Origin of the sequence: Mesorhizobium sp. L2C066B000 (assembly GCF_000502335.1) — a bacterium.
In the GTDB taxonomy this organism is placed as follows: Bacteria; Pseudomonadota; Alphaproteobacteria; order Rhizobiales; family Rhizobiaceae; genus Mesorhizobium.
Map to the genome: position 1 here is coordinate 285216 of NZ_AYWZ01000004.1, position 57671 is coordinate 342886.

Consider the following 57671-nt stretch of genomic DNA (forward strand, 5'->3'; position numbering starts at 1 on the left):
CATCGTGCGGCAGAGCCGCCAGTTCGTGCAGCAGCAGCCACGCCTTCGCTATGCGCAGCCGGCGCGACCCGATCGGGTGCGCACTGCTTCCGTGCAGGCGCCGGCCAAGCGCGTGGTGATGCGGCCGCAGATCAATCCGCTCTACCTGCCGCAGGAAGTCGCCTATGACGGCCCGCAGAAGCCGGGCACGATCGTCATCGATACGACGCAGAACTTCCTGTTCCTGGTCGAGAAGAACGGCAAGGCGCGGCGCTATGGCGTCGGCACCGGCAAGCCTGGCTTCGAATGGTCTGGCACGCACAAGATCACCAACAAGCGCGTCTGGCCGGACTGGCGCCCGCCAGCGGAGATGATCAAGCGAGAGGCCGCCAAGGGCCGCTACCTCCCGACCTATCTGGCCGGCGGCGAGGAAAACCCGCTTGGCGCCCGCGCGCTCTATCTCGGCACGACGGAATACCGCATCCACGGCACCAACCAGCCATGGACCATCGGCGGCTCGGTGTCTTCCGGCTGTATCCGCATGCGCAACGAGGACGTGGTTGACCTTTACGAGAGGGTCAATGTTGGAACGACCGTGGTCGTGATATAGTCGGCTACCGAATCATCTGGTTCAGAAGGCTAGACCTTCAGGGATCGGGAAGAGTTTACGGGGGACGGGCCGTGTGGGGATGCGGCCAGTCAGAAAAGGGCAGCCTGGGAAACCGCGCTGCCCTTTCTCTTTGCGGCGGTAGCTGAGCCAGGCTGCGCCAGAACGTCGCGCCAGGGGGATGACGGTTCGCTTTCACGCTGCCTTGCCGCATTTCCCCTGCTATAGGGACGGCCAAACTCCCCTGCGCCAAACTCGCTGCAAAGGTTCAGCCATGTCTCCGCCAGACGATAGCCGCTATCTCCGGGGCGGTCCGGTCGCCCAGCGCATCATGGCATCCGTACGCGAGGATGCCGCCATCGCCACCGCCGAAGGTTTTCCGCCCAAGCTGGTGTCGATCACCGTCGGCGATACCGCTGCCGTCGATGTCTATGTGCGCAACCAGCGCGCCAAGGCCGCCCTTGCCGGGATCGGTTTCGAGGAGCGGCGGTTCCCCGCCGACATCAGCGCCGGCGAACTCGAGGCGGCGATCCATGGCCTGAACGCCGACCCGCGCGTCACCGGCATCATCATCCAGCGGCCGGTGCCGGCCCACATCCCGATCAAGACGCTGCAGGCTGCGGTGCATCCGCTGAAGGACGTCGAGGGCATGCATCCCGCCTCGATCGGCAACATCGTCTACAACCAGCTCGATCTCGCGCCCTGCACGGCGGCGGCCTCGGTCGAGCTGTTGAAGGAAACCGGCCTCGACCTCAAGGGGCTCGAAGTCGTCGTCGTCGGCCATTCCGAGATCGTCGGCAAGCCGATTGCCTTCCTGCTGATGAGCGAAGGCGCAACGGTGACGGTGTGCCATCACATGACGCGCTCGGTGGCCGCCCATGCGCGCCGCGCCGACGCACTGTTCGTCGCCGTCGGCAAGCCCAGGCTGATCAAGGCCGACATGGTGAAGCCCGGTGCGGCCGTCATCGACATCGGCATCAATTCCGAGATCGGCCCGGACGGCACGAGCCGCATCGTCGGCGACGTCGACACCGAGAGCGTGAAGGAAGTCGCGTCCTGGATCACGCCGGTGCCCGGCGGCGTCGGTCCGATCACCGTGGCGATCCTGCTGCGCAACACAATGGTAGCGCTCAGCCGCCAGCGCGCGCGCTACCAGGCGACGTATGGCGTGGTGGACCGGCTGGCAGCGGAATAGCTGCTTACTCGGCGGCGACCAGGTTTCCTTCGGAGACGCCCTCCGGCTTCGGACCACCATAGGCCCAGTCGAGCAGCTTGATCGTGTGCACCACCGGCAGCTTCGCGGCGGAAGCGATCTGGGTGATGCAGCCGATGTTGCCGGTGGCGACGATTTCGGCGTCGGTCGCCTCGATGTTCTTCACCTTGCGGTCACGCAACCTTGCGGAAATCTCCGGCTGCAGGATGTTGTAGGTGCCGGCGGAGCCGCAGCACAGATGCCCCTCGCGCGGTTCGCGCACGACGAAGCCTGCCTTGGACAGCAATTCCTTCGGCTGGCGGATGATCTTCTGACCGTGCTGCATCGAGCAGGCGGAGTGATAGGCGACGACGGTGCCGGGTTTGCGCACCGGCTCGGGCAGGTCGAGGCTTGCGAGATATTCGGTAATGTCCCTGGCCAGCGCCGAGACCCGCGCGGCCTTGTCGGCATAGGCCGGATCGAGGCGCAGCATGAAGCCGTAGTCCTTGATCGTTGTGCCGCAGCCGGACGCGGTGATGACGATGGCATCGAGCCCGCCCTGGTCGATGGCACGCGTCCACGCATCGACATTCTGCCGGGCCGAGGCAAGGGCTGCTGCCTCGCGGCCCATATGATGGACCAGCGCGCCACAGCAGGCTTCGCCCTGCGGCACCACGACCTCGACGCCAAGCCTGGTCAGCAATGCAATCGTCGTCTCATTGATGGCGGGGTCGAGCACCGATTGGGCGCAGCCGGTGAGGATGGCGACGCGACCTTTCTTCGTCCCCTTGCCAGCATGGACGCCGGGAGAGGCCATTGGCGAGACCGTCGGGATCGAGGCCGGTGCCAGCTTCAGCATCGCGCTGAGCGGCTTCAGGGCCGGCACCTTTTCGAACAGACCAATGAACGGCTTGCCCAGTCTCGCCAGTTTCAGCGCGGCACGAAAGCCCCCGGGATAGGGCAACACGAAGGCCAGCATGGCGCGGGTGAGCCGGTCGAGCAGCGGCCGCTTGTAAGTTTCCTCGATATGGGCGCGGGCATGGTCGACCAAGTGCATGTAATTGACGCCCGACGGGCAGGTCGTCATGCAGGCGAGGCAGGACAGGCAGCGGTCGATATGGGTGACGATCTCCTTGTCGGCCGGGCGGCCATTCTCCAGCATGTCCTTGATGAGATAGATGCGGCCGCGCGGCGAATCCAGTTCGTTGCCAAGCGTCACATAGGTCGGGCAGGTGGCGGTGCAGAAGCCGCAATGCACGCATTTGCGCAGGATCTTCTCCGATTCCGCGACATGCGGATCAGCAAGCTGGGCAAGGGAGAAGTTAGTTTGCATTATCTTAGCCTTGGGCCATGCGGCCGGGATTGAGGATGGACTTGGGATCGAACTCGGCCTTGAGCCGTGCCGACAGTGCGGCCATATGCGGTGCCTGCGGCTCGAACACCGGAACGGCGGCGCGATGCGAAGGGGTGGCGCGCACCAGCGTGGCGTGGCCGCCGCCAAGCTTTCTGATCAGCCCGCGCAGCAGGGCGGCCTCGGGATCGCCCTCCTCCATGCGCAGCCAGACCAGCCCGCCCTGCCAGTCGTAGAAGGCGCTGACACCGATCTGCATGCGCAGCGTCAGCACCATCTGATGGGCCTGAGACGGCGCCATGGAGACGCGCCAGACCGGCTTTTCGCTACGGTCGGCGAATGGCGTGCAGTCCCTTATGTCACGCCAGAGGGAATGCGAGGCCTCGCCTGCAATCTCCTGCAGCGGGCCCGCATTTTTGAGCAGGGTTTTCAGTGCCTCGATGCGGTAGGCGACCGAAGGGCCGAAGCCTTCGACGCGCAGCAGCGTTGCGGCGTCGGCCCCGAGACTGCCGCCGGCAACGCGCGCGGCGGTGCGCTCGGGCAGATGGGCGGCGCTCGACACTTCGGCGCTGGAGCCTAGCGCCAGCGCCATGGCGGCAGCCGCCGCATCGTCGAGCAAGCCGCGCACGGCAAGCGTCACCTCGATCTCGGCCGCCGGCAGCACCTTGAAGGTGACATCGGTGAACACGGCCAGCGTGCCCCAGCTGTTGGCCATCAGCTTCGACAGATCGTAGCCGGTGACATTCTTGACGACGCGGCCGCCGGACTTGAAAGCCTCGCCGCGTCCGGCAACCGCATTGATGCCCAGAATATGGTCGCGCGCGGCGCCCGCCTTCAGCCGGCGCGGGCCGGACAGGTTCGCGGCAAGCACACCGCCGATCGTGCCTCTTCCCTTGATGCCGCCGAACAATGGGCCGTAGTCCATCGGCTCGAAAGCAAGTTGCTGGCCGTTTTCGGCGAGCAGGCTTTCTATATCGGAAAGCGGTGTGCCGGCCTTCGCCGACAGCACCAGTTCGGCCGGCTCGTAGAGCGTGACGCCGGTGAGTTTTGAGAGATCGAGCGTGTGCTCGGTTTGCGATGGCCGACCGATGCCGCGCTTGGAGCCGTGGCCGATGGTCTCCAGCGGCGATTCCTCCGCAGCCGCCCATTGGACGGTGGAGAGGACTTCGGTGGACGAGGTGGGAGTGAAGGTGGTCATGGCGACGCGCCGATTGCGAGTGCAGAGACGTCGAGTTCCTTCGTGCCCCCCTCTGTCCTGCCGGACATCTCCCCCACTTGGGGGGAGATTAGCAGCTTTGGCGACCGCGCCTCTCTAGCAACGTCGAAGATTGGCGAAGGCAGAGATGACTGGTGATCTCCCCCCTTGTGGGGGAGATGTCCGGCAGGACAGAGGGGGGCGCGAAGGATCGCCGACGTGAGACATTCCGCCCCCATCAAAACCTCGGAATATCCGGAAACGCGACCTGCCCGCGATGCACATGCATGCGTCCAAGCTCCGCGCAGCGGCGCAGTTGCGGGAACACTTTTCCCGGGTTGAGCAGATGATTGGGGTCGAAGGCGCATTTGACGCGCATTTGCTGATCGAGGTCGATCTGGTTGAACATTTCAGGCATCAAGTCGCGCTTCTCGACGCCGACGCCGTGCTCGCCGGTCAAGACGCCGCCGACCTTGACGCAGAGCCGCAAGATGTCGGCGCCAAAACTTTCCGCCTTGTCGAGTTCGCCCGGCACGTTGGCGTCGTAGAGGATCAGCGGATGCAGATTGCCGTCGCCGGCGTGGAAGACATTGGCGACGCCAAGGCCGTATTTCTCCGACAGTTCGCGCATGCCGGCGAGCACACGCGGCAATTCCTTGCGCGGGATGGTGCCATCCATGCAGTAATAGTCGGGTGAGATGCGGCCGACCGCCGGGAAGGCCGCCTTGCGGCCGGCCCAGAAACTCAGCCGCTCCTGTTCGGATTGCGAGATGCGGCAGGTGGTGGAGCCGTTCCTGTAGGCGATCGCTTCGACGAGACCGATCAGGTGATCGACCTCGACGCCCGGCCCGTCGAGTTCGACGATCAGCAGCGCCTCGACATCAAGGGGATAGCCGGCGTGGACGAAATCTTCCGCGGCATGGATCGCCGGCCGGTCCATCATCTCCATGCCGCCAGGGATAATGCCGGCGCCGATGATGTCGGCGACGCATTGGCCGCCCTGCTCGCTGGTCGGAAAGCCGATCAGCAGAGCGCGCGCCGTCTCCGGCTTCTTCAGGATGCGTACCGTGACCTCGGTGACGACGCCGAGCAGGCCTTCGGACCCCGTCATGACGCCGAGGAGATCATAGCCTTCCGAGTCCAGATGATTGCCGCCAAGCCGCACCACCTCGCCGTTCATCAGCACCATCNAGCACATTGTTGGCGGTCAGGCCGTATTTCAGGCAGTGCACGCCGCCGGAATTTTCCGCGACATTGCCGCCGATCGAGCACGCGATCTGGGAGGATGGGTCAGGGGCGTAGTAAAAGCCCTCCTGCTCGACGGCAATGGTGATGCCAAGATTGGTAACGCCTGGCTGAGCGACGACGATGCGGTCGGGATAGTCGATGGCCAGAATGCGGTTGAAGCGGCTCATGACCAGCAGCACGGCATCCTCGAGCGGCAGCGCGCCGCCCGACAACGAGGTTCCGGAGCCGCGCGGCACGACACGGATGTTGCGGTCGTTGCAGTATTTCAAGATGCGCGACACCTGCGCCACCGTTTCCGGCAGCACCACGACCAGCGGCAATTGCCGGTAGGCGGTGAGGCCGTCGCTTTCGAAGGCGCGCATCTCATTGGTGGCGTCGACGACGCCCTCGCCCGGCACGATGATGCGCATGTCCGCGACGATCTCCGCCCGCCTTCGCATAGTGGCGTCGTCTGGCTTGGGCATGACAAGGCCGGACATCGGCGGCGTTCTCCGCTTGGCTGGTAAAAATCTTTTACCAGTTACATCTGGATGTTGCAAACACCGCGTCGGGCAAAGAGCGTACTGCCAGCCTTCCGCAGCGGCAATCTGCCGCTATTCACCCTCCCCCTTGTGGGGAGGGTCGCGAACGCAGTGAGCGGGGTGGGGGTCCGCGCGACGAAGCTCTTTACGAGCACCCTCACCCCGATCCGCTATGCGGATCGACCCTCCCCACAAGGGGGAGGGTAAAGTGCGCTCCTACTCCCCCGGATGTTTCGCCGGCTCGGAGTGCATCCGCCTGACTCGCCGCACGCCCCACCAGACCAGCAGGATGGCGACCGGCACCGCGACGGCCGTGACGACTTCCGGTGCAAAGGCATGGCCGAAGATCGAGGCGCCCTTGGCGAGATAGGAGATCAGGCCGACGACATAGTAGGACACTGCCGCCACCGACAGGCCTTCCACCGTCTGCTGCAGCCGCAGTTGCAGCCGGGCGCGGTTGTTCATCGACGCCAGCAGATCGCGGTTCTGCTTCTCGACCTCGACATCGACCCAGGTGCGCAGCAGCGTGGTGGCGCGGGTTAGTTTGCGCGACAGGTTGGCCTGGCGCTCCTCGACCGACCGGCATGTGCGCATGGCGGGTGCAACCCGGCGCTGGAGGAAGCCACGCCAGGTGTCGTAGCCGGGCACCGCCTCTTCCTCCAGCGCCTCCAGCCGCTCGAGGACGATGCCGTCATAGGCGCGGCTGGCACCGAAGCGATAGAGGCTGGAGGCGGCATCGGCTTCCAGCTCGGCGGCAAGCTCGGTCAGGTCGGCGAGCAGCGTCTGGCTGTCGCGGGTTTCAGTGACCTTCATTTCCAGCGTGGTCTGCGCCAGCCGGTCTTCGATGCGGCGGGCGCGGCTCGACAGGGTCAGCGCCAGCGGCAGGCCGAGCATGGCAAGCGTGCGGTAGGTCTCGACGTCGATCAGCCGCTGCGACAGCGCGCCGGTCCGCGCCGGCGTCAGGCCGCGATCAAGCACCAGGATGCGGGTCAGGCCGTCGCCGTCCTGGCGGAAATCGGTGACGATGGCCGCATTGCCGCGCTCGACCAGCGAATAGCAGAGGCTCGTCGGGTCGAAGGCCGCAATCAGCTTCTCGCTTGCCGGCGTCCATTTGCGGATCTCCAGCCTTATGCCTGAGATCACCGTTCCCGGCGGCGAGAACCCGTTGCCGAAAGGAGAATCCTCCTGCGCCCTGCCGCTTTCGGCAAGCGGCCCTTCCCAAAGATAGGTCGAGAATTCCGTATGCCGCTCCCAGCGCAGCGTACCCTTGCCCCACTTCATGGCGTGGTGGCGGGCATGACGGTCGGGCGCCGCGATGCCGAGGCGCCGCGACAGTTCGGAGAGCACGGCCATGTCGACGCCGGAGCCGCCCTCGGTCATGAAGGCGAGTTGCACAAGCACGCGCGGCTTCTCGATCAGCGGATGCGGCCGGGCATGGACCTCGCCGATCGCGCCGGGCCGTCCCTCATGCGCGGGAAAGCCCATCACGCTGCCCTGGGCGCGCGGCTGGAATTCGAGGTTGGACGTCTCGTCCGACACGGTGGTCCCCCTGTTCTCGACCCTTCGTGTGATGGCGTCCTCTAAAGGCAATCCATGAGGCGCGTAAACACCAAAGTCTAGCATCGTAGGTCCTGCCGGCGCGACGCGCAGACCGACCCGATTGGGCGAATTGGATAAATAATTTGACCAGTTGGCGAGGCTGGCTTTATCTTGCGCGACACCGGTTCAATTTCCCAGGCCCCCGTTGAGCGATATTTTCTCCAGGATCGAGCATTCGCGCACCGCCGACGAGGTGGTGCAGCTGATCGAAAGCCTGATCCTTGAAGGCGTGCTGCGCACCGGCGACCGGCTGCCGGGCGAGCGCGAGCTGGCGCGCCAGTTCGACGTGTCGCGGCCGATCCTGCGCGATGCGCTGAAGGCGCTGGAAGGGCGCGGGCTGCTGATCACCAAGGCCGGCGGCGGCACCCATGTCGCCGACGTCATCGGCCAGTTGTTCACCAAGCCGGTGACCGACCTCATCTCGATGCACCGCAAGGCGGTGACCGACTATCTGGAATACCGCCGCGAGATCGAAGGTGTTGCGGCCGAATATGCGGCGCGGCGCGCGACAGCGGACGACATTGCGCTGCTCGACCGCATCGTGGCGCGCATGGACGAGGCGCACCGCACCGGCGATTTCGACGACGAGGCGGAAATCGACGTCGAGTTCCACCATGCTGTGTGCGAATGCGCGCACAACATCATCCTCTTGCACACGCTGCGCTCCTGCTACCGGCTGCTGTCTGAAGGCGTGTTCCAGAACCGGCTTCTGGTGTTCAGCGTGCCCGGAGCGCGCGAGGCGCTGCTGGCCCAGCACGGCGCGATCTACAAAGCCGTGAAGGCCGGCGATCCCTCAGCAGCCCGCCAGGCGGCGATGGACCATATCTCCTATGTCGAGCGCTCGATGCTCGAGGCCGAACGCAGCGGCGACTGGCAGCGCGTGTCGCGGCTCAGGCTCAAGCAGCGCTCCGACGCCGGCGACGGCTTCAAGACGACTGGCTAACGAGGAACCACCATGAGCGACATCCTCACCATTGCCGATCTCAAGGACCTGGCGCGCCGGCGGGTGCCGAAGATGTTCTTCGACTATGCCGATTCCGGCGCCTGGACCGAAAGCACCTACCGCGCCAACGAGGAGGACTTCCAGAAGATAAAATTCCGTCAGCGCGTGCTGGTCGACATGAGCAACCGCTCGCTGGAATCGACCATGATCGGCGAGAAAGTGGCGATGCCGGTGGCGCTTGCCCCAACTGGAATGACCGGCATGCAGCATGCCGATGGCGAGATGCTGGCCGCGCAGGCGGCAGAGGAATTCGGCGTGCCGTTCACGCTGTCGACGATGAGCATCTGCTCGATCGAGGATGTCGCGTCGGTGACCAAGAAGCCGTTCTGGTTCCAGCTCTACGTGCTTCGCGACAAGGATTTCGTGCTCGACCTGATCGACAGGGCGAAGGCTGCAAAATGCTCGGCGCTGGTGTTGACGCTCGACCTGCAGATCCTGGGGCAGCGCCACAAGGATGTCCGCAACGGGCTGTCGGCGCCGCCCAAGATGACGCTGGCCAACATTGCCAACATCGCCATGCGGCCACGCTGGCTGATGGGCATTGCCGGCACCAAGCGCCGCACCTTCCGAAACATTGTCGGCCATGCCAAGGGCGTCGGCGACGTCGCTTCGCTGGCATCGTGGACTACGGAGCAGTTCGACCCGCACCTGTCGTGGAAGGACGTCGCCTGGATCAAGGAGCGCTGGGGCGGCAAGCTGATCCTGAAAGGTATTCTCGACAAAGAGGACGCGCTGATGGCGGTCGAGACCGGCGCCGACGCCATCATCGTTTCCAACCATGGCGGGCGCCAGCTCGACGGCGCATCGTCGTCAATCATGGCGCTGGAGGAGATCGCCGATGCCGTCGGCGACAGGATCGAGGTGCATATGGACGGCGGCATCCGCTCGGGCCAGGACGTGCTGAAGGCGCTTTGCCTCGGCGCCAAGGGCACCTATATCGGCCGCCCGTTCCTGTACGGGTTGGGCGCCATGGGCAAGCAAGGCGTGACCCTGGCGCTGGACATCATCCGCAAGGAGATGGACATCACGCTGGCACTGTGCGGCAAACGGCTGGTGACCGAGATGGGCAAGGACCAGTTGCGGCGATAGGGTCTTGTTCACCGATTAGACCCTAGCCTCGCTGGATCACGGAGACGAAGCCGCCTTGATCGAGACCGGCATCCACTACCTCGACGCGCGCGCGCCCGATGGCATGCGCCTCTATGCGATCGGCGACGTGCATGGCCGGCTCGATCTGCTCGCCGCCATGCATCGCCGCATCGAGAGCGAACTCGAATACAAGCCGACCAGCGATTGGCGCGTCATCCACCTCGGCGACTATGTCGACCGCGGACCAGAGTCCAAGGGCGTCATAGACTTCCTGATCGAGGCACAGAAACGCGATCCACGGCATCTGATGCTCGCCGGCAACCACGATATCGGCTTCGTCGATTTTCTCGACGAGCCTGACCCGGAAGGGCTGTTCATCCGCTATGGCGGCGTGCAGACGGCACAATCCTATGGCGTCGACCTAGCGGGACACGCAAGCTGGTTCGGCAAGGCCGAGGCGTTACGGCGGGGACACCAGGCACTGGTCAATGCTGTACCGCAAGCCCATGTCGACTTCCTGCGGTCGCTGCAATTGTCACTGATATCAGGTGATTTCTTCTTCTGCCATGCTGGCGTCAGGCCTGACGTGCCGCTGGAGAGCCAGAGCCCGCAGGATCTGGTCTGGATCCGCGACGTCTTCCACAACCATCCAGGGCTTTACCCGAAGGTGATCGTGCACGGCCACACACCGGTGCCGGAGGCGGAGGTGATGCCGAACCGCGTCAATGTCGACACGCTCGCCTGGCAGTCAGGCATGCTCAGCGCGCTCGCCGTGGACGGCGCGGACAAGCGTATCCTGACTGTGCAGGGAAAAGCGTTTTAGCGAAGCGCGGCGGTGACGCCGTAGCCGTCGACGGCCTGATGGTTGTTGGCCGCATCGGCGGAATAAATGCCGAGACCGCACAAAACGATGGCAGACAGCATGACAAAGGACAGAAGCGCTGCTTTCACGGACGTCATCTCTAGTTGAGCTTCCTGCATCTGGGCACGAGGCGGTTACCAATGGGTTGAAACCGAGAATTCGTCTCAAAGTTTCGACGATTTCGCGCTTGTAGGTCGATTCTGTATCGGCGGTGTGTCGCGCGGATCACACAGAAGGTTCATCGCGGTTGCATTGCCGATGCATAGCGCGCGCCTTGTAGGATAGCGTTCGGCCACAAACCAAGGACGAAAGAAGTTGTCCCCGGCAGATTCCCCGCCGCGTGCCAATTATGCAACGGCCGCGCGTTGGCTGGGTTCAGATCGTCGCCACCCAGGCGCGGGCAATGGCCAAGCCCGCGGCATCAGCCTCGGGGCCGTTGAGAGCCATTTCGCTGTCGAGGCGATCGTGCCAGTCGGGATGGCGATCGGCAATCAGCGGCGCGAAGGACGTGCTCCAGTCCCTCACCATCGGCCGGTCGGCCTCGAAATGGAACTGGAAGCCGTAGACGGCGCGGCCGATACGGAACGCCTGGTTCTCAGCAATTTCGCTGCCGGCAAGCCGCACCGCATTTGACGGCAGCGCGAAAGTGTCGTCGTGCCATTCGAAGATGGGGAAATCCTGGGGAAGTGCGCCAAGCACCGGATCGGTTCTGGCGTCCGGCGTCAGCGATACCTTGTGCCAGCCGAATTCCGAGGCGGCGCCGATCTGGTTCTCACCGCCGAAAGTGCGGGCAACCAACTGGCTGCCCAGGCAGATACCGAGAACCGAGCGATCCTTGGCGGCGAAATCGCGGGTCAGTTCGAGCAGCGCCGGGAAATACGGGTAGTCATCGTCGGCCAGCGCATTCTGACCGCCGCCAAGCATCACCATGGCATCGTGTCCGGTCGCGTCGTCCGGCAGCGCATCGCCCTTGTAGGGCCGGCGCAGGTCGAGATCGGCGCCGGCTTCGGCGAGCGCGGCACCAACCTGGCCAAGGCCGGTGTTGTCGTAGTTCTGGACCACCAGCACCCGCATCGCAAAACCCTGCTGACATGAAATGACGCGACGAGCGATATCATGTCGCCGTATTGCAGCCAAGATGCGTATTCGGGAGAGAGCTATGCCACTGCAGAACCGGGTCGATCCGTTCGGCGCCATCCATGCCATATCCGAGCGCGGCCTGTTCACCGGCAATCGCGGCATCATCCACGATCCTGAGACCAAGACGCTGCTGAAAAAGCGTTGGGCCTTGCCGGCCTGGATCATCTGCGTCTGCCAATTCCGCAATGCGCGGCGCGAGCCGATGGGCAGGAATCGGCCGGGCGGCAGGGCCGGCTGGACCGAGTTGTTCTTCCTCGACGAGGTGACGGCGCTGGCCGCCGGGCACCGTCCCTGTTTCTATTGCCGGCGTGAGCGAGCCACGGATTTTGTCGGGCGTTTCGGCAAAGTCTTCGGTGTAAACGAACCGCGCGCGCCAATGGTGGACAAGCGGCTGCACAAGGAGCGGCTGGCTTCGGGCGGCAAGCCACCTGATGTCACCATGGGAGAGCTTGCCGAATTGCCGGACGGAGCGATGATCGCGGATGGCGGCTCGGCCTATGCGCTGCGCGGCGGCAACGCGCTGCCCTGGTCGTTCGCAGGCTATGGCGATGCGGCGGCCTTCGACAGCCTTGCCGGCCGGTCGCTGCGCCTGCTCACACCGGCCACGACCGTTTCGGTGCTGCGGCACGGTTTTGAACCGGTGTGGCATCGTTCCGCCGAGACTTGACGCCAGGCACCGCCTCGCCCATTCCTCGGCGATGCGCGCCAATTACAAGATGCAGCGGCTGTTCGTGCCGGACGACCTCGCGGCAGGCATCGAATTCGATGCCGGCCAGCAGCAGAGCCATTATCTCACGCATGTGCTGCGGCTCGGCGAAGGCGCCGAGATCCTGGTCTTCAACGGCCGCGACGGCGAGTGGTCGGCGGCGATTGCCACCAGGTCGAAAAGGGCGGTGCGGCTGAAGGTGCTGGCCTCGCAGCGGCCGCAACCGCCGCTGCCCGATCTCGTCTATTGTTTCGCGCCGCTGAAACAGGGCCGGCTCGACTATCTCGTGCAGAAGGCGGTGGAGATGGGCGCCGGCATCCTGCAGCCGGTGATCACCCAGCACACGCAAGTGGCAAAACCCTCCATCGACCGGCTGCGCGCGAATGTCGTCGAGGCGGCCGAGCAATGCGGCATACTGGCGGTGCCGGAAGTGCGCGAGGCCGAGAAATTCGAGCGCCTGCTCTCCGGCTGGGACAAGGAACGCCGGCTTATCTTCTGCGACGAGGATGCCTCGACCAACAACCCGCTGCCGGCATTGCAGGCGGTGCCGGAGAGGAAGCTGGCGCTGCTGGTCGGGCCGGAAGGCGGCTTTTCCGATGACGAACGCAAGATGCTGCGGGCGCTCCCCTTCGTCACTGCCATCCCGCTCGGACCGCGCATCCTGCGCGCTGACACAGCAGCTGTAGCGGCGCTTGCGGTGATGCAGGCGACGGTCGGAGACTGGTAAGAGGCGTAAAGATCAATTCCTGTTGACCTGTGGCTCAGGATTTTTCGCTTGATCGGCTGCTGACATTTCGTCCATTTAGCGCCGGCGGGCTCCGAGAGCCGCAGAGGGGGCCCCATGGCGCGCGACACAACCGATTTCCGGCCAATCGAAGACATCGACGAACTGGTCGAGCATCTGGCCGAAGGCAACAAGCCGCGCGACAAGTGGCGCATCGGGACCGAGCACGAGAAGTTCCCCTTCTATGTCGACGGGAACGCGCCGGTGCCCTATGGCGGCGAGCGCGGCATCCGCGCCATCCTCGAAGGCATGCAGCAAAAGCTCGGCTGGGACCCGATCATCGATGACGGCCGCATCATCGGCCTGGTCGAGCCGACCGGACAGGGCGCGATCTCGCTGGAGCCGGGCGGCCAGTTCGAGCTGTCGGGCGCGCCGCTGGAAACGATCCACCAGACCTGCCGCGAGGGCAATGCGCATCTGGCGCAGGTACGCGAGATCGCCGAGCCGATGGGCATCCGCTTTCTCGGCCTCGGCGGCAGTCCGAAATGGTCGCTCGCCGAGACGCCGAAAATGCCGAAATCGCGCTACGAAATCATGACCCGCTACATGCCGAAGGTCGGCACCAAGGGTCTCGACATGATGTATCGCACCTGCACCATCCAGGTGAACCTCGACTTCGAAAGCGAAGCCGACATGCGCCGCAAGATGCAGGTGTCGCTGAAGCTGCAGCCACTGTCGACGGCGCTGTTTGCCAACTCGCCCTTCACCGACAGCCGGCCGAACGGGCTGCAGAGCTGGCGCGGCGACATCTGGCGCGACACCGACAACCAACGCTCGGGCCTGCTCGAATTCTGCTTCTCGCCCGAGTTCGGCTTTGCCGACTATGTCGAATGGGCGCTCGACGTGCCGATGTATTTCGTCATCCGCGACGGCCACTATCACGACATGACGCACATCACCTTCCGCCAGTTCATGGCCGGCGTTGCCCGCAATGAAGTACCGGACGGACTGCCGACCATGGGCGACTGGGCGAACCATCTGTCAACGCTGTTCCCTGACGTCAGGCTGAAGCGCTTCCTCGAAATGCGCGGCGCCGATGGCGGGCCGTGGCGCCGCATCTGCGCGCTGCCGGCCTTCTGGGTCGGGCTGCTCTATGACGAGGCCGCGCTCGACGCCGCCGAGGCGCTGACTTCGAGCTGGACGTATGAAGAAACGCTGGCGATGCGCAATGCGGTGCCGGAACAAGGCATTTCCGCGCCGTTCCGCAACACGACGCTGCGTGAGATCGGCCGCGATGTAATGACCATTTCGCGCCTTGGGCTGAAAAATCGCGGCAGGAAGAACCGCGACGGCTATGACGAGACCTCGTTCCTCAACACGCTGGACGAAGTCGTGGCGCGCGGTACCACCAGTGCCGAGGAAATGCTGTCGGCCTACCACACGCGCTGGGGCGGCTCGATCGAGCCGGTGTTTATGGAATATGCGTATTAGCGTCGCGCCTTGAGCAGCGGCAAAAGCCGCTTCAATCGAACATCGAAACGAACTAGGTTCTCCCTGGAGGATTTCCGGGAGGAGAAACCGATGCCTACCTTGTTCGACATATTGGCGCAGGCGCAGAACGGCAACGGCATGCAGGCGCTTGCCCAGCAGTACGGGCTTTCCATGCAGCAGACGCAGGCGGCTGTCGCCGCTCTGCTGCCGGCCTTCTCGCAAGGGTTGCAACGCAACACCGCCGATCCCTATGGGCTAGGCGCCTTCATGACGGCGATGGCGAGCGGCCAGCACGCGAAATATTTCGAGGACGCGACCAGGGCTTTCTCACCGCAAGGCGTCAATGAGGGCAATGGCATTCTGGGTCATCTGTTCGGCTCGAAGGAGCTGTCGCGCGCGGTGGCCAGCCAGGCCGCGCAGGCGACCGGCGTCAGCCAGCAGATCCTGCAGCAGATGCTGCCGGCCATCGCTTCGATGGTGATGGGCGGATTGTTCAAGCAGACGACAAACCAGTTGACCGGGGGTCAGATGCAGGCCGCCGGTGGCTTCGGCGGCGGCAGCAATCCGCTCGGCGAGATCATCGAACAGATGATGCGGCAGGCGGGCGGCGGGGCACAGCCTGCGCCGCAGCCAGCACCCAATCCTTACGGTGAGAACCCGCTGGGCAAAGTGCTGCAGGACATGTTCGGCGGCGGCGCCCAACAGCCGCAAAGCCAGCCGCAACAGGCGCCCAACCCCTATGGCGACAATCCGCTCGGCAAAGTGCTGCAGGACATGTTCGGCGGTGGCGCGGCACAGCAACCGCCGGGCCGGCCGCAGCAACCAACACAGCCGCAACAGACGCAGAGCCCTTACGGCGACAACCCGCTGGGCAAGATTTTTGAAGAGATGATGCGGCAAGGCGGTGGTGGCGGCTTCGGCCTGCCCGGTGGGCAGCCGGCGCCGCAGCAGCCGCAAGCACCCCAGCCGCGACAGGCACCGCAGGAGCGCCAGGCGCCGCAACCGCAGGCCAATCCGAGCGGCAGGCCACGCAATCCGTTCGACGATATTTTCGGCAAGATGTTCGAGACCGGCGCCCAGCAGCGCGACGACTATCAGAAGGGCGTGGAAACGATCTTCGACCAGTTCAAGCGGGACATGGACCGGCGGTAGTTGGCGGTAGTTGGGCGCTGACCTTCGCGGCTTCGGAGCAAGGAACGAAGCGACGCGGCGCAGACCGCACGATGACGACGGAGCTTTAAAAGAAAAAGCCCGGTCCTGGAGGAGGACCGGGCCAGTGTGCAGGCTGGCCGGCGGGGAACCGGCAGGGAGTGGGGAGCCTGCTATACTCGTTGGTCGCGGCGAGCCTGAGAAAGGTTCACGGCAACCGAAACAATGCGCCCGATATCACGCTATCTGGCGGGCGAGATCTTCGATCGTATCGGCACGATCGCTCGCAATCGCACGCAGCTTCACGGTCGGATCGGCGCCGAACGGCACATCGATGGCGACATGGAGGTCCGCGCGCGTCAGGCCGATATCGGCGAGTTCGGCGTCCGACATCTCGCCGAGGCGATAGAAGGCCCGGCGATTTTTCCAGGCCTGGTAGGCATTGAGAAGGGTGTTGGCCACGCGCGTCGCAACGGCCGGACGCGAGGTGATGCGCGAGGTCTCGGTGGCGAAATCAAACGTGGTCATGTCGGTCTCCTTCAGACTCGAACTGGACAAGACCAGGCGATCGGCGCTGGGGACAGCGGCCGTTCCGGTCTCGATTCACATGCTTTCATGTGGACAATGTGAATTTGCCACGCACCGATTGATTAATCCAACGAATGTTTCTAATCTTTAGCATCAACGCTAGTGATGGATTGGACCGATGAAAGCGCCACTCGATCTCGACCAGTTGCAGACCTTCATCTCGATTGCCGATACCGGCAGCTTTACCCGCGCGGCCGAGGAAGTGCTGCGCACGCAATCGGCGGTGTCGATGCAGATGCGCCGGCTGGAAGAGCGGATCGGCAAGCCGCTGTTCGAAAAGGACGGCCGCACCAACAGGCTGACCGAGGAAGGCGACAAGCTGCTCTCCTACGCGCGCCGCCTGCTCTATCTCAACCGCGAAACGCTGGCCGCCTTCGATGACCAGCGGCTCGAAGGCACCATCCGCATCGGCACCCCCGACGACTATGCCGACCGGTTCCTGCCCGAAATCATGGCACGCTTCACGCGCTCCAACCCACGCGTCGAGCTGACCGTCATCTGCGAGCCGACACCAGGCTTGGTCGAGCATATCAAGCGCGGCAATCTCGATCTTGCGCTGGTGACGCACAACGACACGCGCGGCCAGTCGGAAGTGGTGCGGCGCGAGCCGCTGCTATGGGTGACCTCGGCCAACCATGCCACGCACGAACAGGAAGTGCTGCCGATGGCCTTCGGCCGGCCGAACTGCATCTGGCGGCGCGCCGCCGTCGATGTGCTCGACCGGCAAAGCCGCGACTATCGAATCCTGTTCACCAGCTTCTCGGCCACCGTCATCACCGCCGCGGTGCTGTCGGGGCTGGCGATCTCGGTGCTACCGGAATGCGCGCTGCGGCCCGGCATGCGGGTGCTGGGCGAAGCCGACGGTTTTGGCGCCCTGCCCGACTGCCGCATCGGCATCATGCGCGGCCAGACCTCGCGGCCCGAAATCGTCGACGCGCTGGCCCGGCACATCTCGGAAAGCCTCGACAATATTTCCGTGCCGCTCGGCGAAGAAACGGGAAGCTTCGATTTTGCCTCGCTCGCCTTCGCCAAGATGAAGCGGAGCAAGCCGAACCAGATCCTGCCTGGCTGGTAGGAACGATCAGGCCGACGCTGCCGCCTCCGTCGTTGCGTTGGCCGACGACAGGCCGGGCAGCGCCACCAATTGCGCCGGCTCCAGCGGCGGCGACAAGAGGTAGCCCTGCAGCTGCTGGCAGCCCATGGCGACCAGCAGCGCCTTTTGCACCTCGGTCTCTACGCCCTCGGCGGTGACCTCGACCTTGAGCGCGCCGGCGAGATCGATCAGCGCCTTGACGATGGCGCCCGAATTGCCGTCGCCGTCGAGAAGCCGCACGAAGGAGCGGTCGATCTTGAGCTTGTCGATGGCATGGCGGCGCAGATAGCTCAGCGACGAATAGCCGGTGCCGAAATCGTCGAGCACAATGCCGACGCCCGACTGGCGCAAGGCTGCCAGAGCCGCTCTGGTGGTGTCGTTGTTTTCCAGGAGAACGTTTTCGGTGATCTCGAGCTGCAGGCGCTTCGGCGCCAGTCCCGTTTCGGCGAGGATCGAGGCAACCTCTTCGGCAAAGCCGGCGTCGCGCAATTGCAGCGGCGAGACATTGACGGCGAGCCACGGCAGTTTGGTCTTCACGGCGAAGCGGCAGGCTTCCAGCAGGGCCCATGCGCCGAGCTGCCCGATCATGCCGCGTTCCTCGGCGATGGCGATGAACTGCGCTGCCGGCAATGCGCCATGGACCTCATGCGCCCAGCGGATCAGCGCCTCGGCGCCGACAATGGTCTTGCCGTCGCTGGCAAAGACCGGCTGGTAGGCGAGCTTGATACCGGTGCCGCCGTTCAGCGCGCTGCGCAGCTCGCTCTCGACCTTGCGCTTGCGCAGCAAAAGGTCGTCCATGTCGCCGGCGAAGACCTGGTAGCGGCCACGGCCGTTCTTCTTGGCTTCGTAGAGCGCGATGTCGGCCTTGCGCAGCAGATCGTCTGCATCGGCATCAGAGCCTGTCGACAAGGCTATGCCGATGCTGGCGCTGATAAAGACCTGATCGTCCATCAGCTTGAACGGCTCCTGCAGTTTCTGCAGCACCCTCTCCGAAATATCCTCTGCGTTCCTGACGTCGCGGACATCGATCAGAATCACCGCGAATTCGTCGCCACCCAGCCTTGCCACCGTGTCCACGTCGCGAACCGTATGCTGAAGCCTGGCCGCCGTCTGGCGCACGAGTTCGTCGCCTGCCGGGTGACCAAGCGTGTCGTTGACATGCTTGAAGCGATCGAGATCGAGATAAAGCAGCGCCACCTTGCTTTCATTGCCGGAGGTAAGCAAGGCACGCCGCAGCCTGTCCTCGAACAGTGCCCGGTTGGGCAGGCCGGTGAGCGTGTCGTGAAAGGCGAGATATTGCGCCTGGGCCTGGCTGGTCTGCAGCGCCGATGATGCTCGGCGCAGACGCCGGAGCAGAAAGGCCAGCACGCTCGCCGCGAGCAGCGTGGCCAGAGCCAGGGCCGGGCTGGCCTTGCCCACCAGCGTCAGGCCGGGCCGTTCCTGGTCCCAGGCAATATAGCCGAGGATGACACCCTGTTTGTCGATAAGCGGAATGGCAGCCGAGCCAAGCTGCTGAGCCATCGGCAGGAGATGCGCCCCCGCCAGGAGATATTTCTGCGCGATCTTGCCGATCACCGCGTCGTTGATGAACTCTATGGAGACATGCAGATATTCGCTGCCGGATGCTTGGGTGACGCGATCCGAACTCGGCACCAGAGGCATGACGCTGAGTATGGCAGGCTGACCGCCAAGCGAGACCAGATCGTCGGCAACGAGTTTTGCGCCAGCTTGGCTGGCGTCCTTGCTCACCATCTGGCGCAACCTGGCGATTGTCGGCCGCAAAGCGGGTTCGTCCTCGCCAAAGACGGCAGGCGACACGACCTTCCCTTCGCGCATGGCGTGGACCGGCCGGTTGGCGTCGTCCAGCACATAGACCCGGTTGTGGCCGTAATACGAGTACATCCAGACGCTGAGATTCTCTGCCATCCAGGTCTGGTTGCCGGCCTTGGCGTTGATAACGGAATCATCCCAGACGGCGACGCTTTCCTGCTCGCGCTTTACCGCGGCGATCTGATCCTGCAGGCCGTTGGCCAGGAAAACCTTCTGCCGCTCGAGCGAGACCCGGTCGGCCTGCATGGTGGCGTAAAGGCCGAAGCCGACAACGATGGCCAGTGCAAAAACGGCAAGCGTCAGCACCGTCAGGGTGACCTGGAACGTCAACGGGCTGCGTTGTCTGCGGGCGCTCATGCGTCCTCCTTGGCCCAGAGTCAATCAGGACAGGCTTAAGATCAAGTTATGGAATCTTGACGCGGAGCGACAACAGCCGCTCAATCGGCCGATGAGCGACGCAGAATCCGAATCACGAACCAATGCCACCGAATACACGGTGAGCGAGATTTCCGGCGCCCTGAAGCGTACGGTCGAGGATGTCTTCGGCCATGTGCGGGTGCGCGGCGAAATTTCCGGCTATCGCGGGCCCCACTCTTCCGGCCATGCCTATTTCACGCTGAAGGACGACCGCGCGCGGCTTGACGCGGTGGTCTGGAAAGGCACGATGGGCCGGCTGAAATTCCGCCCCGAAGAGGGGATGGAGGTGATCGCCACCGGCAAACTCACCACCTATCCCGGCAAATCCAACTACCAGATCGTCATCGACAATCTCGAGCCGGCGGGCGCCGGGGCGCTGATGGCGCTTTTGGAAGAGCGCAAGCGGCGACTGCAGGCCGAAGGGCTGTTCGACGCCGGCCGCAAGCGGCGGCTGCCGTTCATGCCGCGCACCATCGGCGTCGTCACCTCGCCGACCGGATCGGTGATCCGTGACATTATTCACCGCATCAAGGACCGCTTTCCGCTGCATGTGCTGGTCTGGCCGGTAAGAGTCCAGGGCGAGACGGCGGGGGCGGAAGTGACGGCCGCCGTCAACGGCTTCAACGCGCTGGCCTGGGATGGCGCGATTGCCCAGCCCGACCTTCTGATCGTGGCGCGCGGCGGCGGCAGCCTTGAGGACCTCTGGGGGTTCAACGATGAAGGGCTGGCGCGCGCCGTCGCCGCCTCGCGCATCCCGGTGATTTCGGCCGTCGGCCACGAGACCGACTGGACCTTGATCGATCTCGTCGCCGACATGCGGGCACCCACGCCGACAGGTGCGGCGGAGATCGCGGTGCCGGTGAAAGCGGACCTCGAAGCGACACTAGCCAGTCTTGGCGCACGTCTCAAAGCAGCCACCTTGCGCAATTTCGAACGCAAGCGGCAGGCCTCGCGTGCGGCGGCCCGGGCACTGCCCTCGCCCGACCAGTTGCTGGCGCTGCCGCGACGGCGGCTGGACGAGGCGGCCAGCCGGCTTAGCCGGGGGCTGATGGTCTCCACCGAAAGAAAGAAAGCTCGGTTCTTCGCCGTGAAGCTCACTCCGGCAACGCTGTCGCGGCGGATTGCCGAGGCGCGACGCACCAACGACCGCAACCTTTTGCGCGCCCAAGGGGCGCTGCGCGCATTGGCGAGAGCCCGGCGCGCGGAGTTGAATCGTGCGGCGGATCAGTTGCCAAAATGTGCGAAAGCATCCCTGCAACGGCACAGGCAGCAACTGGCTTTGCTGCAAGGCCGCATTACGATCGAGCCAACGGCACGGCGGCAAACCGTGCAGAGGGATCTTCTGACAGCTTTGACGAGACGCGGCACGCAAGCGGTACTGCTCAGGCTGGAGCGACTGCGCGGCCGCATCGTCCAATCCGAGAGGCTGATGGCAACGCTGTCGCACAAGGCTGTGCTGGCCCGCGGCTTCGCGCTGGTCAAGGATGCCGACGGCGCGGTGATCAAACTGGCAGTTGATGTGGCGCCGGGCGCTGGCCTGCAGCTGGAGTTCGCCGACGGCATCGTAAATGCAGTCGCGACCGGCGACGCCGAGCGGGTGCAGGCCGTTGCCAAACCAGCGGCCACGCCGCCCGCCAGCAAACCCGCCGCAAAGCCGACGGCCAGCAAACCGAAAGAACCGGGCAATCAGGGCTCGCTTTTTTAGAGGACCGCATGACCGGACATGACCCGCATCTTCAAACGCCGGCGGGCAAGCCGCGCGCCCGTGCTTTCGGCATTGCCTTCGAGGGCACGCCGGGCGGCTTCAACACCATCACCGATGTGCCCGGCGTATCGGTCGGCTATGCGACGCTGATTTCCGGCGAGGGTCTGCTCGAAGTTGGCACGGGGCCGGTGCGCACCGGCGTCACCGCCATCCTGCCGCGGCCGTTGGCTGAGCTCGCCACGCCGGTGTTTGCCGGTGTCTTCAGCCAGAACGGCAATGGCGAGTTGACGGGGTCGCACATTATCGAGGAAGTCGGCGCCTTCAACCTGCCCGTCACGATCACCAACACGCATTCCTGTGGCGTCACCCGCGACGGCACGCTGCGTTGGATGCAACGCGTGCTGCCGGCGGCGCTCGACAGCGGCTGGGGCCTGCCGGTTGCGGCCGAGACCTATGATGGTTTCCTCAACGACATCAACGGTCATCACGTCGGCTTCGAACATGTCGAAGCCGCGCTCGACGGTGCCGCCGGTGGAGCGATCGAGGAAGGCAGTGTCGGCGGTGGCGCCGGCATGATTGCCTTTGGCTTCAAGGCCGGCTCGGGCACGGCATCCCGCATCATCGAGTGGCAGGGTATCAGGCATACGGTCGGCGTATTCGTGCAGGCGAATTTCGGCAAGCGGCGCAATTTCACACTGCGCGGCGCCCGCGTCGGGCCCGATCTGGTAGAGCCGGCGATGCGCGAAGGCACGCCGCGTGCCGAAAAGGGCTCGATCATCGCCATCGTCGCCACCGATGCGCCATTTCTGCCGCACCAGATGAAGCGGCTGGCAAAGCGCGTGCCGCTCGGCATCGCCATGACAGGCGGCTTCGGCTACCACAGTTCGGGCGACATTTTTCTGGCCTTCACCACCGCCAATCCGCAAGCAGCACTTGCACCGTCGGGACGAACCGCAAACGCCGCTTACATCCCGGACGTCGATATCGATCCGTTCTTCGATGCGGTGGCGCAAGGCGTAGAGGAGGCGATCCTCAATGCAATGGTCGCCAATGAGGATATGAGCGGACGCGACGGCAATTTCGTGCCGGCGCTGCCGAAGGCCTGGCTGAAAGATCGATTTGGATAGAGGACAAGGCCTGGCGGCGCCAGGCCTGTTGCGTCACGGCTTGGCCGCGTTGCTCTGGTCGGCCTCGGCCGCCTCTTCGAGCCGCGATGCGATCAGTTCCTGGATGTCGCCGACTTCTTCCTGGATATCTTCCAGCGGAATGCCGACCTCAGCGGCCTTGGCCGCGCACTCCTTGGCGAGGGTCTCGGCCTGCTTCTCGATCTTTACCGGCGAGTGCTGGCAGTGGACCTTTTCACCGATCCATCCGCGCAAGAACTCGATCGCATGTTCACTCATACTGCTTTTCCCTGGCGGCTATGCCGGTTGGTAACCGTAAACGTCCGCACCCGGTAAAGGATGCATGCTGCCATTCGAACCGAGTCGGCTTCGCCCGGCAAGTTGATCTTGTCGGAGGTCCGAAGAGCCGAATGAAGGGAAGGGTTCAATGAGCACGTTCTGATTGTTTGATAGAGTGGTACGTTGGCCGGGATCGGCTTCGGCTCTATGCTATTGTTCTTACGATCTTTTCCTGCTGTCGACGGCCGATTTGTATCACAATAGGGATCACAACGCGTAACACATTTTCTGCTGCTTCGTGGTACACCGCCACAGCTACGCGGTCGAAGCCGCCGCTATATAGTGACATCATCATGCGATGTCGACTCTATCAGCTATCCTGCTTCTTTCCGCCGCGCTGTGTCAAACGTCATCCCCGTCCAGTATGGAGATTGGATGGCCCCGGAGGGCGTATGAAAATGTTGATGTTATTGCGTTTCGTGGCCAAAATCAGAAACCTCTCGTCAGCGTCACCCCGCTCGACTGCCTCCGCCACACTCAGCGCCTCCGACGTCGATTCCTTGCACGTAAGGCGCGGGCCGGATGAACGACAACATTGGCGCTTTGGCAGTGCGCTCCTGCTAAGGACGATGTCTCGATGCGACAAGCTCTGCCTTGCGCTGCGCCGTCTCCAACCCGATTGCGATGAAGGCGCGCGCATGCCGGGCCAGTTCCATATTGTCGGCCCACAGATTGCGCCAGATCGCGGTCTTCCGTGACAGGTTCTCGTCGACGATCTTCGACGAGAAGGATTCAAAGCTGAGGTCGTCCCTATAGCCGATTGCGGTTAGCGCATCGAAGATGGCGGCAAAGTCGATATTGCCGGTGCCGAGGAAACCGCGATGGCTCTCGCCGATATGGACATAACCGATCTTGTCAGCGGCATGGCGGATAGCCAGTCCGACATCGGCCTCCTCGATGTTCATGTGGAAGGTATCGAGATGCAGGAAGATGTTGTCGGAGTCGGTGTCCGCGATGAAGGCCAGGCCTTGTGAAGCGGTGTTGAGCAGATTGCTTTCGAAGCGATTGACGATCTCCAGATTGAGCGTGACACCGGCGGACTTGGCCGTCTCCGCAACCTTCGCAAGTGTCCCCGCGCTGCGGTTCCACTGATCGCGCGTCGGCGCCTGCGTCTGCAAGCCGTGGCTGGTACTGAGGATGCCGCCAATCTTCTGGCCGCCGAGATCGCGGGTGAGCGCGATCGTCTCGTTGAGGATCTTGACGCCGCGCGCGGCAACCGCCTTGTCGGCACTCGAAATGTCGCCGTCGGCCGGCAGGCCGATGCTGATCGCGACGCCAAGCTTGAGGTCGGCGATGCGCCTGGCCAGCCCGCCAACGTCGACATTGGCCGGGTCAAGATAGGAGAACTCGATCAGGTCGAAGCCGGCCTCTCTGGTGTTGGCCAGCGTGCGTTCGAGGTCGCCTTGCGCCGAACTCGCCGACCAGACGAAGGAATGAATCCCGATGCGCGACATGATCGTCTCCCGTTTCTGGAATTGAGATGCGGCCGGGTTGCCCCGGCCGCATCGGCCTTGGGAGGCTTAGCGGGCTGCGGTCCAGCCCTTGTAGTCTTTCAGGTTCTCGGCCGTGATCAGCTTCGGGTCGAGCAGCACGGTCGGCTCCGCCGGCTTCTTGCCGGCAAGCAGCTCAGCCGCCATCGTCAGCGACTGGCCAGCCATCACGTAGGGATCCTGCGAAGCCGAGGCCTTGATCAACGAGGTGCCGGAAGCGAGTTCCTTCTCGATATCGGGAGCGCCATCCACTGCGGTGAAGATGAACTCCGAGCGATTGAGCTGCTTGGCCGCAAGCTGGGCGCCGATCGCCGTCGGATCGTTGATGGCAAACACCGCATCGATCTTGTCGAAGCGGGTGAGCAGCGACTGGAAGACCTTCAGGCCGCCGTCGCGCGAGCCTTCGGCATTCTGGTCGTCGGAGAGGATCTTGATGTCGGGGTGTTTTGCAAGGACGTCCTTGCAGCCCTTCACCCGCTCCAGGATCGACGACGACGCCGGGCCGTTGAGGATAACGTAGTCGCCCTTGCCGCCGGTGTGGTCGACCAGATACTGGCAGGCCTCTTCGCCGGCCTTGACGTTGTTGGTCATGACGGTGACGTCGGCGCCTGGCGCCGAAACGTCGAAGGCGGCAACGACGATGCCCGCTGCTTGCGCCTTCTTCACCGCCGGGCCGATCGCCTTGGCATCGACCGCATTGAGCATGATGACGTCGACGCCGGCGGCGATGAAGGAATCGACCTGAGAGACCTGCTTGTTGAGGTCGTAGTCGGCCGACACTGACGTCACCTCGACCTTCGGGTTGATCTTCTTGGCCGCGTCCTCGATGCCCTTGATGGTGGCGACGAAGAAGGGGTTGCCGAGCAGGCCGACCGAGATGCCGACCTTGTTGAGGTCCTTGGCCGATGCGGGCGCGATGGCGGCAGCCGCGAGTGCGACGCCGCAGAGCAGTTTAGCGATGGTCTTCATTGCTTTCCTCCAATTGCCCCGCGCCTCTCACGGTGCGTTACACAAACCGGTCGTTTACGCCGGCGACCAAGGTCAATCACGTTCTCGCTCCTGCCTGGAGCCTGTAGCGGTCGAGGGCGACTGCCACGATGATGACCAATCCCTTGATGATGTACTGCCAGATGTCCGAGACACCGGCCAAGATAAGCCCATTGGAGAGCACCGCTATGATCAGGCCGCCGATCAGCGTGCCCCAGATCGAGCCGACGCCGCCGACGAAGCTGGTGCCGCCGAGAATGACCGCGGCGATGGCATCCAACTCGTAGGACTGGCCGAGTTGCAGCCCGTTGGCCGCATAAAGCCGGGCCGCTGACATGGCGCCGCCAAGGCCGGCCAGCAGGCCGGAAACGCCATAGACAAAGAGCAGCACCAGCGGCACCTTGATGCCGGTCAGCCGCGCCGCTTCGGCATTGCCGCCGACGGCATAGATCCAGGTGCCGAGCACGGTGCGCTTGAGCACCAGCCAGGACAGCACCACGACCGACAAGGCGATGATGACCAGCCAGGGAACGCCGAACAGCGTACCGTTGCCGATGAAGTCGAACGGCAGGTCCGAGTTGAACACCGTGGTGTCCTGGCCGAGCAGGCGGGCGACGCCGCGCACAGCGGTCAGCGACCCCAGCGTGACGATGAAGGGCGGCAGTCTGATATAGGCGATCAGCAGCCCGTTGATGACGCCGAAGCCGAGGCCGACGAGAATGGCCGCCGGCACGCCCAGCAGTCCCCAATCAGGCACCAGCGACACCATCACCGCCACCATCGCCGAGGCGGCAAGTATCGAGCCAACGGACAGGTCGATCCCGCCGGTCAGGATGACGAAGGTCATGCCCGCTGCCAGCACGATGTTGATCGACGATTGCTGCATGACGATCAGCAAATTGGTCTGGGTGAAGAAGCGCGCGTTCATCAACTGAAAGCCGACCGCCAGCAGGATCAGGATCGGCAGCATACCAAGGGCGGCGAAGGCGGTGCGCAACCGCCGGCTCCTGCCGACAACCTGGCCACTGATCTCGGTCGCCTTGTTGGTCATCCCTTGGCCGCTCCCGTTGCAAGTTCCATGATTGCTTCCTGGCGCAGCGGCTGGTCTTTGGACGCCGTAACCTCGCCGGCAATCGTGCCGTCGCGCATTACCAGCACGCGGTCGGCAACGCCGATCACCTCCGGCAGTTCGCTGGAGATCATCAGGATGGCGATGCCCTTTTTGGCGAGATTGTCGATCAGCCGGTAGATTTCCGACTTCGCTCCGACATCGACGCCGCGCGTCGGTTCATCCAGGATGACCACTTGCGGCTCGGTCTCGAGCAGGCGGGCAAGCAACACTTTCTGCTGGTTGCCGCCCGACAGCGAACCGGCATTGGCCTGTACCGACCTGGTGCGGATGGAGAGATCCGAAACGGCAGTGGCAGCACGTCTCTCGGCGGCTTTGAAATCGCGCAAGCCGCCGGGCCGCGCATCCCTGGCCAGCACGCCCATGCTGATGTTGTCGGAGATCGACATGTCGAGAAAGAGGCCGAGCTCCTTGCGGTCTTCGGTGAGATAGGCGATGCCGGCATTCAGTGCCTCGCTTGGCGAGCCGATGGTTACGGGCTTGCCGTCGAGTTCCAGCGTGCCGGCGATGCGTCTGTCGGCACCGAAGATCAGTCGCGCGAGTTCGGTGCGGCCCGAGCCGACAAGGCCAGCCAGAGCCAGCACCTCGCCCTTGTACAGTTCGAAGGAGCAGTTCTTCAGGAGATTGCCGTCCGCCATGCCGCGCACCGACAAGGCGACCGCGCGCTTGTTGTCCGGCGGGCGATGATCCTTCCTGTAAAAAGCGGACAGGTCGCGGCCAACCATCATCGAGACGAGGCGCGAGGCGTTCAGCTCGGCACGCTCGAGTGTGCCGACATAGCCGCTGTCGCGCAGCACGCTGACACGGTCGGCCAACTGGTAGACCTCTTCCATGCGGTGGCTGATGTAGATGATGGCGATGCCTTGCGACTTCAGCGTCGCGATGACCTCGAAGAGACGGTCGGTCTCGCGCGAGGTCAGCGAGGTGGTTGGCTCGTCCATGACGATGATGCGCGCGCTGGTCGAAAGCGCGCGGGCGATTTCGACCAGCTGACGCTCGCCGAGCGACAGGCTGGAAACCTGAGCCCGTGCGGAGAAGGACACGCCGAGACGCTTGATGATCTCATTGCTGCGCCGGTAGCATTGGTCGCGGTCGACGATGCCGAAACGCCTCGGCTCATTGCCGAGGAAGATGTTCTGCGCGACCGTCAGGTTGGGCGCCAGCGACAGTTCCTGATAGATAACCGCAATGCCGTGAGCCCGCGCCTTGATCGGGTCGCCGGTGGCGACCGGCACGCCGTCGATCAGTATCTCGCCGCCGGCATCAGGCCGATAGGCGCCGGACAGCACCTTCATCAAAGTCGACTTGCCAGCACCGTTTTCACCCATCAGCGCATGGACTTCGCCGGCATGGACGGTCAGCGACACGTCCTGCAAGGCGCGGACTGGCCCGAACGTCTTCGAGATGTGCCGCATTTCCAGCACTGGCTGGCGCGTGACTTCGGCCTGAGCAGCGACAATCACCGTGCGCCTCCCGCTGCCGCGCGGGGGATGCCCTGCTCGCCGATGAGGCCACGCCATGTGTCGCGATATCGGGCAAGTCCGGTGAAGCTTGCGGCACGCACGGGCTCCGGCACTTCCGCGGCAAATTCGCGGCCGACGGTCTCGAAGGCCAGCGCCGCCGCCCCGGTGGCGCTGCCCTCCAGTGTGGCCCCTTGCAGGAAGGCCTGGCTGGGACGCAGTTGCGCCACTAGCCCGGCGAGCAGGCCGCCAGCGTTCAGTCCGCCATCGACGATCACGGTGTTGTCCGAATGGATCTGGTCGAGGCAGAGGTCGACCATCAGCGCGACGTAGAGCAGCGCCACGGCTGCGCGTTCCTCGGCGCTTGGCATGCGGCCGACCAATTTGCCGGCGCGGCCGGGCATTGGTCCGCCCGGCGCGAAGCTCGGCAGCGCCATGCTGCCGGCGTTGATCACCCGCTGCACTGCCGCCGGCGCGATCGCGCCTTGCCAGCCGTCGCTGATCGTGGCGAATTCGCGCCCGCCCATGAAGCGGATGGTCGGCACAGGGCCGCCGTCGATATCGACATTGACCAGCATGTCGCGCTGGCCATCGAGCGCGTCGAGCAGGCAATCCGGATTAAGCACGACGACCCAGGTGCCGGTCGAGACGACGGTGACCGGGCCAAGCTCCTGCCGGCGATAGGCATGGAGCGCGGCATTGCTGTCATGGACACCATTGTGGATGGCGATCCGCCGCTTCGTGTCGCCGAGGCGTTGCTCGCCGACAACCGAGCCCGCCCGCTCGAAAGCGGGCATCCGGTCGCGCCAGCCCTCAATATCGACCAGCGAACTGAAGTCGCGCTTGCGCGGCGCCCATAAATGCGAGTGGCAGCCGAGATAGGACACTTCCGAGACCGCCCGGCCGCCAAACCGCCAGCTCCAGTATTGTGGATAGCCGAGGATCGATTTCGCGGCCGTGAATGCACCGGGTTGCACCGCCTGTAGCCACAGCATGTGGCGACCGTAGTTGAAGCCGAGCGGCAATCGCGGCGAGAAGGTCTCGGTGAAATCCGGAACGAGGCGATCAATTTGCGCGGCAATATCAGCCGGCGGCTCTTGCTCATAATCGAGTATCGGATGCGTCAGCGCCGCCTCGTCGACCAGGGCAAAGGTGCAGCCATGGCCCGACACCATCACGCCCTGTACGCCATGGACGTCGGAGGCCTCGCTTACGGCGCGAACCGCCCAACTGTGAAGTGCTGCCTCATCAAGCACGCTGAAGCCATCTTTGCGCATCCAGTTCGGCCGGGTCCGGCGCTCGTCGACGATGCGCCCGTCCTGAGCGAAGACGAACAGCTTCGAATTGGTCTTGCCGAAATCGAGGACGGCCATCTTCACTGGATGGCTCCCGAAGCCGAAGCGATGCGCACCATGACGCCCGCGTCTTCCAGCATGCGCGCGTCGACGTCGGACAGGCCGTCATCGGTCACCAGCGTGCCGATGCGCGACAAGGGCAGCGCGATGTTACGGGCGTGGATCGACAGTTTGCGGCTGTCGGCCAGCACCACGATCTGGTCGGCACACAGGCTGAGATCGGCGATGGAGCGGACCAGCAGCGGGTGCGATTCCAGCACGCCCTCCTGGCCAAGGCCTTGCGCGCCGAGAAAGAACTTCGATGCGTAGAACGGCTCCGCCTGGGTCGGTGAATGGATGATGCCCGGCTCACGATGCAGATCGCCGCCGGCAACGGTCAGGCTGCAATGGCCGTGGTCGCTCAGATAGGCCGCGAGCGGCATCGAATTGGTATAGAGACGGATGCTGCGCTCAGCCAGCTTGACCCCAAGGTGGAAGCAGGTCGAACCGCCATGCACGATGACCGCATCGCCGTCGCGCACCATCGTGGCCGCGAGAGCGGCGATCTGCCGCTTGGCCTCGACCGCGAGGTCGCGGTTCTCGTCATAGGGCCTGGCATAGGCAACACCCGCCTGTGAAGCGCCGTCGAGCGCCGAGATGCCACCATAGACCTTCCGTGCTTCACCGGCCTCGTCGATCTTGTCGATGTCGCGCCGCACCGTCGCCGCCGACACGCCGAGCTGCTCCTGCAGTTCGCGCACCGACGCGAAGGGGCGATCCCGCAGCAACTCGACGATCTGACGCTGGCGGCCGGAGTCGCTCAATCGTTTTTCCTCCCAGGAGCCGTTTTTGCCACGGCATTTGACGTAACTTACTCAACATCTTTCCGATTGCAAGAACCTTTGATGACATTAGATCACTATTGACGTAAGTCGCTCGCATCTGCGATACACATCAACATCCCACGACGGGTATCCGAAGCTGCGAGGCTGACGGAGCTGATAGAGGAAATGCGCCATGGCGAGCTATGCGGATGCGCAGGAAATGGCTGCTTTGCGGGCGCTTTCGGCCAGCATCGGGCGCAATCCAAATCTGACCCAGGCCGCCGGCGGCAACACCTCGCTGAAAGCCGGCGACACGCTGTGGATCAAGGCTTCCGGCACATGGCTGAAGGATGCGCTCTCCGAAGACATCATGGTCCCGGTGGCGATGGCGCCGCTGCTCAGGGCTGTCGAACAGCGCGACAGCGCCGCCGACCAGCCGCAGATCTTCGCCATCGAGACGCTCAACGCCCGGCGCCTGCGCCCTTCGATTGAAACCACCGTTCACGCGCTGATGCCGCAGCGCGTCGTCCTGCATGTCCATTGCGTCGAAACCATTTCGCTGGCGGTACAGGCCAATTGCGAGGTGGAAGCCGCCAGACGCCTTGATGGTCTCAAATGGGCGTATGTTCCTTATTTCCGGCCAGGCCTGCCGCTTGCCCAGGGTATTGCCGAGCGGCTTCAGGCTGGGGTCGACGTGCTAATCCTTGCCAATCACGGGCTGGTCGTCGCGGCCGATACCGTCGCCAAGGCCGAAGTGCTGCTGCGCCGCGTCACGCTGCTTCTGGCGCGGCCGGCGCGCCAAGTGGCGGAACCGGATGTTGCGGGATTGGCGGCGCTGGCCGGGAAAACCGGTTACAGGCTGCCGGCGGAAATCGAGGCGCACGCGGTCGCCATCGATCCCGAAAGCCGCCGCATGGCGTCCGGGGGCAGCCTCTACCCCGATCACGTCATCTTTCTGGGTCGGGGGTCGGTGGTGGCAAAGCCCGGTGAGGATGTGCCGCGCGTCATCGAGCGGTGCGGTACAAACCCCGTGGCGATCCTGTTTCCCGGGCTGGGCGTGCTGATGCGCGGCGATGCCAGTGCGGGCGCCGACGCCATGCAACGCTGCCTTGCCGACGTGACGGCACGCATCGACATTGCAGCGCGGCTGAACTACCTCACCGCCGCCGAGAACGATGAACTGGTCAACTGGGACGCCGAGAAGTATCGCCAGAAACTCAATGCCGCCAGCCGCTGACACGCCGCTTGCCATAGGCATCGACATCGGCACGTCCGGCGCGCGCGCGGTCGCCATGCGTCCGGATTTTTCCATTGCCGCGCGTTCCGCCGTTTCGCTCGAGTTGTTTGGCCGGAATGCCCGCGACCCTGCAGTGTGGTGGTCAGCGGTCGGCGCAGCGCTGGCGGAACTGCTTTCGGGCATCGACCGAACAGCGGTCCGGTCGATCGCTGTTGACGGCACTTCAGGTACGTTGCTGCCGGTCGACGGCGCCGGGCGGCCGCTGGCCGAGCCGCTGATGTACAACGATACGGTCGCCGACAACGCCATTCTGGTCGCGATCGCTCGCGAAGCCCCAGCGACCAGTGCCGCACTTGGGGCGACGTCCGGTCTCGCCAAGGCGCTCTGGTTCCAGCGCACGCCCGGTGTTGCCGCGGTGCTGCATCAGGCGGACTGGATCGCGGGACAATTCTCCGGTCGCTTCGATGTCAGCGACGAGAACAATGCCTTGAAAACCGGTTACGACATCACGGCCCGCTGCTGGCCGGACTGGATTGCGGCCACCGAAATGCGCATGGAGTTGCTGCCCGGTATCGCCAGGCCGGGCGATGTCGTCGGCAAACTCACCGCGGATGCCGCGGATATGTTCGGCTTACCGCGCGAAATCGCCGTCGTCGCCGGAACGACCGATGGCTGCGCCTCGTTCCTGGCGACAGGTGCCGCGGCAATAGGCGACGGCGTCACCGCGCTGGGGTCGTCGTTGACCGTCAAGATCCTGTCCGACCGGCCTATCTCGGCGCCACGCTTCGGCATCTACAGCCATCGGCTTGGAGATGTCTGGCTGGCGGGCGGCGCATCGAACTCCGGCGGCAAGGTGCTGACACAGCATTTCCCTCTGGCGCGCATCGTCGAGCTGAGCATGGCGATCGACCCGATGACCGAGACCGGCCTCGACTACTATCCTCTTGCCACTGCAGGCGAACGCTTTCCGATCGCCGATCCAGCACTGCCGCCGCGTCTTGTGCCGCGACCGGTGGAGGACGCCGACTATCTGAAAGCCATGTTGGAGGGTATCGCCGCGATCGAGGCGCTCGGCTATGACAGGCTCGCTGAGCTCGGCGCGCCGCGGCTGACGTCGGTCAGAAGCGTCGGCGGCGGTGCGGCGAATGCCGCCTGGACGGCGATCCGGCAGCGCAGACTTGGTGTTGATTTCCTGCCGGCGCTTTCGCACGAAGCCGCCGCCGGCACGGCGCGGCTGGCGCTGATGGGCGCAAGCCTGGCGGGGCTTCTATGAGCGCGAAAACAGTCGAACACCTCAACGGAATCAGTCAGCTGGCCGAGCGCTATGATGTTTTCCTGCTCGATCAGTTCGGCGTGCTGCATGACGGCGCCAGCCCCTATCCAGGGGCGGTGGAAGCACTATCGGCGCTGAAGCGCGCCGGCAAGACCACTGTGCTGATTTCGAACTCCGGCAAGCGGGCGGGGCCCAACGAGACCCGGCTGCTAAAGCTCGGCTTCGAACCGGGAACCTGGGACCATTTTGTTTCTTCCGGCGAGGTCGCGTGGGAGTTCTTCCACGACATGGCGGTATCCGGAAAGCTACTGCCAAACACGAAATGCCTGTTGATAAGCCGCGACGATGACCGCTCGGCGATCGAAGGTCTGCCGTTCGCATTGACTAAGGACGGTGACGATGCCGGGCTGGTGCTGATTTCGGCCAGCGAGGGCGACCGCTATGATCTTGAGCACTATCGCCGACTTCTTGCGCCGGCTGCGGTGCGGCAGGTGCCATGCTTCTGCACCAACCCTGACAAGATCATGCTGACGGCAGTGGGGCCGCGCTTCGGTGCCGGCCGGCTGGCGGATCTCTACGAGGACCTCGGTGGTAGCGTCACGCGTATCGGCAAGCCTTACCCCGCCATATTCGGCGCCGCACTAGCGCTGGCAGGCAATCCAGACCGCGGCACTGTGGTCTGCGTCGGCGACAGTGTCGAACACGACATCGCTGGCGGACTTGCTGCCGGCGTGGCCACGGTGCTGGTTCTGTCAGGAATATTGGCGGACACACCTGACCTGTTCGACCTGTTCGACACGATGGACGCATACCCGGATTACACCATGGATGGCTTCAGGTTTCGCTGATTTGATTCACCCCGCAGCGCTCGCGCCCGAATCCGGCCTCAACGCCTCGTGGCCGGCGAGCATTGGCCGGCTGGCTCAAGGCTGCCGAACAGCGCGGATCCAGTCGAGCCGCGCGGCTGGAATGAGGCCGTAATTGTAGAAATTGATGCCGTCGACACCGGGCGCCAGCGCTGGCTTCACCTTGGCCGCAAGAATGTCGGGGCGGGCCATTTCCGGATAGAACAGCCGGTAGCCGGCGCCGAGGAATTTGTCCGCGCCCAGTGCCGCACGGCCGGCCGCCATCAGGCTGGCGACATCGCCGGCCTGCATGTCGTAGGCGCACAGGATCGCCCCGTCGCAGACCTTGCCCAGCGCTGCCAGATCGCAACCGCCAAGCCAGCCGTCTTTCAGATCGATAATAACGACCCGCGTCGTGGGATCGGCTACCTCGCGCAGTTCGGCGACCAGGCTGGTCACTGGCTCGAATCGCCACAAGAGATAGGCATGGAGCTCCGGCCAGGGGGCAAAGGCGTCGATGCCGCAGGCGGGAAAATCGGGAAAGCGCCGCTCAGGCATCGCACGCTCGCAGGTCTCGACGATCCATTGCCTGGTGAGCTTGCGCGCCGCCTCGGCATCGATGCCGGCTTTTGCCGCACGGGCGACGCAGGACGGACAGAAGCACAGAGACAAAAGAAAATCGTCTTCCGGCGTCAGCCCGACACCGTCCTTCTCGTGATGGTATTCATGGGCAAAGCCCATGAAGGACGGGCTTTCAAGTTCTATCCGGTCCGGCCGGTAGCTGTGCGAGATGTCTGCGATCAGCGCGCGGACATAGGCGCGCGCATCGGGATGGGAGGGGCAGAGATTGTAGTAATTGGCATCGCCGAAGGCGTTGCGGGTGACGGCCTGCGGATGCAGCATGCCCAGGCGGGTGTTGTGCAGGCAGACCGTCCAGCACGAAACGCCTAGCCCGCCCGCGTCGCGACGGCGGATGAGCTGACCGAGCACGTCGCCGCCCTCGGTGATCACGTCAGCCACCTTGGGTTGGACGGCTAGACTTCCCCAGCGCGCAGCGGTCGGCTTGAAATAGATGGTGCCGTCCTCAGGGAAATAGGCCTTGCGGCGCGGACTGCGCGGCTGCAGGAAGCGCCCGGCATGATAGGATGTCGCCAGGCTGATCATGTTGAGCCCGGCGCGCTCGACAAGATCACGTTCGACCGTCTCCAGGCCGAGATCCTGGATGTCCCAGGGATAGGTCCACATGGACAGTTGCTGCATGGAATATCTCTGCCTTTGGCTCAGCCGTCGACCGGCTCTGCGACCTGCATTAGGCAGTCGCCCGCCTCACACATCGTGTGCAGCCGGCGCGACAGCACCAAGCCGCTTTCGGCGAAATGCAGGGCCTCCTCGGCAACATCGAGCCGCTCGAGATCGTGGTACCAGCCGGCCAATTGTCCTGAAGTGACACTGTCGCCGAGCCTGGCGGCGGGCTCGAACCAGCCGCGGCGGGTGGCATAGAGGCCCTGGCTGTGCCTGGACAGGGACAGCAGCCTTGTCGGCGCCGAAGGCTTTTCGCCTGCGCCAAGGACCGACGCGCCGACCACACCCATTGCTATCATCAGACGGTCGAGTGCGCGGGCCGTGATCGCCATCGAATCGACCGTTGCGGTGCCACCGCCGCCGAACTCGCCGCTGACGCCGATGGCGCCGGCGCGGCGCGCTGCGCCCATCGAGGTTGGCGAGGCCTGGCCGTTGTCAGCGATAAAGCCGTAGGGCATGCCGAGCATGCGCATCAGCTCGACGCCACGCCGGTGGCGCTCGGGATCGGCGTTGCGTTCAACCAGCGCGGTCGGCAGATGCTCCATCGACGTGCCGCCCGAATGGATATCGAAGACGACGTCGTGACGGGGGAACAGCTCCGTCTCAAGGAAATTGGCGAGCCGGCTTGTCGGCGTTCCCGAGGGATCGCCGGGAAAGGCCCGGTTGAGATTGCCGCCGTCGAGCGGCGAGCAGCGCTTGGCGGCCATCACCGCAGGGGCGTTGGCCATCGGCATGATGGTGATGCGGCCCTTGATCCGCTTCGGATCGAGCCGGCGCGCCAGTTTTGCCAGCGACAGCTCGCCCTCATATTCGTCGCCGTGATTGCCGGCCATCAAAAGCAGTGACGGGCCGTCGCCATTGCGGATGAGGCAGATCGGCACCTTGACCTGAAAGTAGGGCGAGCGATCGATCGAGAACGGAATGCTTAGATGGCTGAGCGTCTTGCCGTCGCGGTCGAAATCGAGCGTGTGGGCGAGGCCGGTGTGCATGGTCAGACCGCCGCGACCGCGGTGATTTCGATGCGCAGATCAGGGTCGGCAAGCCGCGCCTCGACGCAGGCCCGCGCCGGCAGGCGGGCAGGATCGATCCAGGCATCGTAGATGCTGTTCATGGCCTCGAAATCACCGATCTGCGGCAGGAAGATGTTGACCGCCACCAACTTCGACTTGCTGCTGCCGGCCTCGACCAGCAGCGCCTCGACTTTGGCAAGCACGTCGCTGGTCTGGCCTTCGATGCCGGCCTTGCGATCGTTGGCCACCTGGCCGGCTATGTGAACGAGGCCGCCATAGACGACTGCCTGCGACATGCGCGAGCCGGACTGAAAATACTTGATCATATCGGATCCTTTCGAGGTTCTCTTTTTCGGGGATCTGGTCAGCCGAACCAGGTGGGGAAAGCGTGGCGGACGTGGCCGGTCGCGTCGACCCCGAAGATCACACGATAACGGTCGAGGCAGGTGCAGGGGTGCGAGATGCCGAATTCGATGACGTCGCCGACGGCGATGTCGTCGCTCGGCGCAATCGACAGGAAGGCATGCTGGTCGTTGAGCTTGACCACCTCGGCGCGCGCCGCTGGCATCGGCAGCGGCTTCCCGGCGCGGAAGACCGTGAGCAGCGTTGGAAATCCCTGGTCGAACGACACGTCGCGCATCCCCATGCCGCAGATGACGAGGCCGGGCTCAGGCCGCGACAGCACTTCGGCCCACAGGCGTAGCGCAGGGCGAAAGGAATGCCGCGCCGAAGCGCTGATGCCGCCTATGGCAAAACCCTTGCGGGCATCGAGGGCGCCGAGCGAACGGTCATAGGTGCCGTGGTCGTGGAAGAAGATGGCGCCGCTGCGCAGCACCAGCGTTGCGTTGCCGTCGCTGAAAACCTCCGGCGAAAGTGCTTCAACCACTCTGTCGAAGAAGGCGGAGCCGCCGGCTGTGACGATCAGCGGTGCGTCGCCGCCGACGCGGGCACGCAGCCGCAGGAACATGTCGGCGGTCATTGCCAGCAGGCGGGATATCACCTCATCGGTGCGACCGGGCTCGGGTTGCGCCGCCGCCCCTTCATAGGTCGTAACGCCGGCGATCAGCAGCCGCCCGCCGGCAGCCGTGATCGCATCGGCGATAGCCTCGGCTTGCGCGGTGGTGCGGGCGCCCGCCCTGCCCGCACCAAGTTCGACCAGCACGCGCAGCGGCGGCAGCGCCGCATTGGCGCGCCAGGCCTCGGCAAGCGCATTCACGGCGTCGACCGAGTCGGCAAAGACATAGAGCTCGGCATCCGGCCAGGCACCAGCAAGCACCGCCAGCCGGTTGGCGCCGCCGGCTCCGCCAACCTCATTGGCGATGATCAGCCGTGTCAAGCCGGCCTTCAGCATCACTGTCGCTTGCCTGATGTCGGCGACCGTCGTGCCCCATGCGCCGGCCTCGACCAGCGACCGGGCAAGGTCGGGCGCCATCGGCGTCTTGGCATGCGGAGCGATCTCAACATTGTGTTCGCGCGCATAGCGCAGGAACAGGTCGCGATTGACGGAGAAGGCCGCCTCGTCGAGGGTCAGCACCGGAAGCGCCATGCGTCCATCGGCGGGATGCCAGTGCTCGGCCGCGACAAGGCTGCTGTCAAGCCCGGTTGTGCCGGGAGGCACGCCGCGGATGCGGTCGTCGAGCTGAAAATTTTCGTGCACCGAAAGGGCTGGAACCGGTGAGTTTTCAGTCATCCGATGCTAACCCTTTCACCGTCGCAGAACGAAGCCAGAATCGATCGCCGGTCACAGCCTGAGAGAGATACGTGCCAGAACCTTACGCCGGACCGATCATCGACGCCCATCATCATCTTTGGGATCTCAGCCTGGGACGGCATCCCTGGCTCGGCGCCACGGCCGGCGAGCGCGGCGGCCTGGGCGAGCTTGGCCCCTTGCGGCGGAACTATCTGCCCGGGGATTATGCGCGCGATGCCATAGGGCATAATGTCGTCGCCACCCTCCATGTCGAAGCCGGCTGGGCGAGTGGCGACTGCATCGGAGAAACGCGCTGGCTTGAAGCACTCGACAAATCGCGCGGCGTCGCCGCCCGCTATGTCGTTCACGTGCCGCTCGCCGATCGCCAGGCGCCTGCGCTGATCGAAGCGCAAGCCGCGTTCGAGCGTGTCGCCGGCGTGCGCGACATATTGAGCTGGGATCCCGACCCTGCCCGCCGTTTTGCGGCCCGTGACGGCATCATGGACGATCCGGCCTGGCGCGCCGGGCTTGCCTTGCTTGGCCAGCATCGGCTGGCCTTCGACCTGATGGTGTTTCCGCGCCAGCTCGCCGGCGCGGCTCGCCTTGCGGCTGCCTTCCCCGATCAGCAATTCGTGCTCAACCATTGCGGCAGTCCGATCGACCGCGACGCCGACGGCATGCAGAGATGGCGCGACGGGCTGCGGCTTCTGTCGCAATGCGACAACGTCGCCATCAAAATATCGGATCTGGTCGCCTACGATCATGACTGGACGCTCGACAGCCTGAAGCCCGTCGTCCTGCATTGCATCGATTGTTTCGGCACCGGTCGCGCCATGTTCGGCAGCGACTTTCCGGTCGCCGGCCTGCATGCCTCGTTCGATGACATATATGACGGCTTCAAAACCATCACAGCGGACTTTTCCGCCGACGAGCAGACGGCGCTGTTCTTCGGCAACGCAAGGCGCATCTATCGGCTCGACGATGTGTCATCGGCGCGCCTGCTCCCGGCCTGAGAGCAGCAGCAGGCCGAGGATCAGCGAGCCGAACAGGATGCTGCGCCAGCCGGGCGATGCGTTGACGACGGTGATCAGCGCGGTGATGGTGACCAGCAGGATGGCGCCGGGGATGGTGCCGGCATAGGTGCCAAGCCCGCCGAGGATCGAGGTGCCTCCGAGGACCACAGCGGCAATCGAGGCGAGCAGATAGGGATCGCCGATGCCGACATAGCCCTGTCCGTTCATGCCCAACACGAGCACGCCGGCAAGTCCCGAGCAGAAGCCGCTGATGCCGTAGACCGCAAGCGTCGTGGACGTGACCGGAACACCGGACAATGCCGCGGCAAGTGGGTTCGCGCCCATGGCGAAGATGCGGGCGCCGAGCGATGTCGCATGCATCGTGGTCAGCACGATCGCCGACACGACCACCCACAACAATACGCCAGCGGGAATGCCGGCCGGCCGGCCATTGCCGAGCCAGTGGACCAGCGGGTTCTCGGCGGTCACGGCGCTGCCGCCGGCGATGATGATCAACAGACCCTGCAAGAATGTCGCCATGGCCAATGTCATGATCATCGGGTGGACGCGCAGCAAAGCGACGCCGAGCCCGTTGACCAGGCCGATTGCCGTGGTCAGCACCAGAACGGCAAGAATGGCGGTGATGCCGGTCGGATCCACCTGCCACGACAGCAGCGGCAGGCTGACGGCGCTGACCGTGACGATGGCCGCGACGGAAAGGTCGATGCCGCCGGCGATCACCACAAAAGTCTGGCCCGCGGCAACCAGGCCGATGACGGCGCCGAGCTCCACCAGATAGCGCAGATGGCCATAAGCGCCGAAGCCGCGCGAAACGAAGCTCGCCACGATCCAGACCGCGGCAACGATGGCAACGGTGAGAAACGGCCGGCTGCGCAGGACCGTCAGGGCGCGTTTGCCGCCCGCGCTGTCATTCCATGCTGTCATTGCTGTGCCTTGCGGGATTGCGGGATGGCGACCGCGCCGATGATGATCAGGCCCTGGGCCACATATTGTGCGACCGGCGTGAAGCCGAGGAAGAACATGACGCTGATCATCAGGCTGAGCAGCAGGCTGCCGGCAAGCGCGCCGCGCATCGTGCCCTGGCCGCCGAGGAAGCCGATGCCGCCGAGCACCGCAGCGGCAATCGAGTTCAGGGTAAAGGCGGCGCCGATGACCGGGTCGCCCGAACCGGTCTGTGCGGCGACGAACAAGCCGGCGCCAGTGGAGAGCAGACCGCTGATCGCATAGGCCGCAATGCGCGCGCCGTCGACCGGCACGCCGGAGCGATAGGCGCCGACCGGATTCTCGCCGGCGGCATAGAGGCTCAAGCCAAGCGGCGTGGCGAGATAGAGCTTCCACAGGAGAATGATGACCACCAGCAGCACGAATGCCGCCGGTGTGTTGCCGGCAAGCAGGTCGGACAGCCACGCCGGGATTGCGCCGCCGGGCCGCGGCAGGATCAGCAGTGCGGNCCACGCCGGGAGTGCGCCGCCGGGCCGCGGCAGGATCAGCAGTGCGGCGCCGCCGATGATGAACGACCCGGCAAGCGTCACCACGATGGCCGGCAGCCGAAGCCGTACCACGATGAAGCCGGTCGCCGCCCCGATGCCGAGGCCCGTCAGCGCCACTGCGGCAGTGCCCCCGGCGACGCCCAGCGGCCCGGCCATCGTCGTCGCGGCGATGACCGCGCCCAAGCTGACCGTCGCGCCGATGGCTAGGCTGATGCCGCCGGTGAGCATCAGGATCGCCTGCGCCATGGCGACCAGCGCCAATGGAAACCAGCTCTGCGTGAATTTGGCGAAGCCGGACGCCGTGAACAGGCCCGGAAAGAGGACGCCATAGGCGATGAGAAACACCAGGACGACGGCAAACAGGCTGCGCACGCCGACATTGCGACGCATCTGCACCGGCCAGTAGAGCGCATCGGTCTGCCGGGCGGAGGAAGATCCGTTCATGCCGCAACCTTCCGCTGTTCGGCGCCCATCGCCGCGGAGACGATGGCTTCCTCGCTCAGCGCTCCACGCGCCAGCATGGCGACGATGCGGCCTTCGCGGACGATGGCTACACGGTCGCAAAGGTGCACGAGTTCGGGCGTGTCGGAACTGAGCAGCACGACCGCCTTGCCGGCGGCGGCGAAATTGCGAAGCATCATGTAGATCTCACGTTTTGTTTCGACGTCGACGCCGCGCGTCGGATCGTTGAGCAGAAGCACCAGCGGGTCGTGCGGCATCCATTTCGCCAGCGCCACCTTCTGCTGGTTGCCGCCCGATAGAGCCTGCGCCGCCCGCCCGAGGTGACCCTTGATGCCGAGTTGGACGGCAAGGCTTTTGGCCGTCTCGCGCTCTGCGCGGCGGCTGCGCAGCTTCAGCGCCGGCAGCCTGGCAAAGGCGGGCAGCATCATGTTGGTGATGATGGGATGGATCAGGTGCAGGCCCTCGCGCTTCCGATCCGCGGGCACATAGGCCAACCCCAGCGCGTTGGCTTTCGGCACGCCGCCGGGCAGGCCGGAGGCGCCGTTGACGGTCGCCGACGCCGTCCGTGCCGGAATGGCGCCGTAGAGACCGAGCAGCAGATCTTCCTGCCCTTGCCCGACCAGACCGCCAATGCCAAGCACTTCGCCCGTTTTGATATCTAGATCGACGTCGCGCATCAGGCCGGCCGAAAGATTTCGGACGGAGATAGCGTCGGCAGGCAAACTGGAAGGCTGCCATTGCGGAAAAAGATCACCGGGATCGCGGCCGACCATCAGCCGAACCAACCCGGCGGCGTCGGTGCCTTCCAGGGTGCGGTCGGCCGTGCAGGTGCCGTCCTTCAGCACGGTGACGTGCTGGCATAGCGCCATGACTTCGTTCAGTCGGTGCGAGATGTAGAGAATGGCGATGCCTTCGCCGCGCAACCGCTGCAGCAGATCGGTGAGGATTTTGGTTTCGGTTGCCGATAGCGACGATGTCGGTTCGTCGAGAATGAGCACGCGCGGCCGGCGGTAGAGCGCCTTGGCGATCTCCACCATTTGGCGGCGGCCGAGCGACAGATGCCCGACCGGCGTCGACAGCGGCTCGTGCAGCCCGACAAGTTCGCATGCGGTCCTCGCCCGCGCAGCGAGTTCGCGGTAGTCAATCAGGCCGAACCGTTTGGGATAGGCGCCGAGACCAATATTTTCGGCGATGGAAAGACTGGCCGTCAGGCTGAGTTCCTGCTGGACGACGGCGATGCCGGCCTGCCGCGCAACAGCCGGCGTCATGCGTGAGACCGCGCGTCCATCGACCTCGATCGTCCCGCCATCCGGTCTCAAGGCGCCGGACAAAAGGTTGATCAAGGTCGACTTTCCGGCGCCGTTCTCGCCGAGCATCGCATGCACGCGGCCCGGCTGGAGAGCGATTGAAACGTCGCGCAGGACGGGGTTGCCGAAGAAAGACTTCGACACACCCCGCGCCGCGAGCAGCGGAGCCATGGTTGTCAACGCTACAACCCTTCAGGCTTATTTCTGAGCCAGCAGCTTCTTGAACAGCTCCTCATCGTAAGGAGAAAAGATGTAGCCGTCAGCCGGGAAGTCCTTGGCCCGGGCGAGGTATTCGTCGATGTTGGAATTGTCGATTACCGGCAGCGGAATCTTGACGAAAGCCGGCACATCCTTGCCTTCCAGCGCCTGGACGGCAGTGTAGGTGGCGAAGGCGCCGAGCCAGTTCGGCTGCATCGTCGCCCAGCTCTTCAAGCCCTTTTCTTTCCAGAGTTCCAAAAACTGCCGGGCGTTCTCACCGGTGATCGGCACCTGTTCACGGCCCTGCTTGTCGAGGGCCAGCACGGCGCCTGCCGACAGAGCGCCGCCGAGCGACAGGATGCCGTCGATCTCGGGGTTGGCGAAGAGGAGGCTGGTGACGGCTTCCTGTGCCGGCGCGACGTTGTAGGGCGTGTTGGTCTCGGCAAGCACCGTCACGTCGGGATGGGCCTTGAGCTCAGCGTCGGCGCCTTTGCGCCTGTCATCGCTGACCGAAACCCCGGCGGGGCCATTGAGGATCAGGATCTTGCCCTTGCCGCCGATGGCGTCGATCAGGAACTTGGCGGCCTGGTCGCCCCATTGCGAAGAATCGGTGTTGACCTTGGCGGTGACCTTGTCGGTGTCGACGAGGCTGTCGAAGTTGATGATGGCGATGCCCTTGGCGCAGGCGTCGGCCAGAACGCGTGCCGGTGCGGTCGACGAACCGGCGATCAGGATGATGGCGTCGACATCGGAATCGATCATCGACTGAATCTGCTGGATCTGGACGTTGGCATCGCCCTGAGCGTCGGTGACGACGAGCTTGTCGACCAGTCCCTGCCTCTTCAGGGTCTCGACTTCGGCTTCGATCGTGCCTTGGGTCTGCTTCATCCAGGTCGGCACGGAATAGATGTTGGCCCAGCCGATCGTGTACGGCGCCTTGCGGTCGCCCTTGATGCAGTTGGCGGCGGCATTGGCCTGCGAGGCGACGCCAAAGCTCAGCACGAGACCGAGGCAAAGCGCGCTGGCGGATGCGAAAAACGGTGATTTCATGATGACTGTTCCCTTCAGAGGTTGTGGCCTCGACGTGCAGAACAAGGGCGAGGAAACCCGTCGATCGCCGGGTCTTGGAAACCGTGTGTCGCCTCGGGATTTGTCTGCGTCAGGCTCGTTAGTTTGTCTGGTATTTCAGACAATGTGTCTGTATATCGGACAAATTGGATGCTAGACCGAGCCTTGACATCTTTCAAGCGCCTTGAGACGAGAACGAAATGATTTTGGCGGATGGTCATGAGCGACGGCACTAACGATGCGATCGGGAAGGAAGCCGGCGCGGAGCCGCGCAACGGCGAACGACGACGCGGCATTGACCGCGTCATCATGCTGCTCGAGGCGTTGCTGCGGCACCGCGCGCCAATGCGCGTCGGCGACATCGCCAAAATGATCGGCGCGCCGCGTTCGACCACCTACGAGATCGTCAACAGCCTGCTCGACGCCGAAATGCTCGAAAACGTCGGCGGTGAAGGTTACGTCTATTTCGGACGCGCCATGCATCTGTTCGGCTGGGCCTACTCACATCACAATGCCCATTACCGTCGCATCATCGAGACCTTGGATAAGTTGGCCGCCGAGACAGGCGAGACGGTCCAGCTATGCGGCCTGCGTGGCAACAAATACGTCGTTCTTGACTGCCGAGATTCCCCAGGCCCGTTCCGGATCTCAAGCGATGTTGGGGTTGAGGTGCCGATCCCATGGACGGCATCCGGACGGCTGCTCCTCGGCCATATGAGCGAGCAAGAGTTGAGGGATTTCATCCCATCTGGCGACTACAAGCTTCCCGACGGCCGCATCATTGCACCAGCCGAATTCTTTGCCGATGTTGCCTTGGCCCACCGGCAGGGTTTCAGCGAGACCACAGCCTTGGCCGACCGTTTCACCTGGTGCATGGCGGCGCCCATCCGTGACGGCCACGGCGCCATCAAAAGGACCTTGTGTTTGGTGTTACCCGTCGACACGCCGGAGCCACGGCGCGACGAACTGCTTGCGTTGCTGCGCGAGCGCGCCCGTGGACTGTCTCTGGCGGGAGGCTGACGATCAGCCGTCGTGCCCTCAGGTTGAAGCCTCTTAAAGGCACATGGATTCCGCTCTTCCCCATTGGTTCCATTTAGGTTCCGGACCTTAGTCCCATAGTCGGTGGATAAGGTCCGAACCAGGGAACACGCAACCGGAAGCCACATTAGGAGAAGACCGTCGATCAAAGTCCCTTCATCGCCGGTTGAGGATCCCGCCGCTCTTACTGTCGAGAGCGCGGCGGGATCCTTACGCGCGGAGCGAGCACATGAGATTTGTCGAGATTTTCACAGATGTGCTTACGGCCCTGCTTCTCGCTTTATTCGTGTGCGGGATATTCGCTGTTTTCGGAGGCCATCTGGTTCCTCCACGCTACGCAAAGATGGTGTTGCTGCCGGACCTCGATAAGATGACGACTGCATCATCTACACCCAGCTTGCCCGATTCCATCGACTTGCAAGTTCAAAAGCGCCCAGAGGTGCAAAGCTCTGCCGGCGTGACACAGCGCGCAGTCGGTCTGGAGCCGCCAGTGCCATCCAGCAAGCGGTAAGAATCAGCGGAGGTTTTCGTGACTTTCAGCTATCAGAGAGCGTCGGCGATTATTGACAGACCCGGGCACCTGAACTTGGCTGAAATCGCCGCTCCAAATTTCCGCATCTGCTGTTGGATTGTTTTCATCAACAGGTCCGAACGCTATGGCGAAGCAGGTTGAGTTGGCGGCGTTCCTGGCTGATCCCCGCCAGTGCTTGATCGCGGCGTGGGATCCTTGTCGAGCTTGGGATTTCGGTCCACCGGTTCGCCATTCACATCATCGGCCTTGGAGTTTGCAGGGTCCGTTTGGCCAGGATTTGGGCTGTAAGTATCTGGCGATGGAACCCGGCTGTTTTGTTGCGTCGCCGGTGTCTTAGCCTGCTCGCCATAGATTTCAGCGATCCCCCAGGCAACGAGCGCCAAGACAAGGCCTGCCAAGAGCACGCCAAGGACCGGTCGCCCCAAGCCACCCTGCCTGGCCCGCTTTTCCGGAATGTTTCTGCTCATGATCGCAACCTTGGGCTAAGAGGAGTGGCCCGCGCTCCAGGAGCGAAGACGCGGGCAGTCAAGGGCTCCGGCAGTCGGCCATGCGGCGAACAGGGAACTTGCTGCACATACCGAACTCGCTGGCGCTGTTGATGTTCCCACGGAATCCAAACAGCGCGCCGCCGGGAGCCGGACTGGCAATTTGGGTTGGAGTGGCTGGAACGAGCCAGCTCAAGGTTAACGAGCGGCGGTGTGCGTAAGCGGGCATTGCGAGCCAGACTGGAACTTTGCCGAATCTGCCGGGTTGCCGACCATGGCCGACTACAACGAGACCACCAATCCGGTGCTGACCGGTTGCAAGGCCCGCGTTGCCACCAGGGACATCTGTTTGAAGGCTATCTGAAATTTGCTCCTCTTTGTCGGCGATTCCGCCCAATGGAACATCCTGATCCGCTCGCGGTTGGGAAGCCCGGGCCAGCGGCAGGAGCATAATCATGAACGTCGAACGTAACCCGGCCGAAGACAGAGGCGATATTCAGTCTGGGGTGACAGAGGACAAGACGCCGGGATTCGACCCGGCGGCGGCGCCTATGGAAACCGATGCCGAAGCGGCAGACACCGGCGCCGTGCCGGTTCCCGCAACGACGGGCACGCCGGCTTTCGCTAATCAAGCAAGCTTCGCCAATGCAATGCGGCGGCCGGACGACGAGCGCGCTCCGGCCCCGAGTAAAAACGGCCCGGTGCTGGCCATTGTCGCGCTTGTCGTCGTTGCCGCCGTCGTGTTCGTTGTCGCCGCGATGCTGGCGCGATAGCAGATCCTGCGCTTGCGCCAAACCTCTGCCCTGCGAAGCGATCAGGGATGCGGTCGTGGCAACAGGCGATCAGCGGCTGGAAAAACAAGCTGCAGGTTGCAGCGGCGCATGGCACGCCGGCCGGCACCCTGGCCGAGCAGCATTGCGGCATGGCCGAACCCGGCTCGGCCGCCAAGGGTTGAGGCCGGATGCTCGTTCGAAGCGGGAACATTTCACATCAAGCCAAGTTCGGCTCATAGAGCTTGTCCTCAAGGAACAGCACATGCAGGCCCTCACATGGCACGGCAAAGGCGAGATACGCTGTGAACAGGTGGCCGATCCGACGATCCGGGATGAACGCGACATCGCTGCAGAAAGTTTAGAACGGCGATATCGACCCGTCATTCGTGATCACCCATCGGGCTGGCCTCGAGGCCGGGCCCGAGCTTTACAAAAACCTTCCGCGACAAGGAGGACGGCTGCATCAAAGTCGTGATGCGCCCGCACGGCTGACCGTTCTGCCCCAGTGGCCCGACTTTGTTGTCCGGCCGTCTGCATGCTGAAAAGGCGAGAGTTGAAAATGGCCAAGGACAAACCCGTATCGACAAACCCGGCCGCCACACCTTCGGTCAGATCGCCCGAGGCCGCCGGCCTGCCACATCCCCGTCGCGATGCTGAAGACAGCGATTCCGGCGCCAAGCCGACGGCACCCAAGACCGCTGGCGCCCAGCAAGCGTCCAGATCGCCGCTCGACAGCCGCGTTGCAAATCGCAATGCCGGCCGTCCTCGTCAGGCAGGCACGACGCCTCGGCCGACCGACGAACCGCTGGAGTAAAATGAAACCTAAGCTGCGGCGCGGGTATCCGCACCGCGGTGTGTGTGCGCAGTCAGGGTCTTCCTGCCCTGCCGACAGGGCCATACAGGTCTTGATCTCTCGTGGATCGTCGGGATCGGCAATCAAGACTTTAGCGGGAAATTCGATGGTACCGTTGGCTGGGATCGAACCAGCGACCTCCGGATCCACAATCCGGCGCTCTAACCATCTGAGCTACAACGGCACGTTCGCCTGAGCCAGATCGTGGTGAAAATTCATTCTCCGAGATCCGCTCTGTCGTTCGGCGATGCGTCCAATACGGTCTATCAGAGACTAATTCAAGGCCTTTGATAAGGCAAAGCCGGTTCTGCCAACAGGCGCCGGTTTTCTTCGGCAAAAGAAAAAGGCCGGCGGGAGGAGGTGCCGGCCTTTTCCTGTTACGAGCCAGCGGGAGGAGGTGCTGGCTGGTCACCCCGGAGAGCAGAGGGAGGAGGTTCCACTCGCCGGGTATTCATTTGGACAACTCTATCGCACACCTATTTGTCTGACGAAATGCGACGTTTTGATGCATCGCAGAGTTGTGCGCAATTATTAGGCGGCCTTGATGTCCTTCAGGGCCTTCTCGAAAGCGGTCTTGACCGGCTTGGAGACGTCTTCGGCAGCCTTCGAAGCAACAGCCTGGAAGTCCTTGGCCTGCTCGACGGTGGTCTCGACGCGCTTGCGCAGGAAGGCGGTCTGCAGTTCGACCACTTCCGACAGCGACTTGGCGCCGATGAGGGCCTCGAGATGCGAGAAGCCGGCTTCGGCATTGGCGCGCAGAGCGGCGATGGTCTTGAGCGACAGGTCGCTGGAAACGGTCTTGGCAGTCTCGAAGGTCGATTCCAGGACTTTCTGGGTCTCTTCGGCGCCGGTCTTCAGCTTGGAGTAGGCTTCCTTCGACTGCTCGACCCCCTTTTCGGCGAAAGCGCGGATCTGGTCGGTTGCCTTGGAAGCGTCGAAGCTCGGGAATTCGACGTTTTCGATGGTCTCAGCGGTCTTGGCCTTGGTCATTTTCCATCCTTTCGGGGTAGCGGCTTTGACAAAAAGCCGTCTCGTTCATGTATGATGGCAATATAGCGGTTTTTTTGTGCGATGCAATATCTTTGTTGCAGTGCACCATAAATTTCTTCCCATGCGTCACCCAAGAGGTTATCCAGGGACATTCCGAGAGCTGTTAACCAAGTGGCCAGAGATTCCACCTGCTTCCCGCCATGGCTTGTGGACCTTCGCCGCGCGGGCTTTTATTAACAAAGCGTTAACTGCAAATTGCCCGCCTTGTAGGTTCGCCAAGAGGGGTTCGCCAAGAGGTTTCACCGAAAGGGTCCGCCAAGCGCATGCCTTCCGAGAACTACTCTTTCCTCGATGTCGCCGTGCTTGATGCGGTTCGCCAGCGCTTCGCCGCCGGCGACGCGATCGCGATTCTGTCGGCCGACCTCGAACAGGTGATCTGGGCCAACGGCCCGGGCGCTGCGGTGTTCGGCTATCCCGATATCGAGGCCATCATCGGCGCCTCGGCTCAGCTGCCGCTGATCGCCAGGCGCCAGATCATGGCGACCGCGGGCTTCCCGCAGATCGGCAGCGACCGCGCCATTACGGTACGGCTGGCGACCGGCATCACCAGCCGCGCCGTCGGCTTCCTGGCCAGTGCGGTGACTATGCCGGACGGCGAAAGCGCCATCATGCTGGTGGTGCCGGCAGCGCAGGCCGGCTCGCGCAGTGCTGCCGACATTGGGACCCGCGCCATCAGCGGCTTTACCGAAGACGGCCATTTCATCGCCTTTGTCGACGCCGCCGGCACTGTCGAGGCGGCTTCGGATGGCTTTGGCGCGCTCGCCATCCGGCCTGAGACGCTGGCCGCGCTTGTCGCCGACGTGGCGAGCCAGGACGACCGCATCGTCAAGCGGCTGGTCCCCGGCGGCGCCACGTCCTATCCGGCCGGCTTCGCGCGCCTGACCGAGTCCAGGCATCTGCTGGTGGTCATCGACGAGGATCAGCTCGGTGAGGAAAATCCTGTCGGCGAGCTGGATCCCGAACCTGCTGCAGCGCAGGTCGACGATGGCCCGGCGCAAGCCGCCGCGGAGAACGCGGTAACGGTGGATGCGGTGGCTGACCACCCCACCGCAAGCGGGAATCAGGGCGCCCCACTCGCGGCCGCGCCTGATGTCGGGGAGACAGGTCCGGCTGCCACCGAGCATGATGCTTCGGCGTCAACCGATACAAAGGCGGACCATCGCGAGCAGACGACCGGCCGCGAGCAGGCGGCGAATGACAGCGCGCCGGCGCAACATGATCATTGGTACTTCCATGCCGGCGAAGAGCCGCAGGCGGGCGAGCCGGACAGCCCGGCGCAGGCCGAGCCGGACTCTGTTTCCCCGGCCGAGAGTGCGCAGTTGGACAGCAGTGCCGCTGCGCCCGCCCTGCCGTCCGACGCAGCCCCACCGGCTGCGCCTCCCGCCAAACGTGAGGTCGACCGCTCGGCGCCGCCGCTGCGCTTCGTCTGGCGCACCGACGCCGAGGGCAAGTTCAGCGCGCTGTCGCCGGAATTCGGCGACATTGTCGGCAAAGCCGCCGCCGACGTGATCGGCCGCCGCTTCAAGGACGTCGCGACAATTTTCGGCCTCGACGCCTCGGGCGAGATCGCGGGCCTGCTTGAACGGCGCGACACCTGGTCGGGCCGCTCGGTACTGTGGCCGGTTGCCGGCTCCGACCTGAAGATACCGGTCGATCTGGCAGCACTGCCTGTCTATGGCCGCAGCCGCGCCTTCGAAGGTTTTCGTGGTTTCGGCGTCGCCCGCGCCGGCGATGCGGTGGTCGATCCGGAAGCAATCGGCATGGCGCTGGTCCCCAATGGCGCGCCAGCGGCAGCAGCCGAGCCGGCCCCGGAACAGCCCGTGGCGGAAGCTCCCAAGGCGGCCGATCCGTTCGAGGGCGAAGTGCCGGCACTGACCATCGTGCCGAAGCAGGAACGTCGTTTTGCCGACAAGGTCATCCGGCTGGCCGAGCATCGGCAGCCCGCCAACGACAAGCAGCCGACAAGCGAGAGGGGCCTGTCGACGCTGGAGCGCAGCGCTTTCCGCGAAATCGGCGAGCGGCTGAAGAAGGACAATCCCCCGCCGGAGCAGCCGGAGACTGCCAAGCAGGCCGAACCGGCCAATCCGGATCAGGTAACGCCAGACCAGGCCAAGGCAGATGAGCCCAAGCCGGATCATGTCGAGGCGGACCAGCCTGAAACAGCCGCGCCAGCCCGACAACCCGCCGAGGTCTCGAGTCCGGACGAAGCCGGCCCGGCTGCCGTGGCTGAACCATCGGCAGCCGCACCCGAAAGCGAAACGGCTGAGGCCGAACCGCCGGAAAGCGATGCCGAGGACGAAAAGGACCTGACGCGGCTTGACGGCGAGCAGCCGGACGACGGCCTTGCGGACAGCGAAGCAGGCGAGGCGAAGGCGCCGACAGTGTCGCGCTCCCTGCTCGACTATGCCGATCCCGAACCAGGCTCCGTCACCGAAGACAGTACGGAAGCAACGTCGTCCAACGACGAACTTGCGCCGGCTTCCGAACCGGATGATACGCAAGCCCAAGAGATCGTCGAGGCCGCAGAGCCACAGCCGGTTGTTGCCGAGACGCCGGCCAATGCCGGTGAAGACGACAGCATGACGTCGGCCGACTTCCGCGATGCCGAGGACAATGAGGATTGGGCGCCGTCCGACGAGGCGACCGATTCCGCCGTGGAAGACGGGGACAAGGCCGGCGATGCGGACACAGTGCCGGCAGAACCACAGCGCCTGAAAGTGCCGCCGCTCAAGCTTGAGGGGTTCATGCCTTCGGCATTCTCGGCCGGAGATGAACACAAGGCCCCTGACACGTCGATCCTCGGCAAGCTGCCGGTGCCGCTGCTCATCCATTCGGGCGACGAGCTTCATTACGCCAATGAGGAATTCCTCGGCCTGACCGGCTATGACACGCTTGAGGACCTGAGCGACGCCGGCGGGCTCGACGCGCTGTTTGCCGATCCCTATTCAGAAATGGCCGGCGAAAGCGACCACACACTCAAACTGAAGACGCGCGAGGGCCAGGAATTTCCGATCGAAGCCATTTTGCGTTCGGTGCCGTGGCGCGCCGGCAAGGCGCTGATGCTGGTGGTGCGACGTACCGGCGATAACGAGCCGCCGATGGTTGCGCATCTCGCAGCCGAGGAGCAGACGCAGCCCGATGTCTCCGAACTCAAAGCGCGCATTGCCGAGATGCGCACCATCATCGACACCGCGACCGATGGTGTGGTGTTGATCGGCCGCGACGGCGACATCCGCTCGATCAGCCGGCCGGCCGAGGCGCTGTTCGGCTTCGACAGCGACGACGTCACCGGTAAACCGTTCGCCTCGCTGTTTGCCATCGAAAGCCAGCGCGCGGCGCGCGACTATCTGAACGGCCTGTCCGAGCCCGGCGTGGCGAGTGTGATGAACGATGGCCGCGAGGTGATCGGGCGCGAGGCGCAAGGGCGCTTCATCCCGCTGTTCATGACCATCGGCAGGCTGCCCAATGACAGCGGCTTCTGCGCCGTGGTGCGCGACATCACGCAGTGGAAGCGGGCCGAAGAGGATCTGACCCAGGCGCGCGCGGTGGCCGAGCGCGCCTCCTCGCAGAAGACCGATTTCCTCGCCCGCATCAGCCACGAGATCCGCACGCCGCTCAACGCCATTATCGGCTTTTCCGAGCTGATGGTGGACGAGAAGTTCGGCCCGGTAGCCAATGACCGCTACCGCGACTATCTCAGAGACATCAACCGCTCGGGCAACCATGTGCTCGATCTCGTCAATGACCTCCTCGACATTTCGAAGATCGAGGCCGGCCAGCAGGAAATGGACTACGAGGCGGTGTCGCTCAACGATACGCTGGCCGAGACGGTGGCGATGATGCAGCCGCAGGCCAACCGCGAGCGTGTCATCATCCGCTCCAGCTTCGCCTCGCGACTGCCGGAAGTCGTCGCCGACCTCAGAAGCGTGCGCCAGATCGCGCTCAACATCCTGTCCAATGCCATTCGCTATACGCAAGCCGGCGGACAGGTGATCGTGTCGACCGCCTATGAAACCTCCGGCGACGTTGTCATGCGGGTGCGCGATACCGGCATTGGCATGAGCCATGCCGAGATCGAGCAGGCGCTGAAGCCGTTCAAGCAGATCAATGCGCTGAAGCGCGGGCGTGGCGACGGCACCGGTCTCGGCCTGCCGCTGACCAAGGCGATGGTGGAAGCCAACCGCGCCCGCTTCACCATCACCTCGACGCCGGGCGAAGGGACGCTGGTCGAGGTCGCCTTCCCGTCGACGCGGGTGCTGGCCGAATAGGCCGGCGATTTCCGGGCGAGAATCCCGGACAAAGAAAAGGCGTCCAACAGGACGCCTTAAATGGGATTTGCTGTCACAACGGGGGCTTGAGCGAATCTGATCCTCAGGGGACGAGGAACGGGATTTCTCCCTCAAGTTACGTGCGACTATCGACGCCGGGCCTTAACAACTCCTTACCGGCCGTCCAAAAAATTTACGAATGTGTACCACTCATGAAATCTAGGTAAATTCGACCGACATATCTGGTTAACCATCCCGGCCGCGTCACTCAGCCAGCTGCGGCAGGTTCCTGAACAGCTCCAGCGCCTCTGGATTGGCCAACGCTTCCTTGTTCTTGATGGCGCGGCCATGCACCACGTCGCGCACTGCAAGCTCGGTGATCTTGCCCGATTTGGTGCGCGGAATGTCGCTGACGGCGACGATCCTTGCCGGCACGTGGCGCGGGCTGGCGCCGCTGCGGATCTTGGAACGAATGCGCTTTTCCAGATCCTCGTCCAGCGTCACGCCGGCGGCCAGCCGCACGAACAGCACGACGCGGACGTCATTGTCGAAATCCTGACCGATGCACAGCGCCTCAAGGATCTCCGGCATCTGTTCGACCTGATTGTAGATCTCCGCCGTGCCGATGCGCACACCGCCCGGATTGAGCGTCGCGTCGGAACGGCCGTGGATGATCATGCCGCCATGCGCGGTCCATTCGGCGAAGTCGCCGTGGCACCAGACATTGTCGAAGCGCTCGAAATAGGCGGCCTGGTATTTCTTGCCCTCAGGATCGTTCCAGAAGCCGATCGGCATCGACGGGAACGCTTTTGTGCAGACCAGCTCACCCTTTTGCTCGCGGATCGGCTTGCCGTCATCGTCCCATACATCGACGGCAAGGCCGAGGCCGGGACCCTGGATCTCGCCGGTCCAGACCGGTTGCGTCGGTACGCCGAGCACGAAACAGGAGACGATGTCGGTGCCGCCGGAAACCGAGGCGAGATGTACGTCCTTCTTGATGCCGTCATAGACGAAGCGGAAATCCTCCGGCGACAACGGTGAGCCGGTGGAGGAAATAGCCCGCACACTCGACAGATCATGGCTGCGGATCGGCTTGAGCCCGGCCTTGCGCACGAAATCGATGAATTTGGCTGAGGTGCCGAAAAAGGTCATCTTCTCGGCATCGGCGAAGCTGAACAGCACATTGCCGTCGGGGTGGAAGGGTGAGCCGTCATAGAGCAGCAGCGTGGCGCCCGAGGCCAGGCCCGACACCAGCCAGTTCCACATCATCCAGCCGCAGGTGGTGAAGTAGAAGAAGCGGTCGCCTTCGACGAGCCCGGCATGCAGCCGGTGTTCCTTGACGTGCTGGACCAGCGTGCCGCCGGCCGAATGGACGATGCATTTGGGAACGCCGGTGGTACCTGACGAAAACAGGATGTAGAGCGGATGCGCAAACGGCAGCCGCTCGAACGTGACCGCTTTGGCGGCAAAGGGTGACAGCGCCTCTTCGAGCGCCACGGCCTTATCGATGACCGCGGCGATGTCACGCGAGGTACCGAGATAGTCGACGATCAGGACCTTGGCTACTGTTTCGAGCTTCGCTGCAACGGCAGCGATCTTGTCGGCGACCTCGATTGCCTTGCCATTGTACCAATAGCCGTCCGGCGCAATGAATATGACCGGCTCGATCTGGCCGAAACGGTCGAGCACGCCCTGCTCGCCGAAATCGGGGGAACAGGACGACCAGACCGCGCCGATGGAGGCGGCCGCCAGCATGGCGGCGACGGTTTCCGGCATGTTGGGCATCATCGCCGCGATGCGGTCGCCCTTTTTCACCTTGAGCGACAGGAAAAGCTGCTGAAAGCGCGAGGTCAGCTGGTGCAGTTCGCTCCACGACAGCCGCCGCTCGATCTTGTCCTCGCCGCGAAAGACGATCGCGTCACCGGAACCGGTCTTCTTCAGCAGGTTCTCGGCGAAGTTCAGTGTCGCTTCGGGAAAGAACGATGCGCCGGGCATCTTGTCGCCATCGACGAGCACGGGCTCGCCCGCATCGGTCCCTTTGTCGCCGACAATGCCGCAAAAGTCCCACAGCAGGCTCCAGAAGCCCTCGCGATCCTCGACCGACCAGCGGTGCAGTTCGGCGTAGGAGGCGAAGGATGTGCCGCTTTTGGCCGCTGCTGCCTTCATGAACGCGGTCAGTGGTGCTGCGTCGATCTGGTCTTGCGTCGGGGTCCAGAGCGGTGCTTCGGCAGCCATTATCGATCCTCCTTGAAGCCCGTCGCGTCGCAAGATAGATATGCTTTTGTTTTGATGCACGTCGTTGTCCCGGAACCGCTGCACTCTCCGGGCGACATGCACTAGCCTCAGCTTTACAGGCGCGCTGTCCCAAAAACGCCGCGCCTCGTAGCAGGCTGAAGCTGCATCGCTTATGCCTACCACCGTGCGGCAGAGCAAGATTTTGTTCCGCTAAAACTCGGCCATATGTTCGCAATTGCCATCGCCGGGCCATAAAGACTTGAAATGCCTCAGCCCTAAGTCGTAGTGACGACTGGAAGGCGTGGTGACAACTGACGGTTACACCCGTCAGGCGATTTTTATCGGAATGAAAGCAACCGGGGCAATATGCCATCACCTTTGATCCGGCGCGGAATATGGGCGATCGGCGTTGCCGTGCTCGTCATCGCGCTGGTCGTCGCCGCTCTGCCGCTGTTTGCCTCGACCCGGATCGTGCGCGATCGCATCGCCTGGGAAATGAGCGCGTGGAGCGGTTTCAGGGTCACCATCGCCGGTTCGCCGCGCATCGAGGTGTGGCCGAAGTTCCGCGCCATATTGAGCGACGTCACGCTGTCGCAGTGGACCGAGACCGACGCGCCGCCGGTGATCGAGGCCGAACGGGTCGAGGTCGACCTTTCGGCCATGGCGGCGCTGCAGGGCGATGTGGTGTTTTCGACGGCGCGGCTGGTGCGGCCGACGATCCGGGTCCAGCGCGCCGCAAACGGCATATTCCTGCCCGCCATACCAACGGGCGGACGCATCACCCGCTCCATCGACACGGCGCGCGGCGTGGTCACCGCCGATCCGACGAAGCCGGATCTGAGCAAGCTGCCCGCCGATCCGTTCGGCACCGTGGAATTCAGGGACGGCCGCATGGTCGCCTCCGTCGGCGGCAAGGACGTCGAATTGCTGACCAGCCTGTCCGGCCAGGCGAGCTGGGCAGCGATGAACAGCAACGCGACCTTGTCGGCGACCGGAATCTGGCGCGGCGAGAGCGTCACCGTCGATGCCGCCTCGCCCAAGCCGCTGGTGCTGTTTGCCGGCGGCGCCGCACCGGTCACATTTTCGTTCAAGGCAGCGCCGGCCAGCTTCTCGTTCGACGGCACGGCCAGCATGTCGCAAAACGCCTATTTCGATGGCCAGGCGAAATTCGCCGCGCCCTCGCTGCGGCGCGTGCTGGAATGGTCGCAGGCCGGCATTGCTCCTGCTACGGCGATCGGTTCGGTCTCGATTTCGAGCAAGATCACGGCGACCGCCGGCCGCGTCAAATTCGAAAACACCGCGGTGACGCTCGACAACAACCCGGGAATGGGGGCGCTGGATTTTTCGTTCGGCGACGCCTTGCCGGTGATATCAGGCACACTCGCCTTCGATACGCTCGACCTCAGGTCGCTGTTTTCGGCCTTCACGCCGCTGGCGCCGACCGGCGAGACCGGTCCCGGCGATATCGACACCAGCTTCGCCGACCGGATCAATCTCGATCTGAGGCTGTCAGCGGCACATGCCTCGGCCGGCGCAATCCAGCTTGCCGACGTCGCCGCCACGGCGCAGGTGAAGAACGGGCTTGCCGTCTTCGATATCTCCGATGCGTCGGCCTTTGGCGGCAACGTGCAAAGTAGCCTGCGTTTCGACCGCAAACCGGAGGGCTCGCAGGTCGAGATCCGGCTGCTCGCCTCCGACATTGACGGCGCCGCTTTCGGCACCGCGGCCGGAATGACGCGGCTGGTGCCGGCCAGCACCGGCACTGTCTCGGTCATTCTCAAAGGGCCGGGCAAATCCTGGGACTCGATCTTCGAGAACGCGGACGGCTCGGTCTCTGCGACGTTCGGGCCGGGCGCGCTGAGCGGGCTCAATTTGCCGGCATTTCTGAAGCACACGGAACAGGGCGGCTTCTTCGCGCTCGACGACGTCTCGGACGGGACACTGCCGATGGACGGCGCCGAGCTCAAGGCCACCATCTCGAAGGGTGTGGCAAGGCTGGACAAGGCCGAGGCCAATTCGGCGAAATACAAGGTCTGGCTGTCCGGCATCGCCTCTTACGGCGGACGCGGGCTGGCGCTTTCGGGGGGTGTCACCCAGGCCGACCCGGCAGCGGCACCGGTCAATGGCCAGCAGGGATCCAACCAGTCGTCATTCTTCGTCGGCGGCACCTGGAGCACGCCGTTCATCTCGCCGATCAGCCGCGGCGTCTCAGGCGAATAGGCGGACCCTTACCGGGACCGCCCTATCCCTCGTTTGACGCAATCAACCGCGCTGCGCGGCCTGTTCGTCGAGCTGGCGTTGCACCTCACGCCGCTTGTTGGCGACCGAAGCGATGATGACGCCTACCGCCACGACGGCGATCAGGATGGTGCAGGCGGCGTTGATTTCCGGCGTCACGCCGAGACGCACCTGGCTGTAGATCTTCATCGGCAGCGTGGTGGCGCCAGGCCCGGAGGTGAAGGAGGCTATCACCAGATCGTCAAGCGACAAGGTGAAGGCCAGCATCCAGCCGGAGACGATGGCCGGCATGATCACCGGCAGCGTGATCTGAAAGAAGGTCTTTACCGGCGTTGCGCCGAGGTCCAAGGCAGCTTCTTCCAGCGAACGATCGAACGACACCAGGCGCGACTGCACGACGACAGCCACGAAGCACATGGTCAAGGTGATGTGAGCAAGCGTCACGGTCAGGAAGCCACGGTCGAGACCGACGGCAACGAACAGCAGCAACAGCGACAGGCCGGTGATGACTTCCGGCATGACCAGCGGCGCAAACACCATGCCGGAAAACAGGATGCGGCCCCTGAAGCGGGTGTAGCGGGTCAAGGTCAGCGCTGCCAGCGTGCCGAGCACCGTTGCCACCGTGGCGGAGATGACCCCCACACGCGCCGTCACCCAGGTGGCGTCCATCAGCCCCTGATTGTGAAACAGTGAGACATACCATTTGGTCGAGAAGCCGCCCCAGACGGTAACCAGCTTCGACTCGTTGAAGGAGAAGACGATGAGCAGCACGATCGGCAGATAGAGAAAGGCAAAGCCCAGCACGACCGAGGTGACGTTGAAGCGGCTCCAGGTGGCGTTCATTTGTCTTGCTCCTGGGCGCGTGCCTGAGCCTGCTGGAAGAGCATGATCGGCACGATCAGGAGCAGCAGCAGGATAACGGCGACGGCAGATGACACCGGCCAGTCACGGTTGGCGAAGAATTCATTCCACAAGGTCTTGCCGATCATCAGCGTCTGCGACCCGCCGAGCAGGTCGGGAATGACGAACTCGCCAACGGCCGGGATGAACACCAGCAGGCAGCCGGCGATGACGCCGTGCAGCGACAGCGGAAAGGTGATCTTCCAG

At 64.0% G+C, this 57671-nt stretch carries 49 protein-coding genes, 1 tRNA gene and 3 pseudogenes (2 of these 53 cut by a window edge); 24 read left to right on the forward strand and 29 right to left on the reverse strand.

The window, feature by feature from the left end; translation table 11 throughout:
• Together X733_RS152525 and X733_RS152520 are read left to right on the forward strand one after the other, a co-directional pair.
• Positions 1-589, forward strand: partial view of a L,D-transpeptidase gene (locus tag X733_RS152525; RefSeq protein WP_023750650.1) — the 3' portion only. The gene continues 158 nt to the left of window position 1, outside the view; 589 of the gene's 747 nt are visible here — the last part of the coding sequence; the start codon falls outside the window, past its left edge; it ends in the stop codon at positions 587-589.
• Between the two features lie 271 nt (positions 590-860).
• Positions 861-1781: a bifunctional 5,10-methylenetetrahydrofolate dehydrogenase/5,10-methenyltetrahydrofolate cyclohydrolase gene (locus tag X733_RS152520; protein ID WP_023670547.1), complete on the forward strand. Its 921-nt coding sequence runs from the start codon at positions 861-863 to the stop codon at positions 1779-1781.
• Between the two features lie 4 nt (positions 1782-1785).
• Here the strand turns inward: X733_RS152520 and glcF are convergent, their stop codons facing one another.
• The 4 genes and pseudogenes from glcF to X733_RS152505 form a co-directional block, all read right to left on the reverse strand.
• The gene (gene glcF, locus X733_RS152515; protein ID WP_023818651.1) at positions 1786-3111 is read right to left on the reverse strand and encodes a glycolate oxidase subunit GlcF; all 1326 of its coding nucleotides are present in this window, start codon (positions 3109-3111) and stop codon (positions 1786-1788) included.
• Between the two features lie 4 nt (positions 3112-3115).
• Positions 3116-4327, reverse strand: coding sequence for an FAD-binding protein (locus X733_RS152510; RefSeq protein WP_023818652.1), 1212 nt, complete (start codon positions 4325-4327; stop codon positions 3116-3118).
• 235 nt (positions 4328-4562) lie between these two features.
• Positions 4563-6051 (reverse strand): annotated as a pseudogene (locus tag X733_RS01000000166180) (FAD-linked oxidase C-terminal domain-containing protein).
• A gap of 258 nt (positions 6052-6309) precedes the next feature.
• Complete coding sequence (locus X733_RS152505) at positions 6310-7632, reverse strand: DUF3422 family protein (RefSeq protein WP_023818654.1); 1323 nt, start codon at positions 7630-7632, stop codon at positions 6310-6312.
• Positions 7633-7837: 205 nt separating this feature from the next.
• Between X733_RS152505 and X733_RS152500 the strand changes: the two genes are divergently transcribed.
• Genes X733_RS152500 through X733_RS152490 form a run of 3 tightly spaced genes read left to right on the forward strand, consistent with a single transcriptional unit; the run spans position 7838 to position 10607 of the window.
• Positions 7838-8635 carry an FCD domain-containing protein gene (locus X733_RS152500; RefSeq protein WP_023818655.1) on the forward strand — a complete coding sequence of 266 codons (798 nt, stop codon included), beginning with the start codon at positions 7838-7840 and terminating at the stop codon, positions 8633-8635.
• A 12-nt stretch (positions 8636-8647) separates the two neighbouring features.
• On the forward strand, positions 8648-9784 hold the full coding sequence (locus X733_RS152495; protein WP_023727716.1) for an alpha-hydroxy acid oxidase: 1137 nt from the start codon (positions 8648-8650) through the stop codon (positions 9782-9784).
• Positions 9785-9839: 55 nt separating this feature from the next.
• Positions 9840-10607: a metallophosphoesterase family protein gene (locus tag X733_RS152490; protein ID WP_023818656.1), complete on the forward strand. Its 768-nt coding sequence runs from the start codon at positions 9840-9842 to the stop codon at positions 10605-10607.
• On the opposite strand, the gene X733_RS1000000168000 is transcribed toward X733_RS152490, so the two are convergent.
• Both X733_RS1000000168000 and X733_RS152485 read right to left on the reverse strand, forming a co-directional pair.
• Entirely contained in the window at positions 10604-10744 is a 141-nt protein-coding gene (locus X733_RS1000000168000; RefSeq protein WP_006206855.1) for a hypothetical protein, read from the reverse strand. The two genes, X733_RS152490 and X733_RS1000000168000, sit on opposite strands and share 4 nt — an antisense overlap.
• A 277-nt stretch (positions 10745-11021) precedes the next feature.
• A complete protein-coding gene (locus X733_RS152485) occupies positions 11022-11720 on the reverse strand; it encodes a type 1 glutamine amidotransferase (protein WP_023751995.1) in 699 nt (232 codons plus the stop codon).
• Positions 11721-11805: 85 nt separating this feature from the next.
• Between X733_RS152485 and X733_RS152480 the strand changes: the two genes are divergently transcribed.
• From X733_RS152480 to X733_RS152465, 4 genes are all read left to right on the forward strand, one after another.
• Positions 11806-12453 (forward strand): hypothetical protein, encoded by a 648-nt coding sequence (locus tag X733_RS152480; protein WP_023686822.1) that lies wholly within the window; start codon positions 11806-11808, stop codon positions 12451-12453.
• A gap of 31 nt (positions 12454-12484) precedes the next feature.
• Positions 12485-13219 (forward strand): 16S rRNA (uracil(1498)-N(3))-methyltransferase, encoded by a 735-nt coding sequence (locus X733_RS152475; protein ID WP_023818657.1) that lies wholly within the window; start codon positions 12485-12487, stop codon positions 13217-13219.
• A gap of 114 nt (positions 13220-13333) precedes the next feature.
• Entirely contained in the window at positions 13334-14707 is a 1374-nt protein-coding gene (locus tag X733_RS152470) for a glutamate--cysteine ligase (RefSeq protein WP_023681841.1), read from the forward strand.
• 90 nt (positions 14708-14797) lie between these two features.
• A complete protein-coding gene (locus tag X733_RS152465; RefSeq protein WP_023818658.1) occupies positions 14798-15859 on the forward strand; it encodes a DUF937 domain-containing protein in 1062 nt (353 codons plus the stop codon).
• Between the two features lie 234 nt (positions 15860-16093).
• Here the strand turns inward: X733_RS152465 and X733_RS152460 are convergent, their stop codons facing one another.
• Complete coding sequence (locus X733_RS152460; protein WP_023670560.1) at positions 16094-16384, reverse strand: DUF1127 domain-containing protein; 291 nt, start codon at positions 16382-16384, stop codon at positions 16094-16096.
• 178 nt (positions 16385-16562) lie between these two features.
• Here X733_RS152460 and X733_RS152455 point away from each other — a divergent pair, with 178 nt between their 5' ends.
• Positions 16563-17519, forward strand: a complete 957-nt coding sequence (locus X733_RS152455) for a LysR substrate-binding domain-containing protein (protein WP_023670561.1) — start codon at positions 16563-16565, stop codon at positions 17517-17519.
• Between the two features lie 6 nt (positions 17520-17525).
• On the opposite strand, the gene X733_RS152450 is transcribed toward X733_RS152455, so the two are convergent.
• Positions 17526-19724, reverse strand: a complete 2199-nt coding sequence (locus X733_RS152450) for an EAL domain-containing protein (RefSeq protein ID WP_023818659.1) — start codon at positions 19722-19724, stop codon at positions 17526-17528.
• A 91-nt stretch (positions 19725-19815) separates the two neighbouring features.
• Here X733_RS152450 and xseA point away from each other — a divergent pair, with 91 nt between their 5' ends.
• Together xseA and X733_RS152440 are read left to right on the forward strand one after the other, a co-directional pair.
• A complete protein-coding gene (gene xseA, locus X733_RS152445) occupies positions 19816-21489 on the forward strand; it encodes an exodeoxyribonuclease VII large subunit (protein WP_023818660.1) in 1674 nt (557 codons plus the stop codon).
• Between the two features lie 8 nt (positions 21490-21497).
• Complete coding sequence (locus X733_RS152440; RefSeq protein ID WP_023818661.1) at positions 21498-22616, forward strand: P1 family peptidase; 1119 nt, start codon at positions 21498-21500, stop codon at positions 22614-22616.
• A 33-nt stretch (positions 22617-22649) separates the two neighbouring features.
• On the opposite strand, the gene X733_RS152435 is transcribed toward X733_RS152440, so the two are convergent.
• The 7 genes from X733_RS152435 to X733_RS152405 form a co-directional block, all read right to left on the reverse strand.
• A complete protein-coding gene (locus tag X733_RS152435) occupies positions 22650-22892 on the reverse strand; it encodes a DUF768 domain-containing protein (protein WP_023670565.1) in 243 nt (80 codons plus the stop codon).
• Positions 22893-23512: 620 nt separating this feature from the next.
• A complete protein-coding gene (locus X733_RS152430; protein ID WP_023818662.1) occupies positions 23513-24406 on the reverse strand; it encodes a sugar phosphate isomerase/epimerase in 894 nt (297 codons plus the stop codon).
• Positions 24407-24472: 66 nt separating this feature from the next.
• Positions 24473-25411: an ABC transporter substrate-binding protein gene (locus X733_RS152425; protein WP_023753907.1), complete on the reverse strand. Its 939-nt coding sequence runs from the start codon at positions 25409-25411 to the stop codon at positions 24473-24475.
• A gap of 76 nt (positions 25412-25487) precedes the next feature.
• Complete coding sequence (locus X733_RS152420; protein WP_023818663.1) at positions 25488-26480, reverse strand: ribose ABC transporter permease; 993 nt, start codon at positions 26478-26480, stop codon at positions 25488-25490.
• On the reverse strand, positions 26477-27973 hold the full coding sequence (locus X733_RS152415; protein WP_050588083.1) for a sugar ABC transporter ATP-binding protein: 1497 nt from the start codon (positions 27971-27973) through the stop codon (positions 26477-26479). Before X733_RS152415 ends, X733_RS152420 begins: the two co-directional genes overlap by 4 nt.
• A gap of 44 nt (positions 27974-28017) precedes the next feature.
• Positions 28018-29397, reverse strand: a complete 1380-nt coding sequence (locus X733_RS152410) for an FGGY-family carbohydrate kinase (protein ID WP_023701286.1) — start codon at positions 29395-29397, stop codon at positions 28018-28020.
• Complete coding sequence (locus X733_RS152405; RefSeq protein WP_023701285.1) at positions 29394-30176, reverse strand: DeoR/GlpR family DNA-binding transcription regulator; 783 nt, start codon at positions 30174-30176, stop codon at positions 29394-29396. Before X733_RS152405 ends, X733_RS152410 begins: the two co-directional genes overlap by 4 nt.
• Before the next feature lie 193 nt (positions 30177-30369).
• Here X733_RS152405 and X733_RS152400 point away from each other — a divergent pair, with 193 nt between their 5' ends.
• From X733_RS152400 to X733_RS152390, 3 genes are read left to right on the forward strand one after another with little or no spacing between them, the layout of a single operon-like run.
• Complete coding sequence (locus tag X733_RS152400; protein WP_023686809.1) at positions 30370-31413, forward strand: class II aldolase/adducin family protein; 1044 nt, start codon at positions 30370-30372, stop codon at positions 31411-31413.
• On the forward strand, positions 31397-32686 hold the full coding sequence (locus X733_RS152395; protein WP_031193245.1) for an FGGY-family carbohydrate kinase: 1290 nt from the start codon (positions 31397-31399) through the stop codon (positions 32684-32686). The genes X733_RS152400 and X733_RS152395 overlap by 17 nt, the downstream gene beginning before the upstream one ends.
• Positions 32683-33534: a TIGR01459 family HAD-type hydrolase gene (locus X733_RS152390; protein WP_023818664.1), complete on the forward strand. Its 852-nt coding sequence runs from the start codon at positions 32683-32685 to the stop codon at positions 33532-33534. The genes X733_RS152395 and X733_RS152390 overlap by 4 nt, the downstream gene beginning before the upstream one ends.
• Positions 33535-33609: 75 nt before the next feature.
• Here the strand turns inward: X733_RS152390 and X733_RS152385 are convergent, their stop codons facing one another.
• Genes X733_RS152385 through X733_RS152370 form a run of 4 tightly spaced genes read right to left on the reverse strand, consistent with a single transcriptional unit; the run spans position 33610 to position 37533 of the window.
• The gene (locus X733_RS152385; protein ID WP_031193246.1) at positions 33610-34791 is read right to left on the reverse strand and encodes a hypothetical protein; all 1182 of its coding nucleotides are present in this window, start codon (positions 34789-34791) and stop codon (positions 33610-33612) included.
• Between the two features lie 20 nt (positions 34792-34811).
• On the reverse strand, positions 34812-35822 hold the full coding sequence (locus tag X733_RS152380; RefSeq protein ID WP_023818666.1) for a succinylglutamate desuccinylase/aspartoacylase family protein: 1011 nt from the start codon (positions 35820-35822) through the stop codon (positions 34812-34814).
• 2 nt (positions 35823-35824) lie between these two features.
• Positions 35825-36169: a RidA family protein gene (locus X733_RS152375; protein ID WP_023670576.1), complete on the reverse strand. Its 345-nt coding sequence runs from the start codon at positions 36167-36169 to the stop codon at positions 35825-35827.
• 38 nt (positions 36170-36207) lie between these two features.
• Positions 36208-37533, reverse strand: coding sequence for an alanine racemase (locus X733_RS152370; RefSeq protein WP_031193247.1), 1326 nt, complete (start codon positions 37531-37533; stop codon positions 36208-36210).
• 71 nt (positions 37534-37604) lie between these two features.
• Between X733_RS152370 and X733_RS152365 the strand changes: the two genes are divergently transcribed.
• Entirely contained in the window at positions 37605-38546 is a 942-nt protein-coding gene (locus X733_RS152365) for an amidohydrolase family protein (RefSeq protein ID WP_023701281.1), read from the forward strand.
• Here the strand turns inward: X733_RS152365 and X733_RS152360 are convergent.
• The 4 genes from X733_RS152360 to X733_RS152345 form a co-directional block, all read right to left on the reverse strand.
• Entirely contained in the window at positions 38520-39491 is a 972-nt protein-coding gene (locus X733_RS152360) for an ABC transporter permease (RefSeq protein WP_023695084.1), read from the reverse strand. The genes X733_RS152365 and X733_RS152360 overlap by 27 nt on opposite strands.
• A complete protein-coding gene (locus tag X733_RS152355) occupies positions 39488-40501 on the reverse strand; it encodes an ABC transporter permease (protein WP_023818667.1) in 1014 nt (337 codons plus the stop codon). Before X733_RS152355 ends, X733_RS152360 begins: the two co-directional genes overlap by 4 nt.
• Positions 40498-41997, reverse strand: coding sequence for a sugar ABC transporter ATP-binding protein (locus X733_RS152350; protein ID WP_196813726.1), 1500 nt, complete (start codon positions 41995-41997; stop codon positions 40498-40500). Before X733_RS152350 ends, X733_RS152355 begins: the two co-directional genes overlap by 4 nt.
• Before the next feature lie 27 nt (positions 41998-42024).
• A complete protein-coding gene (locus tag X733_RS152345) occupies positions 42025-43074 on the reverse strand; it encodes an ABC transporter substrate-binding protein (RefSeq protein WP_031193248.1) in 1050 nt (349 codons plus the stop codon).
• A gap of 237 nt (positions 43075-43311) precedes the next feature.
• Here X733_RS152345 and X733_RS152340 point away from each other — a divergent pair, with 237 nt between their 5' ends.
• Together X733_RS152340 and X733_RS152335 are read left to right on the forward strand one after the other, a co-directional pair.
• Positions 43312-44112 (forward strand): IclR family transcriptional regulator, encoded by an 801-nt coding sequence (locus X733_RS152340; protein WP_023818668.1) that lies wholly within the window; start codon positions 43312-43314, stop codon positions 44110-44112.
• 247 nt (positions 44113-44359) lie between these two features.
• The gene (locus X733_RS152335; RefSeq protein WP_031193250.1) at positions 44360-44641 is read left to right on the forward strand and encodes a hypothetical protein; all 282 of its coding nucleotides are present in this window, start codon (positions 44360-44362) and stop codon (positions 44639-44641) included.
• A 143-nt stretch (positions 44642-44784) separates the two neighbouring features.
• On the opposite strand, the gene X733_RS1000000170490 is transcribed toward X733_RS152335, so the two are convergent.
• Positions 44785-45129 carry a hypothetical protein gene (locus X733_RS1000000170490; protein ID WP_081726829.1) on the reverse strand — a complete coding sequence of 115 codons (345 nt, stop codon included), beginning with the start codon at positions 45127-45129 and terminating at the stop codon, positions 44785-44787.
• Positions 45130-45602: 473 nt separating this feature from the next.
• Between X733_RS1000000170490 and X733_RS152330 the strand changes: the two genes are divergently transcribed.
• From X733_RS152330 to X733_RS152325, 4 genes and pseudogenes are all read left to right on the forward strand, one after another.
• Positions 45603-45920 carry a hypothetical protein gene (locus X733_RS152330; RefSeq protein WP_023818670.1) on the forward strand — a complete coding sequence of 106 codons (318 nt, stop codon included), beginning with the start codon at positions 45603-45605 and terminating at the stop codon, positions 45918-45920.
• A gap of 68 nt (positions 45921-45988) precedes the next feature.
• Positions 45989-46102, forward strand: a pseudogene (locus tag X733_RS1000000169525) (oxidoreductase); the annotation flags it as partial.
• Positions 46103-46267: 165 nt separating this feature from the next.
• Positions 46268-46412 (forward strand): annotated as a pseudogene (locus tag X733_RS1000000169535) (glutathione-dependent formaldehyde dehydrogenase); the annotation flags it as partial.
• Between the two features lie 67 nt (positions 46413-46479).
• Positions 46480-46734, forward strand: a complete 255-nt coding sequence (locus X733_RS152325) for a hypothetical protein (RefSeq protein WP_023823649.1) — start codon at positions 46480-46482, stop codon at positions 46732-46734.
• 146 nt (positions 46735-46880) lie between these two features.
• Here the strand turns inward: X733_RS152325 and X733_RS152320 are convergent.
• Both X733_RS152320 and X733_RS152315 read right to left on the reverse strand, forming a co-directional pair.
• Positions 46881-46957: transfer RNA gene (locus X733_RS152320), tRNA-His, on the reverse strand.
• 347 nt (positions 46958-47304) lie between these two features.
• A complete protein-coding gene (locus X733_RS152315) occupies positions 47305-47763 on the reverse strand; it encodes a phasin (protein WP_023669330.1) in 459 nt (152 codons plus the stop codon).
• Between the two features lie 323 nt (positions 47764-48086).
• Here X733_RS152315 and X733_RS152310 point away from each other — a divergent pair, with 323 nt between their 5' ends.
• A complete protein-coding gene (locus X733_RS152310; RefSeq protein WP_023818672.1) occupies positions 48087-52091 on the forward strand; it encodes a PAS domain S-box protein in 4005 nt (1334 codons plus the stop codon).
• Positions 52092-52355: 264 nt separating this feature from the next.
• Here X733_RS152310 and X733_RS152305 read toward each other — a convergent pair whose 3' ends face one another.
• Entirely contained in the window at positions 52356-54326 is a 1971-nt protein-coding gene (locus X733_RS152305) for an acetoacetate--CoA ligase (RefSeq protein ID WP_023818673.1), read from the reverse strand.
• Positions 54327-54692: 366 nt separating this feature from the next.
• Here X733_RS152305 and X733_RS152300 point away from each other — a divergent pair, with 366 nt between their 5' ends.
• Positions 54693-56546, forward strand: a complete 1854-nt coding sequence (locus X733_RS152300) for an AsmA family protein (protein ID WP_023818674.1) — start codon at positions 54693-54695, stop codon at positions 56544-56546.
• Positions 56547-56588: 42 nt separating this feature from the next.
• Here X733_RS152300 and X733_RS152295 read toward each other — a convergent pair whose 3' ends face one another.
• On the reverse strand, positions 56589-57407 hold the full coding sequence (locus X733_RS152295; protein ID WP_023681869.1) for an ABC transporter permease subunit: 819 nt from the start codon (positions 57405-57407) through the stop codon (positions 56589-56591).
• Positions 57404-57671: the 3' portion of an ABC transporter permease subunit gene (locus X733_RS152290; RefSeq protein ID WP_023818675.1), read on the reverse strand. 698 nt of this gene lie beyond the right edge of the window; 268 of the gene's 966 nt are visible here — the last part of the coding sequence; its start codon lies off the right edge, out of view; it ends in the stop codon at positions 57404-57406. Before X733_RS152290 ends, X733_RS152295 begins: the two co-directional genes overlap by 4 nt.

Coding starts and splice junctions, on each gene's coding strand:
- X733_RS152430 (WP_023818662.1), bottom strand. CDS start 24,406: ATGTCGCGCATCGGGATTCATTCCTTCGTCTGGTCGGCGAGTTCGGCG.
- X733_RS1000000168000 (WP_006206855.1), bottom strand. CDS start 10,744: ATGACGTCCGTGAAAGCAGCGCTTCTGTCCTTTGTCATGCTGTCTGCC.
- X733_RS152325 (WP_023823649.1), top strand. CDS start 46,480: ATGGCCAAGGACAAACCCGTATCGACAAACCCGGCCGCCACACCTTCG.
- X733_RS152495 (WP_023727716.1), top strand. CDS start 8,648: ATGAGCGACATCCTCACCATTGCCGATCTCAAGGACCTGGCGCGCCGG.
- X733_RS152520 (WP_023670547.1), top strand. CDS start 861: ATGTCTCCGCCAGACGATAGCCGCTATCTCCGGGGCGGTCCGGTCGCC.
- xseA (WP_023818660.1), top strand. CDS start 19,816: ATGAGCGACGCAGAATCCGAATCACGAACCAATGCCACCGAATACACG.
- X733_RS152375 (WP_023670576.1), bottom strand. CDS start 36,169: ATGATCAAGTATTTTCAGTCCGGCTCGCGCATGTCGCAGGCAGTCGTC.
- X733_RS152315 (WP_023669330.1), bottom strand. CDS start 47,763: ATGACCAAGGCCAAGACCGCTGAGACCATCGAAAACGTCGAATTCCCG.
- X733_RS152440 (WP_023818661.1), top strand. CDS start 21,498: ATGACCGGACATGACCCGCATCTTCAAACGCCGGCGGGCAAGCCGCGC.
- X733_RS152455 (WP_023670561.1), top strand. CDS start 16,563: ATGAAAGCGCCACTCGATCTCGACCAGTTGCAGACCTTCATCTCGATT.
- X733_RS1000000170490 (WP_081726829.1), bottom strand. CDS start 45,129: ATGAGCAGAAACATTCCGGAAAAGCGGGCCAGGCAGGGTGGCTTGGGG.
- X733_RS152380 (WP_023818666.1), bottom strand. CDS start 35,822: ATGCACACCGGCCTCGCCCACACGCTCGATTTCGACCGCGACGGCAAG.
- X733_RS152300 (WP_023818674.1), top strand. CDS start 54,693: ATGCCATCACCTTTGATCCGGCGCGGAATATGGGCGATCGGCGTTGCC.
- X733_RS152415 (WP_050588083.1), bottom strand. CDS start 27,973: ATGCGGCACATCTCGAAGACGTTCGGGCCAGTCCGCGCCTTGCAGGAC.
- X733_RS152425 (WP_023753907.1), bottom strand. CDS start 25,411: ATGAAGACCATCGCTAAACTGCTCTGCGGCGTCGCACTCGCGGCTGCC.
- X733_RS152475 (WP_023818657.1), top strand. CDS start 12,485: ATGCGCGCCAATTACAAGATGCAGCGGCTGTTCGTGCCGGACGACCTC.
- X733_RS152350 (WP_196813726.1), bottom strand. CDS start 41,997: ATGGCTCCGCTGCTCGCGGCGCGGGGTGTGTCGAAGTCTTTCTTCGGC.
- X733_RS152510 (WP_023818652.1), bottom strand. CDS start 4,327: ATGACCACCTTCACTCCCACCTCGTCCACCGAAGTCCTCTCCACCGTC.
- X733_RS152465 (WP_023818658.1), top strand. CDS start 14,798: ATGCCTACCTTGTTCGACATATTGGCGCAGGCGCAGAACGGCAACGGC.
- X733_RS152390 (WP_023818664.1), top strand. CDS start 32,683: ATGAGCGCGAAAACAGTCGAACACCTCAACGGAATCAGTCAGCTGGCC.
- X733_RS152400 (WP_023686809.1), top strand. CDS start 30,370: ATGGCGAGCTATGCGGATGCGCAGGAAATGGCTGCTTTGCGGGCGCTT.
- X733_RS152470 (WP_023681841.1), top strand. CDS start 13,334: ATGGCGCGCGACACAACCGATTTCCGGCCAATCGAAGACATCGACGAA.
- X733_RS152450 (WP_023818659.1), bottom strand. CDS start 19,724: ATGAGCGCCCGCAGACAACGCAGCCCGTTGACGTTCCAGGTCACCCTG.
- X733_RS152295 (WP_023681869.1), bottom strand. CDS start 57,407: ATGAACGCCACCTGGAGCCGCTTCAACGTCACCTCGGTCGTGCTGGGC.
- X733_RS152460 (WP_023670560.1), bottom strand. CDS start 16,384: ATGACCACGTTTGATTTCGCCACCGAGACCTCGCGCATCACCTCGCGT.
- X733_RS152435 (WP_023670565.1), bottom strand. CDS start 22,892: ATGAGTGAACATGCGATCGAGTTCTTGCGCGGATGGATCGGTGAAAAG.
- X733_RS152330 (WP_023818670.1), top strand. CDS start 45,603: ATGAACGTCGAACGTAACCCGGCCGAAGACAGAGGCGATATTCAGTCT.
- X733_RS152335 (WP_031193250.1), top strand. CDS start 44,360: ATGAGATTTGTCGAGATTTTCACAGATGTGCTTACGGCCCTGCTTCTC.
- X733_RS152395 (WP_031193245.1), top strand. CDS start 31,397: ATGCCGCCAGCCGCTGACACGCCGCTTGCCATAGGCATCGACATCGGC.
- X733_RS152370 (WP_031193247.1), bottom strand. CDS start 37,533: ATGACTGAAAACTCACCGGTTCCAGCCCTTTCGGTGCACGAAAATTTT.
- X733_RS152345 (WP_031193248.1), bottom strand. CDS start 43,074: ATGAAATCACCGTTTTTCGCATCCGCCAGCGCGCTTTGCCTCGGTCTC.
- X733_RS152480 (WP_023686822.1), top strand. CDS start 11,806: ATGCCACTGCAGAACCGGGTCGATCCGTTCGGCGCCATCCATGCCATA.
- X733_RS152420 (WP_023818663.1), bottom strand. CDS start 26,480: ATGACCAACAAGGCGACCGAGATCAGTGGCCAGGTTGTCGGCAGGAGC.
- glcF (WP_023818651.1), bottom strand. CDS start 3,111: ATGCAAACTAACTTCTCCCTTGCCCAGCTTGCTGATCCGCATGTCGCG.
- X733_RS152310 (WP_023818672.1), top strand. CDS start 48,087: ATGCCTTCCGAGAACTACTCTTTCCTCGATGTCGCCGTGCTTGATGCG.
- X733_RS152305 (WP_023818673.1), bottom strand. CDS start 54,326: ATGGCTGCCGAAGCACCGCTCTGGACCCCGACGCAAGACCAGATCGAC.
- X733_RS152360 (WP_023695084.1), bottom strand. CDS start 39,491: ATGACAGCATGGAATGACAGCGCGGGCGGCAAACGCGCCCTGACGGTC.
- X733_RS152340 (WP_023818668.1), top strand. CDS start 43,312: ATGAGCGACGGCACTAACGATGCGATCGGGAAGGAAGCCGGCGCGGAG.
- X733_RS152485 (WP_023751995.1), bottom strand. CDS start 11,720: ATGCGGGTGCTGGTGGTCCAGAACTACGACAACACCGGCCTTGGCCAG.
- X733_RS152385 (WP_031193246.1), bottom strand. CDS start 34,791: ATGCAGCAACTGTCCATGTGGACCTATCCCTGGGACATCCAGGATCTC.